Below are 55,753 nucleotides of genomic sequence, written 5' to 3'. Positions count from 1 at the left end.
GATCACCAGGGAGACCCTGATCAAGGCGAAGGCGGACATCCCGGACGCCTAGGCGGGTCACGCGTCGGCGGGCGGGTCCCCGACCACCCACCACTCGTCGGTGTCCGCCTCGTCCAGTTGCAGCAGCAGGTCGTCGATCAGCTGACCGAGCTCCGCCTCCTCCGTCCCCTTCAGGCTCGCGCGCAGATGCCGGGTCGCGTACCAGTACTCCCTGACGATCGGGTTCTGGAACATTCCCCGGGCGTGCTTGAAGAACTCGTCCCGGGTGAGGTTGCCGATGCGGTGGTAGCAGAGCAGGTTCGTGTACAGCGCGTTGGCGAACAGGTACTGACGGCGCTTCTGCACGGTGACCGGCACCGCGAAGATGTCCAGCACTTCGGTGAGTTCGGGGTTGTCGATGGCTTTGCTCAACAACTCCCAGTGCTGGCGCTGCTGCATGGCCAGGTTGGCCTGCTGCTGACCGCGCGCCTGCTTCTCCAGGTGCTCCAGACGCTCGTTGATCGTGTCCAGGACGTGTCGCTGTGCTGCCATGGCAGCAAGGGCACCCGCGGCCAGGCCCAAGCCGGCCGCGGTGGCGGTGCGGAGCCTCCGCAGCCCCGGGATCTGTGTGGCCATGTCAAATACCCCCGATCAGGCCGCCGTCCGCCGGTCGTCGGGATGCGGGTCGACTGTAGGGAACCGGCGAGCGGTGGGCGGCGCTTGCCGCCTTCCAGGGTGCCGAGCGGCTCTGATCGGCGGAAAGGCGGAGAGGAGGCGCACGGAGGGAAGCGAGGGTCGCACAAACCGGCGCCTTGCCCAACGTCTGCCCCGCGGACGCTGCTAACAATCGTTCACTTCGCGGCCGTTCCCGCCACTCGTATCCTGGGTCGTCGGTCGGTTGGTCGGTGCGCACGCCGGGAGCGAGCCGGTGTGCGCACAGGTGTGAGAGGGGTCGCGTGTCGGAGCGGAGCAGCGGGCGGCAGATTCCGGTGGTCGTCCTGGCCGGATTTCTCGGCTCGGGGAAGACCACCCTGCTCAACCACCTTCTCCACCGCAGCGGCGGCAGCCGCATCGGTGCCGTCGTCAACGACTTCGGGGCCGTCGAGATCGACGCCATGGCCGTGGCCGGAGCACTCGGGGACTCGACCGTGTCGCTCGGCAACGGCTGCCTGTGCTGTGCCGTCGACAGCAGCGAACTGGACGAGTACCTCGAGCGGCTCGCCCGGCCGTCCGCCGGGATCGACGTCATCGTCATCGAGGCCAGCGGTCTGGCGGAACCGCAGGAACTCGTCCGAATGGTGCTCGCCAGTGAGCATCCGGACATCGTGTACGGCGGACTCGTCGAGGTCGTGGACGCCGCCGAGTTCGACGACACCCGGGCCAGGCATCCGGAGATCGACCGGCACCTCGCCCTCGCCGACCTCGTCGTCGTGAACAAGTCCGACCGGGTGACGGACCTGCCGCGGGTCATGGGGCTCGTCCGGTCGCTCGTCGACCGCGCGGCCGTCGTGCCCGCCACACACGGCCGGGTGGACCCCGAGATCCTCTTCGACTGCCGCCCGGCCGAGGAGCGGGTCGGGCAGCTGTCGTTCGACGACCTGCACCGGCACGACCACACCGGGCATCTGCACGCCGCCTACGACAGCCTCTCCTTCGTCTCCGGGCGCCCGCTGGACCCGCGGCGGCTGATCCGCTTCCTGGACAGCAGGCCCGAGGGGCTGTACCGGATCAAGGGGTACGTCGGCTTCGGGCCGTACGACGTGCGCAACCGGTACGCCGTGCATGCCGTGGGACGCTTCCTCCGCTTCTACCCCGAGCCCTGGCCGGCCGGCGAGGAGCGGCTCACCCAGCTCGTGCTCATCGGGGCCGGCATCGACACCGCGGCGCTCCGCGAGGAGCTGGAAGGCTGCCGGGGCGACGACGCCCCACACACCGACGAGCACGGCATGTGGGGCGTTCTGCGCTATGTGCGGGAGGCCGAGGACCCGGCGGCCTAGGGGTGTCTAGACCGGGCCCGCCACCACCGACACCGTCTTCGCCAGGGACACGCCCGAGCCGTCACGGCGCGGGTCGGGTTCCGGGAGCTCCACCGCGGCGCCGTTCTTCTGGGCGGCGCGGGCCGGCGTCGGGCCCGCCCAGGCCAGGGACAGGCAGTCCTCGCCCTTCAGGAACCGCTGGCAGCGCACACCGCCGGTGGCGCGGCCCTTGCGGGGGTACTGGTCGAACGGCGTGAGCTTGGCCGTCGTCTGGACCGAGTCGTCCAGCGTGCCACGGGAGCCCGCGACCGTGAACACCACCGCGTCGACCGCCGGGTCGACCGCCGTGAAGGAGATCACCTTCGCTCCCTCGGTGAGCTTGACGCCCGCCATACCGCCCGCGGGGCGGCCCTGCGGGCGCACCTGCCCCGCCGGATAACGCAGCAGCTGGGCGTCGTCCGTGATGAAGACCAGGTCCTCATCGCCGGTGCGCAGCTCGACCCCGCCGACGATACGGTCACCCTCCTTGAGCGTGATGACCTCCAGCTCCTCCTTGTTGGAGGGGTAGTCGGGCACCACACGCTTGACGACGCCCTGTTCCGTGCCGAGGGCGAGGCCGGGCGACGACTCGTCGAGCGTGGTCAGGCACACCACCTGCTCGTCGTCCTCCAGGGACACGAACTCGGCCAGGGGCGCCCCGCCCGAGAGGTTCGGTGTCGGCATCGCCTCCGGGAGCTGCGGCAGGTCGACGACGTTCAGCCGGAGCAGGCGGCCGGCCGAGGTGACCACGCCGATCTCGCCGCGCGCCGTCGCCGGCACCGCCGAGACGATCACGTCGTGCTTGACCCGCTTGCCGCCGGTGGCCAACGGCTCGTTGTCGGCCGTACGGGCGAGCAGACCCGTGGAGGACAGCAGCACGCGGCACGGGTCGTCCGCCACCTGGAGCGGTACGGCGGCGGCCGGGGTGCCGGCCGACTCCAGCAGCAGCGTACGGCGGTCGTTGCCGAACTTCTTGGCCACCGCGGCCAGTTCGGCCGAGACCAGCTTGCGCAGCTCCGCGTCCGACTCCAGGATCCGGGTCAGCTCCTCGATCTCCGCGTTCAGCCGGTCCTTCTCGGCCTCCAGCTCGATCCGGTCGTACTTGGTGAGGCGGCGCAGGGGCGTGTCCAGGATGTACTGGGTCTGGACGTCGCTCAGCGAGAAGCGCTCGATCAGGCGCTCCTTCGCCTGCGCGGAGTTCTCACTGGACCGGATCAGGCGGATGACCTCGTCGATGTCCACCAGCGCCGTGAGCAGGCCCTCGACCAGGTGGAGACGGTCGCGCTTCTTGCCGCGGCGGAACTCCGACCGCCGGCGCACGACGTTGAAGCGGTGGTCGAGGTAGACCTCCAGGAGTTCCTTGAGGCCCAGGGTGAGCGGCTGGCCGTCGACCAGCGCCACGTTGTTGATGCCGAAGGACTCCTCCATCGGCGTCAGCTTGTACAGCTGTTCCAGGACGGCCTCCGGGACGAAGCCGTTCTTGATCTCGACGACCAGGCGCAGACCGTGCTCGCGGTCGGTGAGGTCCTTGACGTCGGCGATGCCCTGGAGCTTCTTGGACCCGACCAGGTCCTTGATCTTGCCGATGACCTTCTCCGGGCCGACCGTGAAGGGCAGCTCGGTGACGACCAGGCCCTTGCGGCGGGCCGTCACGTCCTCCACGGTGACCGTGGCGCGGATCTTGAACGTGCCGCGGCCCGACTCGTAGGCGTCCCGGATGCCGGAGAGGCCGACGATCCGGCCGCCGGTGGGCAGGTCGGGGCCCGGGACGTGCTTCATCAGGGCGTCGAGATCGGCGTTCGGGTGCCGGATCAGGTGCCGCGCGGCCGCGACGACCTCGCGCAGGTTGTGCGGCGGCATGTTGGTGGCCATGCCGACGGCGATGCCCGACGCGCCGTTCACCAGGAGGTTCGGGAACGCGGCGGGCAGCGCGACCGGTTCCTGCTCCTGGCCGTCGTAGTTGGGCGCGAAGTCGACCGTGTCCTCGTCGATGGACTCGGTCATCAGGCTGGTGGCCTCGGCCATCCGGCACTCGGTGTACCGCATGGCGGCGGGCGGGTCGTCGTTGCCCAGCGAGCCGAAGTTGCCGTGGCCGTCGACCAGGGGGACGCGCATCGAGAACGGCTGGGCCATGCGGACCAGGGCGTCGTAGATCGACGCGTCGCCGTGGGGGTGCAGCTTGCCCATGACCTCGCCGACGACGCGGGCGCACTTCACGTAGCCGCGTTCGGGGCGCAGGCCCATCTCGTTCATCTGGTAGACGATGCGGCGGTGCACCGGCTTGAGGCCGTCGCGCGCGTCCGGCAGGGCGCGGGAGTAGATGACCGAGTACGCGTACTCGAGGAAGGAGCCCTGCATCTCGTCGACGACGTCGATGTCGAGGATCTTCTCCTCGTACGGGTCGTCGGGCGGCGGGGTCTTCGTGCTGCGGCGGGCCATCGCTGCCGGCTCCTTGCTGAGCGTGGGACGGGATCTGACGCGGACCATTGTGGACCGTCGCACTGACAGGCGGGACCAGGACCCGGTTGTGGGTGCCGTGGGGGTGGTGGGGTGCGGCGGTGCGAGCAGGGTACGTGTGGGCGTGTGGCGGGTGCCGCGCGGGGTTTCCCGGTCGCCGGGGTGAACCGGGCCGGGGCGGGTGTCGCTGCCCGGCGCGGTACGGGTGCTCCGCGTTGGTGTCGGCCGGGGGTGGGTCGCGCTGCCCGGCGCTCGCGGGGTGCCGCCCGCGCCCACCCGTGCCGCCCCAGCGGCACGACTGCCCGCGGAGCACGGCGGCACGACTGCCCGCGGAGCACGGCGGCACCACTGCCCGCGGGTACGCCGCGCGTGCTCGCTCTCGGCGTAGTCCGGCCCGGGTGGGAACTTCGTCGGGGGTTCGCGCGCTTGCATACAGTGGCAGGACCGGCAGTAACGGCGGTGTCGACGACCGCCTCCGCGATCGAAGGGACGTACATGCCCATGGGTCACACGGCCACAGCCCAGGCAGGCTCCGGCGGCCTGACAGCGACCGAGCACCGCCTGGCCAACGGCCTGCGCGTGGTGCTCTCCGAGGACCACCTGACCCCGGTCGCCGCGGTGTGCCTCTGGTACGACGTGGGTTCGCGTCACGAAGTCAAGGGACGTACGGGTCTGGCTCACCTTTTCGAGCACCTGATGTTCCAGGGCTCCGCCCAGGTGAAGGGCAACGGCCACTTCGAACTGGTCCAGGGCGCCGGCGGCTCCCTCAACGGCACCACCAGCTTCGAGCGCACCAACTACTTCGAGACCATGCCCGCCCACCAGCTGGAGCTCGCCCTCTGGCTGGAGGCCGACCGCATGGGCTCCCTGCTGACCGCTCTGGACGACGAGTCCATGGAGAACCAGCGGGACGTCGTCAAGAACGAGCGCCGCCAGCGCTACGACAACGTCCCCTACGGCACGGCCTTCGAGAAGCTGACCGCCCTCGCCTACCCGGAGGGCCACCCGTACCACCACACGCCCATCGGCTCGATGGCGGACCTGGACGCGGCCACCCTGGAGGACGCCCGCCAGTTCTTCCGCACGTACTACGCGCCGAACAACGCCGTGCTCTCCGTCGTCGGCGACATCGACCCGGAGCAGACACTCGCCTGGATCGAGAAGTACTTCGGCTCCATCCCGGGCCACGACGGCAAGCCCGCGCCGCGCGACGGCGCGCTGCCCGAGGTCATCGGCGAGCAGCTGCGGGAGATCGTGGAGGAGGAGGTCCCCGCGCGTGCGCTGATGGCCGCCTACCGGCTGCCGGAGGACGGCACGCGCGCGTGCGACGCCGTCGACCTGGCGCTCACCGTCCTCGGCGGCGGCGAGTCCTCGCGCCTCTACAACCGGCTCGTCCGCCGCGACCGCACGGCCGTGGCCGCCGGCTTCGGGCTGCTGCGGCTGGCCGGGGCCCCCTCCCTGGGCTGGCTGGACGTGAAGACCTCCGGCGACGTCGAGGTGCCGGTCATCGAGGCCGCCATCGACGAGGAGCTCGCCCGGTTCGCCGCGGAGGGCCCCACGGCGGAGGAGATGGAACGCGCGCAGGCCCAGTTGGAGCGCGAGTGGCTGGACCGGCTCGGCACGGTCGCGGGCCGCGCCGACGAACTGTGCCGGTACGCCGTCCTGTTCGGCGACCCGCAGCTCGCCCTGACCGCCGTACAGCGGGTCCTGGAGGTCACCGCGGAGGAGGTGCAGGAGGTCGCCAAGGCCCGCCTGCGCCCCGACAACCGCGCGGTGCTCGTCTACGAGCCCGTCGCCCCCGAGGCCGAGGACACCGAGGAAGCCGCCGCGGTCGCCGGCACCGACGAGAACGAGGAGGCGGCGAAGTGACGCAGCTCGCCACGATGGACTTCCACCCGCAGCCGCAGGCCGGCGAGGCCAAGCCCTGGGCCTTCCCGGCCCCCGAGCGCGGCAGGCTCGACAACGGCCTGACCGTGCTGCGCTGCCACCGCCCCGGCCAGCAGGTCGTCGCCGTCGAGGTGCTCCTCGACGCACCCCTGGACGCCGAGCCGGCCGGGCTCGACGGCGTCGCGACGATCATGGCCCGTGCCTTCTCCGAGGGCACCGACAAGCACTCCGCCGAGGAGTTCGCCGCCGAGCTGGAGCGCTGCGGCGCCACCCTCGACGCGCACGCCGACCACCCCGGCGTCCGCCTCAGCCTGGAGGTCCCGGCCTCACGGCTCGCGAAGGGCCTCGGACTGGTCGCCGACGCCCTGAGGGCGCCCGCGTTCGCCGACAGTGAGGTCGAGCGGCTCGTCCGCAACCGCCTCGACGAGATCCCGCACGAGCTGGCCAACCCCTCCCGTCGTGCCGCCAAGGAGCTCTCCAAGGAACTGTTCCCGGCGAGTTCGCGCATGTCGCGCCCCCGCCAGGGCACCGAGGACACGGTCGCCGGCATCGACTCGGCCGCCGTACGCGCCTTCTACGAGAAGCACGTCCGCCCGGCGACGGCGACCGTGGTGGTCGTCGGCGACCTCACGGACATCGACCTGGACGCGCTGCTCGGCGACACGCTCGGCTCCTGGACCGGCTCCCCGGCCGAGCCCCGGCCCATTCCGCCGGTGGTCGCCGACGACACCGGCCGCGTCGTGATCGTCGACCGCCCCGGCGCCGTCCAGACGCAGCTGCTGCTGGGCCGCATCGGCCCCGACCGGCACGACCGGGTGTGGGCCGCGCAGGTGCTCGGCACGTACTGCCTCGGCGGCACCCTCACCTCCCGCCTGGACCGCGTGCTGCGCGAGGAGAAGGGCTACACCTACGGCGTACGGGCGTTCGGCCAGGTCCTCAGGTCCGCCCCGGACGGCACGGGCGCCGCGATGCTCGCCATCAGCGGCTCGGTCGACACCCCGAACACCGGTCCCGCTCTGGAGGACCTGTGGACGGTGCTGCGCACGCTCGCCGCGGAGGGGCTCACCGACGACGAGCGCGACGTCGCCGTGCAGAACCTCGTGGGGGTCGCGCCGCTCAAGTACGAGACCGCCGCGGCCGTCGCGAGCACCCTGGCCGACCAGGTCGAGCAGCACCTGCCCGACCACTACCAGGCCGACCTGTACCGGCAGTTGGCCGCGACCGGCACCGTGGAGGCGACCGCGGCCGTCGTGAACGCCTTCCCGGGGGACCGTCTGGTGACGGTACTCGTCGGTGACGCGGCGCAGATCAAGGCGCCCGTCGAGGCCCTCGGCATCGGTGAAGTCACCGTCGTGGCGGCCGAGTAGCGATCCGCCGGGACACACGCGCGTACGGGCCCTGGTGACACGAAAGTCACCAGGGCCCGCTTATGCCCGAATCGGGGCGGAAGTTGCCTGTCTGCCCTGTGGGATGCGCTACAAAACCCGGGATCCGTTTGGGGATTGGAAGACGGCCTGCTTAGCGTCGTCCGGGCTGTTCGTCGGGCAGTGCGCCGCATCCGCGGCACCGGACAGTCATCGCCGAGTCCCCGTACGGCGCGAGCCAGGGGAGCCGGGGACCCACCGCAGTCCCTGGGGTGAATCGGGCGCCCGCGCGTGTCGCGAGGGGGCCCGTAGGAGACCTTCCTGCTCCGAACCCGTCAGCTAACCCGGTAGGCGAGAGGGAAGGAAAGGACCAGCCTGTACATGGCGTTCACCCGCGCCACCGGGAAGCACCGTCGTCCCAGCCGGACGCAGCGCGGCACCGCCCGTGCGGCGGGCGTCGCGGCCCTCGCCTCCACCGGCGTCGTCGGCTCCCTCGCGGCCCCCGCGCTCGCCGCCGAACCCGCTGCCGCACGGACCGGCCTCACCCCCGTCGTCACCCTGGGCGACGCGGTCGCCGACCGGATCGACGCCCAGGCGGCCGCCCAGCACGAGGCCGCCCGCGAGGCCGCCGAGGCCGCCGCGCGGAAGGCCGCCGAGGAGGCCGCGCGCGAGAAGGCGGCCAAGGCCGCCGAGAAGGCCCGCGCGGAGAAGGAGCGCGCCGCGCGCGAGGCCGAGCGCGAGCGGCTCAACACCTTCGTCTCCCCGATCCCCGGCTCGTACGTCTCGACCGGCTACAAGACCGGCGGCGCCGTGTGGTCCTCCGGCAGCCACACCGGTGTCGACTTCCACGCCGCGAGCGGCACCCCGGTCCAGTCGGTCGGCATCGGCACCGTCGTCGAGGCCGGCTGGGGCGGCTCGTACGGCAACCAGGTCGTCATCAGGATGAACGACGGCACGTACACCCAGTACGGCCACCTGTCGTCCATCTCCGTCACGGTGGGCCAGCAGGTCACCGCCGGGCAGCGGATCGGCCTCTCCGGCGCGACCGGCAACGTCACGGGGGCGCACCTGCACTTCGAGGCCCGTACGAGCGCCGAGTACGGCTCCGACCTCGACCCCGTCGCCTACCTTCGCGGGCACGGCGTGAACCTCTGACGCCCTGCCTTCGGCGCGGCCCCGGCTCCCGAGCCGGGGCCTTCGGCGTTTTCAGGGGCCGCTTGTCCAAAAAAAGTGCATGGATTCCGGCCCGCCGTCGGAAATTCCCCCTCATTGCAATAGAGTCACGGAACACACGTCCATCGACGACGTTTCACGGGGATTAAGCCGGAGGTCGGTCATGCGTATTCCCGCGCACTCGGTGTGCACGGCGATCCGGGACGACATCGTCGCGGGTGTCTACGAGCGCGGCGGCCGGCTCACCGAGGAAGTCCTCGCCCGCCGTTACGGCGTCTCCCGCGTCCCCGTCCGGGAGGCGCTGCGCACGCTGGAGGCCGAGGGGTTCGTGGTGACCCGGCGGCACGCGGGCGCCTGCGTCGCGGAACCCACCGAGCAGGAGGCCGCCGACCTGCTGGAGATGCGCATGCTCCTGGAGCCGCTGGGTGCCTCCCGTGCGGCGCAGCGCCGCACCGAGGCCCATCTGAAGGTGCTGCGCGGCCTGGTCCGGCTCGGGCAGGAGCGCGCCCGCCAGGGCAACAGCGACGACCTGCGCTCCCTGAGCGGCTGGTTCCACGAGACGCTCGCCCAGGCCTCCGGCAGCCCGGCGCTGACGTCGACGCTGACCCAGCTGCGGCACAAGATCGCCTGGATGTACTCCAGTGAGGGGCCCGCCGACCCCGTCGAGTACTGGGCGGAGCACGGCGCGATCGTGGACGCGGTGGCGCGCGGCGACGGCGACCGCGCGCGGGCGGTCACGGCGCTGCACACCGAGCGCGCGAGCGCAGGGCACCGGCTGCGTTTCGCCGCCGGCGCCGACCGCGGCGCCCGCACGGACCGTGTGAGGAACTCGCAACATCCCGTAAACATTCCGAGCCTCCGGCATTAACACGGGCGCCGTATACAAAGAGGGTGCCCTTTTCCCAGGGTATTTTTCTGCTGCCCGAAAAGGGAAAAGGAAAGGCCCGCCCGATGGCTCGGGCGGACCTTTCTTCGGTGCGGTGGATTCCGTGACGGGACGGATGATCCCCGCGCCGTTGGAATTGTCAGACGGTCTCGGGGAGCTCCTCGAGACCCTCGGCGACCAGCTTCGCCAGTCGGTCCAGGGCGGCGTCCGCGCCCTCGGCGTCGGACGCGAGGACGATCTCCTCGCCGCCCTGGGCGCCCAGGCCCAGAACAGCCAGCATCGACGCCGCGTTGACGGGGTTGCCCCCGGCCTTGGCGATCGTCACCGGGACGCCTGCGGCCGTGGCGGCTCGGACGAAGATGGAGGCGGGGCGGGCGTGGAGACCCTCGGCCCAGCCGACGTTGACGCGGCGCTCAGCCATGTGTTGCTGCCCTTCGCTGTTCAGGGTTGTCTAGACCAGTTTCCCACATCGTGAAGCGTGCCCGGGGCGGCACCCGCTCCCGCTCCCGGCGACAGCCGGACCGCGGCCTCGGTCCGGCTGTTCGTCCACCACAGACTGCCTCGCGCCGTTGTCGTACGCGAGCCGTACGCTGGGGCGCATGCAGACCTCGTCGGACCGGCACGAGTACCCCGCCCACTGGGAGGCCGACGTGGTGCTGCGCGACGGCGGCACCGCGCGCATCCGCCCCATCACCGTTGATGACGCCGAGCGCCTGGTCAGCTTCTACGAGCAGGTGTCGGACGAGTCGAAGTACTACCGCTTCTTCGCGCCCTACCCTCGCCTGTCCGCCAAGGACGTCCACCGCTTCACGCACCACGACTTCGTGGACCGGGTGGGACTCGCGGCCACCGTGGGCGGCGAGTTCATCGCCACCGTACGCTACGACCGGATCGGGCCCGACGGGACGCCCGCGTCCGTACCGGCCGACGAGGCCGAGGTCGCCTTCCTGGTGCAGGACGCCCACCAGGGCCGGGGCGTCGCCTCCGCCCTGCTGGAGCACATCGGCGCCGTCGCGCGGGAGCGCGGCATCCGCCGGTTCGCGGCCGAGGTGCTGCCCGCCAACAACAAGATGATCAAGGTGTTCACCGACGCCGGGTACACCCAGAAGCGCAGCTTCGAGGACGGCGTCGTCCGGCTGGAGTTCGACCTCGAACCCACCGACCGCTCCATGGCCGTGCAGTACGCGCGCGAACAGCGCGCCGAGGCGCGCTCGGTGCAGCGGCTGCTCGCCCCCGGCTCGGTGGCCGTCGTCGGCGCCGGCCGCACACCCGGCGGCGTGGGCCGCGGCGTCCTGGACAACCTGCGGGACACCGGGTTCACCGGCCGGCTGTACGCCGTGAACCGGGCCCTGGGGGAGGGGGAGAAGGAGCTCGGCGGGGTGGCCGCTTTCCGCTCGGTGCGGGACATCGACGGGCACGTCGACCTCGCGGTCGTCGCGGTGCCCGCGGACCGCGTCCCCGAGATCGTCACCGAGTGCGGCGAGCACGGGGTGCAGGGCCTCGTCGTCGTCTCCGCCGGCTACGCCGAGTCCGGCCCCGACGGCCGCGAACGCCAGCGCGCCCTCGTACGGCAGGCACGCGCGTACGGCATGCGGATCATCGGCCCGAACGCCTTCGGCGTCATCAACACCTCTCCGGAGGTACGGCTGAACGCCTCGCTCGCCCCCGAGATGCCCCGCCCCGGCCGGATCGGACTGTTCGCCCAGTCCGGCGCCATCGGCGTCGCCCTGCTGTCGCGTCTGCACCGGCGCGGCGGCGGCGTCACCGGGGTCACCGGCGTGTCCACGTTCGTGTCGTCCGGCAACCGGGCCGACGTCTCCGGCAACGACGTCCTCCAGTACTGGTACGAGGACCCCGACACCGATGTCGTCCTGATGTACCTGGAATCCATCGGCAACCCCCGCAAGTTCACCCGCCTCGCCCGCCGGACCGCGGCGGCGAAGCCGCTGGTCGTCGTCCAGGGCGCACGCCACGGCTCCGGGCCACGGGGACATGCCGTACGGGCGACCCGGCTGCCCCACGAGACGGTGTCCGCGCTGCTGCGGCAGGCCGGGGTGATCCGGGTGGACACCATCACCGAGCTGGTCGACGCGGGCCTGCTGCTCGCCCGCCAGCCCCTGCCGGCCGGGCCCCGGGTGGCGATCCTCGGCAACTCCGAGTCCCTGGGCCTGCTCACCTACGACGCCTGCCTCGCCGAGGGGCTGCGTCCGCATCCCCCGCTCGACCTCACCACCGCCGCCTCGGCGGCGGACTTCCACGCCGCGCTCTCCCGCGCCCTGGCCGACGACACGTGCGACGCGGTCGTCGTGACCGCGATCCCGGCGGTGGGGGAGGGCTCGGTCGGCGACGCGGCCCTGGCGGAGGCCCTGCGCTCGGCCTCCCCCGCGACCCCGTCCAAGCCGGTCCTCGTGGTCCACGTGGAACTCGGCGGCCTCGCGGCGGCCCTGTCGGCCGCCACCAGCACGGCCCCACAGGCCCCGGCGGGCGCCTTCCGGGGCGCGCCGCCCGCCGGCGACGGGACGCCGGACCGGGCACCCGCCGGAACCGACGGCGGTCCGTCCGCCCGCGCCACGCCGCCCCCCGAGGGCGCCCACCTCATCCCCGCCTACCCCGCCACCGAACGTGCCGTCCGGGCGCTCGCCCAGGCCGTCGCGTACGCGCAGTGGCGGCGGGAGGCCGGCGAGCCCGGGAAGGTGCCCGAGTACGAGGACATCGACGAACGGGGCGCCGCCGCGCTCATCGGCGGGCTGCTCTCGCGCGGACAGGGCCTCACCCTCGGCACCGTGGAGACCTGCGACCTGCTCGGCACCTACGGCATCCACGTCCACCGCGCCGTCCCCGCCCCGGACCCCGGCACCGCCGCCGAGGCCGCGCGCTCCCTCGGCTACCCCGTGGCCCTCAAGGCGACCGCCCCCCACCTGAGGCACCGCGCCGACCTGGGCGGCGTCCGCCTGGACCTGGCCGACGAGGAGCAACTGCGCCGGGCGTACGCCGAGTTGACGGAGCTGTTCGGCACTCCCGAGGAGCTGCGCCCCGTGGTGCAGCGGATGGCGCCGCGCGGCGTCGACACCGTCGTACGGGCGGTCATCGACCCCGCCGCCGGAGCCGTCCTGTCCTTCGGTCTCGCCGGTGCCCCCTCCCAGCTGCTCGGGGACATGGCGCACCGGCTGATCCCGGTCACCGACCGGGACGCGACCTCGCTGGTGCGGTCGATCCGGACGGCCCCGCTCCTGTTCGGCTGGCGCGGCTCGGCACCGGTCGACACCCCCGCGCTGGAGGAGCTGATGCTGAGGGTGTCGCGGCTGGTCCACGACCACCCGGAGGTCGTCGCGGTCACCCTCGAACCGGTCGTCGTCGCCCCGCACGGCGTGAGCGTCCTGGGCGCCTCCGTCCGCCTGGCCCCGCCCCCCGCCCGCGACGATCTCGGCCCGCGGACCCTCCCCGCGTACTGACGCCGCCGGAAGGGCGGAGTGCGGTGAGCGGTGCCTCGCAGTCAGCGGTCCACCGTAGGATGGGCGTCATGGCCAAGACCAGTACGACGACCCAGGGGCTGCGGGCGGCGATCGAGCGCAGCGGCTACTACCCGGCCCTCGTGGCCGAGGCGGTGGAGGCCGCCGTGGGCGGCGAGCCCATCCGGTCGTACCTGGTCCACCAGGAGACGACGTTCGACCAGAACGAGGTGCGGCGGCACGTCACCGTGCTGGTCCTCACCCACAACCGCTTCATCGTCAGCCACACCGACGAGCAGGCCGAGGACACCGGCTCCCCGACGCCGTACGCCACCACGTCCACGGAGTCGGTCAAGCTCGGCCGGATCTCGTCGATCGTGGTCAGCCGCGTGGTCGCCAACCCGGAGTCCTACACGCCGGGCACCCTGCCGCGCGAGATCGTGCTCACCATCGGCTGGGGCGCTGTCTCCCGTATCGACCTGGAGCCGGCCGCCTGCGGTGACCCCAACTGCGAGGCCGACCACGGCTACACGGGCAGCTCCACGGCCGACGACCTGAGCCTGCGGGTCAGCGAGGCCGGTGACGGGCCGGAGACGGTGCGCCAGGCGCTCGCCTTCGCGCAGGCCCTCTCCGAGGCGACCGCGGACCAGACGCGCTGATGACGCGCCCCACCCCTGGCGCGCGCCCCACTCCCGACCCGCAGCCCAGTCCGGGCGCGCAGCCCACTCCGGGCCCGCAGGCCGGTCCCGGCGCCCAGGCCACTCCGGGCGCGCAGCCCGGTCCTGGTCCGCAGACCTCCTCCGGAGCGCGGCCCACGCCGCCTGCCGGGCCGGCCGCCGGCGCGCGGTCTGTTTCTGGTGCCGGGCCCGTTCCCGGCGCGCAGGTCACTCCGGGGCCACCGCCCGCTTCCGGCGCGAAGCCCACGCCTGGGCCGCATCCCGCACCCCCCGCGGGCGCGCGGCCGACTCCGGGCCCGCGGCCTGCTTTTCCCGCGGAGTCGGCGACCGGCGGGGGCCCCGCCCCGGGTCCGCAGCCCGCCTCGCGCCCCGCGTCCTCCGCGAAGCCTGCCGGCGCGCGCCCGACTCCGGGACCGCGCCCCGCGCCCCCCGCGACCGGCGCGCGGCCCAAGCCGCCCGTGACGCCCGCGCCCGGCGCGCGGCCCGCGGCGGGCGCCCAGGCCGTCGTCGGACCGCGCTCCACGCCGCCCCCCGCGCCCCCGGCACACACCGCCACCTGGGACGGGGCGCACCCGCAGCCCCTCGCCCTGGACTCCGCGCCCCTGCCCGAGTACGGCACCGGATCCCTCGCCGATCTGCTGCCCACGCTCGCCGCCGGCATGGGCGTCCCCGGTATGACCGCCGCGATCCCCGAGCTGACCCCCGCCGACCGGAACTGCGTGTTCCTGATCGACGGGCTGGGCTGGGAGCAGCTGAAGGCACACCCGGAGGAAGCCCCCTTCATGACGTCCCTGCTCGCCGCCTCTCGCGGTGGCACCGGACGCCCGATCACCGCCGGATACCCCGCGACGACCGCCACCTCCCTGGCCTCCGTCGGCACCGGCCTGCCCCCGGGGGCGCACGGCCTGCCCGGCTACACCGTGCGCAACCCGGACACCGGCGAGCTGATGAACCAGCTGCGCTGGCAGCCCTGGGCGCCGCCCGGCCCGTGGCAGCCGTACCCCACCGTCTTCGAGCTGGCCCACCGCGCGGGGGCGCACGCGGCCCAGGTCACCTCCCCGACCTTCGCGAACACCCCGCTGACCAAGGTCGCGCTCAGCGGCGGCAGCTTCCACGGGCGGCTCTCCGGCGAGGAGCGCATGGACGTCGCCGCCGAGCAGCTGGCCGCCGCCGACCGCGCCCTGGTCTACACGTACTACGCCGAGGTCGACGGCGCCGGTCACCGCTTCGGCGTCGACTCCGACACCTGGCGCGGCCAGCTCATGTACGTGGACCGCCTGGTCCAGCGCCTGGCCGAGCAGCTGCCCCCGCGCAGCGCGCTCTACATCACCGCCGACCACGGCATGGTCGACGTCCCCTTCGACGAGCGGCACCGCATCGACTTCGACGAGGACTGGGAGCTGAGCGCCGGAGTCGCCCTGCTCGGCGGCGAGGGCCGCGCCCGGCACGTGTACGCGGTACCGGGCGCCGCGAACGACGTGCTGACCTGCTGGCGCGAAGTGCTCGGCGAGCAGTTCTGGGTCGCCTCGCGCGACGAGGCGATCGCCGCAGGGTGGTTCGGACCGGCCGTCGACGAGCGCGTGTACCACCGCATCGGCGACGTGATCGCCGCCGCGCGGGACGACGTCCTGCTGATCGCCTCCGAGCGGGAGCCGAGGGAGTCGGCGATGGTCGGCAACCACGGTTCGCTGACCCCTGCCGAGCAGCTGGTTCCCCTGCTCGAAGTACGCTCCTGAGGCTCCGCCCCCTCAACGCCCGCACGCCCCGACCCCTGCCGAAAGGTGCCCGACCTCCCATGCCCGAGCTGGTGTTCTTCTCCGGAACGATGGACTGCGGGAAGTCGACGCTGGCTCTCCAGATCGAGCACAACCGTTCGGCACGCGGCCTGGTCGGCATGATCTTCACCCGTAACGACCGGGCCGGCGAGGGCAAGCTGTCCTCCCGCCTCGGCCTGGTCACGGACGCGGTGGAGGTCGGCGACGGCGCCGACCTGTACGCGCATCTCGTCGACCACCTCTCGCAGGGCCGCCGCGCGGACTACGTGATCGCGGACGAGGCGCAGTTCCTGTCGCCGGAGCAGATAGACCAGCTCGCGCGGGTCGTGGACGACCTGGAACTCGACGTCTACGCCTTCGGCATCACGACCGACTTCCGTTCCAAGCTGTTCCCCGGCTCCCAGCGGCTGGTGGAGCTGGCCGACCGGGTCGAGGTGCTCCAGGTGGAGGCCCTGTGCTGGTGCGGCGCCCGCGCCACGCACAACGCCCGCACGGTCGGCGGCGTCATGGTCGTCGAGGGCGCCCAGGTGGTCGTCGGCGACGTCACCGGCTCCGCGGACGAGGTCGGCTACGAGGTCCTGTGCCGGCGCCACCACCGCCGCCGCATGACGGCGGCGACGGCCCGCGCGGCAGCCCTGTCGCCCGATGTCCTGCCCGTCTCCTCAGGCTGACGCGCGGGCCGGCTCGTAATACGCGGCGGCCCTTCAGCCGATGCGGGTGCCCGCGCCGCCGACCCGGACGCGGGGGTCGCCCGCGCGCAGCGTCACCATGAGTTCGCCGGGGCGGCCGAGGTCCTCGCCCTGGTGCAGGGTGAGGACGGCCTCCTCGGGGACCAGGCCGAGCTCACGGGCGTACGCGCCGAACGCCGCCGCCGCGGCGCCGGTCGCCGGGTCCTCGACGACACCGCCGACGGGGAACGGGTCACGGACGTGGAAGACGGTGGCCGACTCCCGCCACACCAACTGCACCGTGGTGAGGTCCAGTCGGTGCATCAGGGCTTCGAGGCGCGCGAAGTCGTACGCGAGCTCCGCGAGGCGGGCGCGCGTCGCCGCCGCGAGCACGAGGTGACGTGCGCCGGCGAACGCGATCCGGGGCGGGAAGGCCGGATCGAGATCGTCGGCCGGCCAGCCGAGCGCGGCGAGCGCCTCCGCGAGGTCGGCGTCGGCGATCTCCTCGACGTGCGGCTCGACGCTGGTGAGCGTGGCCCGGACCGTCCCGTCCTCCTCGGTCACCGCCACCGGCACGGTACCGGCGGGCGTCGCGAACACCAGCTCCCCGGGACCGATCCGCTCGGCCAGCGCGACGGCGGTCGCGACGGTGGCGTGCCCGCAGAACGGCACCTCGGCCTTGGGGCTGAAGTAGCGGATGCCGTACGCCCGCCCCTCCGGTCCGCCCAGGCCCTCCGGGGGCGCGGTCAGGAACGCGGACTCCGAGTACCCGAGCTCGGCGGCGATGGCCAGCATCTCGTCATCGCCCAGACCGGTGGCGTCCAGTACGACACCGGCGGGGTTCCCGCCCTCGGGCGTGCTGGAGAAGGCGGTGTAGCGCAGTACCTCGGGCCGCGTGGCATTCGTCGTCATGATCACGGCAACACCCGGCCGGTCGGCGGCTATTCCGGGACGGGCCGCCGGACCGAGCGCCGGGTCCGGGCGCCGACGTCCCGGTGCCTTCACTCCCTCTCGATCAGGAACACCTGATCGCCACCGCCCCGTTCCGCGCAGCGCTCCACCACGGCCGCCGCGCCCGCCTCCTCGGCGCCCCCGCGGATGCCCACGCACAGCCCGTCGTCCTGGGCCGACCGCAGCCGCCACCCGTCCGTGCCGTCGGCCCGCTCGATGCGGAACCACTGGGCGGCTCCGCCCGCCCGGCAGTCGTTCCAGGGTTCGAGCGTGCCCTTGAACGCGCCGTCGTCCAGGACGGTGAGGCAGCCCTCGCCCTCGTCCGGGTGATGGAACAGGATCTGGTACAGGCCGTCGTCCGCCCGTTGGAGACCCGTCCGCGGCGGCACGGCCTGCGCGCACGGCCGCTGCGCCGCGACCACCTTGGACTCGTCGGTGCCCGCCGCGCGGATCTCCCCGTCGGTCAGGCACAGTTCGGGTGCGCGCGCCGGACGGACGCGTGAGAAGCCGGCGGCCGGGCCGGGGGCGACCGTCGGCTTCGTCGCCTCACCACCGGTGGGTTTCCCGTCGTCCTCCGGCAGCAGCACCACCGCGCCGATGGCGAGCAGCGCGACCGTGCCGAGGGAGGCCACCGCGGCGGTCAGGGCGGTCCTGCCGCGACCGGTGCCCGTCGGCTCCTGCGGTCGGCCGGGAGGGTCCTCTTCCCGGTCCTCGCCGTCGGCCGGGGGAACCTCTCCGGCCGCCAGGCGCTCCCTGGCCGCCAGCCACTCCGGTACGTCCCGCTCGGCACCGCACGCCCGGACCAGCGCCGCGACCAGATCCGCGCGCGGCAGCGCGTCCCGCCGCAGGACGTCCGCCAGGGTGCTGCGGGCCAGTACGTCGTCGCGCTCGGCGGCGCGCCGCTCCAGCTGACGGTAGGTCAGTCCGCTGTCTTCCTTGAGCTTCCGCAGCAGCGCGACGTACTCGGACGCCGTCCGCGCATCCGTGGGGTCCACGCCCCCCGAGACCACCATGCGCTCATTCTCGCCACACCCATCACAGGGGGCAAACCGCGGACGGCGGATATCGGACACCCCGACGGCACTGCCGGGACAGGCCGTTGACCAGCCCGGACAGGGCCGGTCCGTCCCGGACACGGCAAACCGTTGCCGGGCAGGATCCGCCCGCCAAGACTCTGGTGCTGCCGCCGCACACCGGGCCCACGGGGGTGGACCGGACATGCCGCGGCCTCTCGACACCCATCCGGACGGAAGGAACCGTTCCCATGCCGACGCACGGTCTGCGCACCCGTATCGCCCCTCTCGTCGTCGCCACCGCCCTCGCCGGCGGCCTGGTCGCCACCACGACCGCGGCCGCCCCGGACGCCCGACGGCATCATCAACGGCTACGTCATCAAGCTGTCCGACAAGAAGTGCGGTAAGGGCACCAAGCGCACGGAACTGTTCGTGCACAGCGAGATGAAGCCGAACGGCAAGCAGGGCACCATCGAGTCCGAGCGCTGGGACGGCACCCGCGACTACTACTCCAACGGCTGTATCAAGCTGAAGCCGTCCGACATCAAGGACCTCTTCGAAGACGCTGTACGTCGTCAAGTAGGTCGCGCGGGAGCGACGGAGAGCCGGCGGCAGTCAGGGCCCGCGCGTCAGCGCGGGCCCTCCACCACCGCGAACCTCGCCCCCTCCGGATCCGCCACCGTGGCGACGCGGCCGTGGCCGCCGTCGTGCGGCGGGGTGAGGAGCCGGCCGCCCAGGCGGAGGACCCGGTCCACCGTGTCGTCGGTGTCGGCGACGGTGAAGTACGTCGTCCAGTGCGGGCCCCGGTCCCGGGAAAGCGCCCTTCCCACGCCGTGCACGTCCGCCACGGGACGGCCGTCCAGGCGCAGGGTGACGTGGTCGAGGTCGGTGGAGACCGCCCGCTCCTCGTCGTAACCGAACACGGTCTCGTAGAACTTGGCGACATTGGTCGTCTCGAACGTCGTCAGCTCGTTCCAGGCGGGGGTGCCGGGCACACCGGTGACGGCCGTGCCGGGGCGCGCCGCCGCGTGCCAGATGCCGAAGACGGCACCGCAGGGGTCGGAGGCGACCGCCAGCCGGCCGGCGTCGGCGGCGTCCAGCGGGCCCACCCCGATGGTGCCGCCGCACGACCGCACCACGTCCGCCGTCACGTCGACGTCGTCCGAGGCGAAATAGGGCGTCCAGGCGATGGGCAGATCACGGTCCGGCGGCAGCACGCCGATGCCCGCCACCTCCTGCCCGTCGATCAGGGCACGTACGTACGGACCGGGTTGCTGGGGACCGGGGCTGAACTCCCAGCCGAACAGGGCCCCGTAGAACTCCTCGGTCGCGTCCAGGCCGTGCACCATGAGGCTCACCCAGCAGGGTGTGCCGGGTGTGTGCCGTGCGGGCGCCTCGCCGTTCGGGCGGGCGTTGCCCCGTGCGTCGGTCATCGTCACTCTCCATCCGGCCGCCGCGCGGTGGCCGTGCTCTGCTCGACCCGGCGGGGGCGCATCGCGTGCGATCCGCGGGCGATCCCCGTGCCGATCGGGGCGCCGGCCGCGGTCCGTGCCGGTGCACGTTCCCGCGCGGGCCTTGTTCCCGGAGGATGCCTGATGCGCGGGTCGTCGTTCCCTTCGGCGCGCTTACCGACGGGTGTCGATCGGCTGTACAGCATGTGCCCGATCCGGTACGCCTTGTGATCGGGACCGTCCGGCCGAGCACAGTAGCCGGACGTGGACGACTCGGCCACCCCGTGCGCGAGGATGGTGGCCATGAACGCCATCATTTCCGCATCCGAACTCGCGAGCGCGTCGGCGGGCGCCAACCCGCCGGTGCTGCTCGACGTCCGCTGGCAGCTCAGCATGGCCACGGCGACCGGTGAGCCGCCGTTCGACGGACGGGCCGCGTACGAGGCCGGGCACCTTCCCGGTGCCGTCTTCGTCGACCTGGACCGGGAGCTGGCGTCCGCTCCGGGCGGGCACGGCCGCCATCCGCTGCCTGACCTCGAGGTGTTCGGCGCCGCGATGCGGCGGGCGGGCGTGTCGTCCCGGACGCCGGTGGTCGTGTACGACGGCGGCCTGGGCTGGGGCGCCGCCCGCGCGTGGTGGCTGCTGCGCTGGACGGGTCACCCGGACGTGCGGGTCCTGGACGGCGGGTTGCCGTCCTGGGAGGGGCCGTTGGAGACGGCGGTGCCGGCACCGGCCGAGGGCGACTTCGTACCGGAGCCGGGGGCGGCCGGGCTGCTCGACGCCGACGGCGCGGCGGCGCTGGCGCGCTCGGGGGTGCTGCTGGACGCCCGCGCGGGGGAGCGGTACCGCGGTGAGGTGGAGCCGATCGACCGGGTCGGCGGGCACATCCCGGGCGCGGTCTCGGCGCCCACCACGGAGAACGTCGGCGCCGACGGCCGTTTCCGGCCCGCCGACGAACTGAGCGCCCGGTTCAAGGAACTGGGCGTGTCGCAGAGCTCACCGGTCGGTGTGTACTGCGGCTCGGGGGTCTCCGGCGCGCACGAGGTGCTGGCGCTGGCGGTCGCCGGCATCCCGGCGGCGCTGTACGTGGGTTCCTGGTCGGAGTGGTCGTCCGACCCGGAGCGGCCGGTCGCGGTGGGGCCGGACCCGCAGTAGACCGCTTCCGAAGTGGACGAAGGGGCGCTCGCCGTATGGCGGGCGCCCCTCGTGTCACGTCAACCGGCCGCAGGAGCGGACCGTCCGAACGGACTACTCCTGCTTCTTCCGGCGCGTCCCGAACACGATCTCGTCCCAGCTCGGCACCGCCGCGCGGCGCCCCGGACGGACGCCGTCCGCCTCGGCCTGACGGTCGGTCGAGCCGATGAGGCGGTCCCGGTGGCTGCTGACGGAACGCGGCATGAGGACGTCCGCGTAGGCGGAACCGGCCGAGGCCGCGGGGGCCGGCGGCTCCTCCGCCTCGGGCTCGGGATCCGGCTCCTCGGCCGCGGGCTCGGGCGTGCGCTCGGGGACCACCAGGTCGCCCCGGAAGCTCGGCACCGCCTCCAGCAGGCTGGTCAGCGAGTCCCGTTCGCCGGACGCCGTGGCCGCCGTCGACTCCTCGGGCGGCTCGGAGGCCTGGGCGGGCAGGCTGGGCCGGTCGCGGTCGCCGGTACGGTCGAGCGGGCGGTCGCGCGGCAGCCGGGCGATGCGCGGCACGAACGGGAAACTGGGCTCGGGCGCGGCGAGGTCGTCGGACTCGCCGATCAGCGAGCGCGCCTCCTCGTCGACGGCCTGGACGAGCCGCCGGGGCGGGTCGTACGTCCAGCTCGCCGAGTGCGGTTCGCCCGCGACCCGGTAGACCAGCAGCACCTCCCAGGTGCCGTCGTCGCGGCGCCAGGAGTCCCACTGGACGGTGTCCTTCTCGGCACCGCGCAGCAGCAGCCGCTCCTGCACGGCCTCGCCGAGCGGGGGACCGGAGTTCTCACCGGGACGGCGGACCGGGGTCTTGCGGGCCCGCTCGGCCATGAACGCGCGCTCGGCGAGGACGGGGCCCTCGAAGCGGCGTACGCGGTCCACGGGGATGCCGGCCATCTGGGCGACCTCTTCCGCGGTCGCGCCGGCTCGTATACGCGCCTGGATGTCGCGGGGGCGGAGATGGCTCTCCACCTCGATCTCGATCTGGCCGAGGCGGGGACGGTCGCCGCGCACGGCGGCGCGGAGCCGTTCGTCGATCGGAAGCGTGTACTCCGTGCTGTCCGCAGCCTTCAGCACAAGCCGTGTGCCGTCATTCGAGACGGCCACGACACGCAGTTCGGGCATGGGGACCTCCCGGGTGGTGCCTGCCGACGTCACGTGCGTCGCTGCTTCCGCTAGTCGAGTGTGGCCTGCCCGGGTGCAGCCTGCCACAACCTTGCCGAGTTGCCCGGCGTGTCGGGCACGGGCCCTGGATCGCCGTTATGGCACGGTTACCTATTCGCAACGCTAAGTGACCAACCGCGTCACCTTGTGCAACTAGCCCCCTCCCGGCGGTCCTCAAAGGTCCCGAGCACCCTGACGGGAGACCGGACCCAGGGCTCGCAACAGTACTCCATTTGGGCCACGTGCGTGGATTGGCGCGCCGCCCAACTTCTGGCAAGGGGTGGGACTTGGCCGTGGTTACCCGATTTTCTCGATCTTGAACGTGGGGAACTTCACGCAATCGCCGGAAACGGAACGAATCCTCTACGCCCCCAGAACTCGGCGCAAGTAGTCGTTCCGGAAACGGCGTTCGGGGTCGAGCCGGTCCCGGAGTGCCGTGAACTCCTCGAAGTGCGGATACACCCGTGAGAAGTACTCGGCGTCCCGCGTGTGGATCTTCCCCCAATGGGGTCGCCCCTCGTGCGCGGTGAAGATGCGCTCGGCCGCGGTGAAATACCCCTGATAGGGGGTCCCCTTGAACATGTGGACGGCGATGTACGCGGTGTCGCGGCCGGACGCGGTGGACAGCGTGATGTCGTCGGCGGGTGCGGTGCGCACCTCGACCGGGAAGCTGACCCGCAGCGGGGAGCGGTCGACCATGGCTTTGAGTTCCCGCAGCGTCTCCACGAGCGCCTCGCGTGGAACGGCGTACTCCATTTCCACGAAGCGCACCCGTCGCGGCGAGGTGAACACCTTGTAGGGAATGTCGGTGTAGGTCCGCGCGGAGAGCGCGGTGCTGGAGATCCGGGCGATGGCCGGAATGGCCGCCGGGGCCGCGCGTCCGACCCAGTTGGCCGCCTGGAAGACCCCGTTGGAGAGGAACTCGTCCTCGAACCAGCCCCTGAGCCGCGGCACCGGCCGCTCCGGGCCCGCGCTGCGGTTGTTCCGTTTGGTGTTGGTGTTGCCGGTGTGCGGGAACCAGTAGAACTCGAAGTGCTCGTTCTCGGCGTGCAGTTGATCGAATTCCCGGCAGACCCGGTCGAAGGGCATGGGTTCCTCGCGGGCCGTGAGCAGGAAGACCGGCTCCACGGCGAAGGTGATCGCGGTGACGATGCCGAGGGCGCCGAGCCCGATCCGGGCGGCGGCGAAGACCTCCGGGTTCTCCTTCTCGGAGCAGGTGAGCACCGAACCGTCGGCGGTGACCAGCTCCAGGCCCCGGATCTGGGCGGCGATGGAGGCGGAGTCGCGCCCCGTGCCGTGGGTGCCGGTGCTGGTGGCCCCGGAGACCGTCTGCTCCATGATGTCGCCCATGTTGGCCAGCGACAGACCCTCCCGCGCGAGGGCCACGTTGAGCCTCTTGAGCGGGGTGCCGGCCTCCACCGTGACCGTGCCGGCCGCACGGTCGATGTCCCGTATGCCCGTCAGCAGCTGAGGGCGCACCAGCAGACCGTCGGTGGCGGCTATGGACGTGAAGGAGTGCCCCGTGCCGACCGCCTTCACCGGCATGCCGTCCTCGGCCGCGCGGCGCACGGCGGCGACCAGCTCGTCGACGGAGGCGGGCGCGACCTCCCGCGCGGGACGGACGGAGACGGTGCCGCCCCAGTTACGCCATGTGCCGTTCCTCGCGCTCGCTGTGCTGCCCAACGGAGCCTCCCCGACCCGGAGCCGGCCGCTTGAGCCGGCGGTACCCGAGGAACCCGACCGCGACCGCGACGGCCCCGGAGACCGCCGGAACCCCGTACCCGGCACGCGCCCCGGCCGCGTCGATCACCCAGCCGGCCGCGGAGGAGCCGGTCGCGACCCCGACCGCGAGCCCGGTGCTCACCCAGGTCATGCCCTCGGTGAGCTGCGCGCGTGGTACGTGCTGTTCGATGAGGGACATCGTCGTGATCATCGTGGGAGCGATGGACAGACCCGCAACGAACAGCGCCACGGCCAGGAACGGCAGGTTCCCGACCAGTAGGAGTGGGATCATACTCACGGCCATGGCGCAAACGCCCAGGAGCCAACGACGTTCCGGCGCCCCCGCGAAGTGCAGCAGCCCGAACACGACGCCCGCCACACAGGAGCCCAGCGCGTACACCGCGAGCACCACGCTCGCGGCGGCCTTGTGCCCCTCCTCCTCGGCGAAGGCCACGGTGACCACGTCCACGGCGCCGAAGATCGCCCCCGTCGCCACGAACGTCGCGACCAGGACCTGGAGGCCCGGGGCGCGCAGCGCGGTGCCACCGCCCCGGTGCTCACGCGGATGCGGCTCGGGCTCGGTGGCGCGCTGCGCGGTCAGCCAGAAGACCCCGGCCGCCAGGAAGCAGGCCGCGAGCAGCGGGCCGGCCTCGGGGAACCAGGCCGTGGAGAGCCCGATGGAGATGATCGGTCCGAAGATGAAGCACATCTCGTCCACCACGGACTCGAACGAGTACGCGGTGTGCAGCTTCGGGGTGCCCCGGTACAGGGCGGCCCAGCGGGCCCGGATCATCGAGCCGACGCTCGGCACACAGCCGATGCCGGCGCAGGCGACGAACAGCACCCAGTCCGGCCAGCGGTAGTGCGCGGCGAACAGCAGCACCGCCGCGGCGGTGAGCGACACCAGCGTCGCGGGGCGCAGCACCCGCCGCTGCCCGTACTGGTCCACCAGACGGGAGACCTGGGGGCCCGCCAGGGCGGCGGCCAGCGCGATGGTCGCGGACAGGGCGCCGGCCAGCCCGTAGCGCCCGGTGAGCTGGGAGATCATCGTCACCACGCCGATGCCCATCATGGACAGCGGCATCCGGCCGAGGAACCCCGCGGCGGAGAAGGCCTTGCTGCCGGGGGCGGCGAACAGGGCGCGGTAGGGGCTGGGCACGGGATCTCCGAAGGGTTCAGTAAGGTGCGACCGCAGTCAATAGAGCTTACCGGCGAGGTCACCCGGTTGCACCGGCGATTCACCGGGAGGGCACCGGCGGTGAGCGCGGCGCGGCCGTGACACCCCCGCCGTGCCCCGGCCGCCGGTCGCGGGTGGCAGGATCGGGGCATGCCTGACGTGCTCGATGCCAGTCCCTACGACGCCCTGCTCCTGCTCTCTTTCGGCGGTCCCGAAGGCCCGGACGACGTGGTCCCGTTCCTGGAGAACGTGACGCGCGGGCGCGGCATCCCGACGGAACGCCTCAAGGAAGTCGGGCAGCACTACTTCCTCTTCGGCGGGGTCAGCCCCATCAACGACCAGAACCGTGCCCTGCTGGACGCGCTGCGCAAGGACTTCACCGAGCACGGCCTGGACCTCCCGGTCTACTGGGGCAACCGCAACTGGGCGCCCTACCTCACCGACACCCTGCGCGAGATGGTCCGGGACGGCCGCCGCCGTATCGCCGTGCTGGCCACCAGCGCCTACGCCTCGTACTCCGGCTGCCGCCAGTACCGCGAGAACCTCGCCGACGCCCTCGCCACCCTGAAGCAGGAGGGCCTGGAGCTGCCGAGGGTCGACAAGCTGCGGCACTACTTCAACCACCCCGGCTTCGTCGAGCCCATGATCGACGGTGTGGTGGAGTCGCTCGCCGACCTCCCCGAGGACGTCCGGGACGGCGCCCACATCGCCTTCTGCACCCACTCGATCCCCACCTCCGCCGCCGACACCTCCGGCCCGGCCGAGGAGCACGGCGACGGCGGCGCGTACGTCCGGCAGCACCTGGACGTGGCCCGGCTGATCGCCGACGCGGTCCGCGAGCGCACCGGCGTGGACCACCCCTGGCAGCTCGTCTACCAGTCCCGCTCCGGCGCCCCGCACATCCCGTGGCTCGAGCCCGACATCTGCGACCACCTCGAGGAGCGGCACGCGGCCGGGGTCCCGGCCGTGGTCATGGCCCCCATCGGCTTCGTCTCCGACCACATGGAGGTCATCTACGACCTCGACACCGAGGCCGAGGCCAAGGCGGAGGAGCTGGGCCTGCCGGTGCGCCGCTCGGCGACCGTCGGCGCCGACCCGAGGTTCGCGGCCGCGATCCGTGAGCTGATCGTCGAACGCGCGACCGCCGAACGCGGGCAGGACGTCACGCCGTGCGCCCTGGGCGCGCTCGGCGCGAGCCACAACCTCTGCCCGGTGGGCTGCTGCCCGGCCCGTGCCCCGCGTCCCGCCGCCGCGGGCGCCGACAGCCCCTACGCATGAGGAGCCCCGTGACCGACCCCCTGCACGCGGAACTGCTGGATCTCGCCCGGGAGGCCGCCCGCCGCGCGGGCGAGCTGCTCCGGGACGGCCGCCCGGCCGACCTCGCGGTCGCCGCGACCAAGTCCAGCCCGATCGACGTCGTCACCGAGATGGACATCGCGGCCGAGAAGCTGATCACCACGCTGATCGCCGAGCGCCGCCCGGAGGACGGCTTCCTCGGCGAGGAGGGCGCCTCCACCCCGGGCAGCAGCGGCATCCGCTGGGTGATCGACCCGCTCGACGGCACGGTCAACTATCTGTACGGCCTGCCCACCTGGGCCGTCTCCATCGCCGCCGAGCAGGACGGCGAGACCGTGGCCGGGGCCGTGGTGGCGCCCATGCGCGGCGAGGCGTACCACGCGGTGCGCGGCGGCGGCGCGTGGGCCACCGGTGCCTGGGAGGGCGAGCGCGAGCTGACCTGCCGTCCCTCGCCGCCGCTGGACCAGGCCCTGGTGTCGACCGGTTTCAACTACGTCGCCGAGGTCCGCACCCACCAGGCCGACGTGGCGCGGCGCCTGATCCCCCAGCTGCGGGACATCCGGCGCGGCGGCTCGGCCGCGGTCGACCTGTGCGACCTCGCCGCCGGCCGGCTCGACGGCTACTACGAGCGCGGGCTGCACCCCTGGGACCTCGCCGCCGGCGACCTGATCGCCCGCGAGGCGGGCGCGCTGACCGGTGGCCGCCCCGGAGACCGCCCGTCCTGGGACCTCACGGTGGCGGCCACCCCGGGCGTCTTCGAGCCGCTCCAGCGCCTCCTGGAGGCCTACGGCGCCTGGCACGACTGACCGGACTGTTCGTTCGCCTCCGGGGCGCCTCGGCCGGTGCCGAGGGCGCGACAGTGCTCGACCCTCCGGGGCCTCCGCGCGGCCGCACCCTCGACACCGGCGTGCCCCTGCGGCTCCCTCACGGCCGACGCCTTGCGACAGTGGAGCTTGGACGGCCCTCGCCCGGCACGGGCGGGAAACAGACACGAACGGGCCCCGGCGCTGGATTCGCCGGGGCCCGTTCGTGCGAGCTGATCAGACGCTGTGCGCGCCTACCTCCACGCCGTGTTCTGCGGCGAGGCGGCGCAGGTCGTCGAGTTCGCCCTGTTCCACGTCGACGAGGAAGTCGTCGCCCTCGTCGCGGGCACGCGACAGATCGGACTCGGTCGCCTTTATGCGCTGCAGAAGTCCTGCGGTGAATGCGTCCATGCTGCGCCCCCTCGTCCTGGGTCGGTGGGTCGGTGGCACGGGGGTGTGCCGTTCGGAAGGGACGATCACGTCCGGAGCGGATGCCCAGCGCCGCTCGGCCGAACGGCGACGGTGCCGGACATCCAGGCCCGCTCTGCGGAAGCGGACTGCGTGGCACCGCATGGTGGTGCGGTACATGCAGAGCGTGATCGCGGGATGTAAAACCCGTCCTCCCCAAGCTCCCTTCCGTGGAAACCTAACCGCACGAGAAAATCTCGTATTCCCACCCCGTTCGCCCGGACGTTCCCCCGTCCCGGACCCGTCGGCCACCGTGCGTTCCCCCCGCCTTACAGCCGACTTACGGCCGAAAAGGGCAGGATGGAGGCAACACACCCACACGTACCCCTGCCCGAGTGCGCCCTGAGGCGCGGTCCGACCAAGGGCGGGACATCAGGAAGGACAAGCGACGTGCGCGTACTCGTCGTCGAGGACGAGCAGCTGCTCGCCGATGCGGTGGCCACCGGACTGCGCCGGGAGGCCATGGCCGTCGACGTCGTGTACGACGGTGCGGCCGCCCTGGAGCGCATCGGCGTCAACGACTACGACGTGGTCGTCCTCGACCGCGACCTCCCGCTCGTGCACGGCGACGACGTCTGCCGCAAGATCGTCGAGCTCGGCATGCCCACGCGCGTGCTGATGCTCACGGCGTCCGGCGACGTCAGCGACCGTGTCGAGGGCCTGGAGATCGGCGCCGACGACTATCTGCCCAAGCCCTTCGCGTTCAGCGAGCTCATCGCCCGCGTGCGCGCCCTGGGACGGCGTACGAGCGTCCCGCTGCCGCCCGTTCTGGAGCGCGCCGGGATCAAGCTCGACCCCAACCGCCGCGAGGTCTTCCGCGACGGCAAGGAGGTCCAGCTCGCGCCGAAGGAGTTCGCCGTCCTGGAGGTGCTCATGCGCAGCGAGGGCGCGGTCGTCTCCGCTGAGCAGCTGCTGGAGAAGGCCTGGGACGAGAACACGGACCCGTTCACCAACGTGGTGCGGGTGACCGTGATGACCCTGCGCCGCAAGCTGGGGGAGCCGCCGGTCATCGTGACCGTGCCCGGCTCCGGATACCGGATCTGATGGACGATGGCTGCCACACCCGCGCCCCCCACGGCGCCCCCCAAGCCCACCTGGGACCCCAGGAAGGCGGACCCGCCCTTCCCCTGGCTGCGTCCGACCATCCGCATACGCCTCACGCTGCTGTACGGCGGCATGTTCCTGATCGCCGGGATCCTGCTGCTGTCGATCATCTATCTGCTGGCCGCCCAGGCGCTCCATGACGGCGGCAGCGGTCAGTCCTTCCAGGTGACCGGCAGCAACATCGACATCACCAGCGAGACCTGTCCGCAGCTGGACAGCGCGACCACCAACGGCCAGCTCAACGACGCGCTGAAGCAGTGCAACGCCACCCAGCGCCAGCACGCGCTGGACGATCTGCTCAGCCGCTCCCTGGGCGCGCTCCTCGGTCTCGCGATCATCGCCTTCGCCTTCGGCTACGCCATGGCCGGCCGGGTCCTGTCGCCGCTGGGCCGGATCACCCGCACCGCCCGCGCGGTGGCCGGCTCGGACCTGTCCCGCCGGATCGAGCTGGACGGCCCGGACGACGAGCTCAAGGAGCTGGCCGACACCTTCGACGACATGCTGGAGCGGCTCCAGCGGGCGTTCACCGCCCAGCAGCGCTTCGTGGGTAACGCCTCGCACGAGCTGCGCACCCCGCTGGCGATCAACCGCACCCTCCTGGAGGTGCATCTCTCCGATCCCCACGCCCCGGTGGAGCTCCAGCAGCTGGGCAAGACGCTGCTGTCCACCAACGAGCGCAGCGAGCAGCTCGTGGAGGGCCTGCTGCTGCTCGCCCGCAGCGACAACCAGATCGTCGAACGCAAGCCCGTGGACCTCGCCGAGGTCGCCACCCAGGCCATCGACCAGGTGCGGGGCGAGGCGGAGGCCAAGGGCGTGGAGATCCGCGGCGCACGCAAGCCGGCGGTCGTCCAGGGCAACGGCGTACTGCTGGAGCGGATCGCGCTGAACCTGGTGCAGAACGCCGTGCGGTACAACGTGCCCGAGGAGGGCTGGGTCGAGGTCACCACCGAGGTGGAGCACGGCCAGGCGGTCCTGGTGGTGTCCAACACGGGCCCGGTGGTGCCGGCGTACGAGATCGACAACCTCTTCGAGCCGTTCCGGCGGCTGCGCACCGAGCGCACCGGCAGTGACAAGGGCGTCGGGCTCGGTCTCTCCATCGTGCGGTCCGTCGCGCGGGCGCACGGCGGGCACATCTACGCACAGCCGCGCGAAGGGGGAGGGCTCGTGATGCGCGTCACCCTGCCGATCTGAGATCATGCCCCGGACACAACGGGGTGTTCGCTTTGAGCGGAATTTCCGGGGCATCTCTCCGGTATCCCCGTGTGTGATCGATCACAAGGGCGATTTCCCGGCCATCCACTCTCAGTGATCATGCATGCCGGTGAAAGGTCCGGAAAGTCCCGGTTTTCAGGGGCCCTGATCACGGGAAGTACACGGTGAGGCGCCTTTGAAGTGCGGCGTTCGGACCGTGTACGGTCCCCATCGCCATCCAAGCCGATCACTCATGAGGAGTCCGGTTGGGTGTCGATTGAGTAACAGACCTTGATGTGAGGCAAAATCTCCGCCTCAGGTCGGGCACAAGTCCGGCCTCTCACGCGTTACGTGCGCTGGAGACACCGCATACACCCAGAGGGGGAGAGCGACTATGGCAACCGACTACGACACTCCACGCAAGACCGACGACGACGTCGACTCGGACAGCCTCGAAGAGCTGAAGGCCCGGCGGAACGACAAGTCGGCCTCGGCCGTGGACGTCGACGAGTTCGAGGCCGCAGAGGGCCTCGAACTGCCCGGGGCGGACCTCTCGAACGAGGAGCTGGCCGTCCGGGTCCTGCCGAAGCAGCAGGACGAGTTCACCTGCATGAGCTGCTTCCTGGTGCACCACCGCAGCCAGCTGGCCCGCGAGAAGAACGGCCAGCCGATCTGCCGCGACTGCGACTGAGGCGGGGTCGGCCGTGACTGGCTCGACCCCTCCTCGGAAGCGCCGCTTCTTCACCGGGGGAGCGGACCAAGGGCCCCAGGAGGGCCCGCAGCACGACACGCGTGACCCAGAGCGAGGCTCAACCGGTACCGGGGCGGCCTCGCTCGAACCGGCAGCCGGCCGGGGTGACCTCCCGGTGTCCCTGGAGGTCACCGCGCCCGTGGCGCGCCGGCGGACCGCCGTGTTCCGTGAGAAGGCCCGGGAAGGCGCCCGCAAGGGCGGTGCCCGCGCCCGCGCGGGACTGGCGCACCTCGCGGACCGGATCATCGAGATCGCCCCGCGTGTGCCCGTACGGGACCTCGAGACCCTGCGTCGGCAGTTCCCCGGGCTCGGCCCCGAGGAGCTCGCCGACAAGCTGGTGGCGGGCGCCGCGAAGGCCACGGCGACCGTCGGGGCCGGAGTCGGCGCGGCGGCGATGATGCCCGTACCGCCCGCGATGCCGACGGAACTGGCCGCCGAGATCACCGGCGTCGCCGCGATCGAGCTGAAGCTGATCGCGGAGCTCCACGAGGTCTACGGCGTACGGCCGCCCGGCGGCCTGACCCAGCGCAGCACCGTGTACCTGAACTCCTGGTCGGAGGAGCGCGGTGTCGAGGCCACCAAGCCCTCGACCGTGAGCGCGGCCCTGAACAGCCACATGAAGCGCGAGCTGCGCCAGCGGATCATGAAGCGGACGGTCCGCAACCTGCCGAACCTGATGCCGTTCATGGTCGGGGCCGCCGTGGGCGCCGTCATGAACCGTCGCGACACCAGAAAGCTCGCCGCCCGTATCCGGGACGACCTGCGCAGAATCCAGGTGCCCTGGGACGCGCTGCCGGCGCTGCCCGCCCTGGAGCGCCCCGAGGACGCCCTGCCGGAGGACGCCCTCAAGGAGCTCGGCGGCCACCGTGACCGGCACCAGGCGCTCTGAAGGCCACTTCCCGGGCCGTGCGGCCGTGACTACCGCAGCCACGCGCCCGGTCCTTGCCCGGACACCCTTCCTGAGGCGAGGGAGTAGACGTCCGGCCGCCCCCGCCGCCCCTTCCCGTCCCATCCCTGGGGGCTGCGCCCCCAGACCCCCTCTTTCGGCCCTTCGGGCCTCGTCCTCAAACGCCGGACGGGCTGAGTCGGACCGGCGCTACGCGTCCTTCGCCGCCCTCAGCGCCTGCGCCAGCCGCTCCGGCTCGCGCGTCGACAGGAAGACGTAGGGCGTGGGGTCCGCCGGGTCCGTGACGTCCACGCGCAGCGCGCCGGGGACGTAGGCCCGCAGCAGCATGAAGGAGCGCGGGTCGGCCTTGTGGGTGCGCCAGGCGCGGGCCTCCTCGGCGTCCAGGATCTCCGCCTCGCCCAGCGCCGACACCGGGATCTTCGCCTCGCCCGCGATCAGATGACCGCCCACGACCCGGATGCGCACCGAGCCGTACGAGCTGGCCACGACCGCCGCCGCGGCGGTGCCGCCGGCCAGGCCGCCGAGCATCGGCAGCGTGCCGAACGGCAGCAGGATCAGCGCCAGCGAGACCCCCACCAGGAAGGAGAGCAGCCACCAGGAGCGGGGCGCGGTGAGGCGTTCTTCGTACGGGGTGGCGGAGAGCTGCATGAATCCAAGCTTGGCACGGTGTCCGGAGAGTGCTCACGCGCGGGTAAGGTCTGCGGCTGTGAGTGGTACTTCCGCAGCTCTTCAGCCCCCGGCCGACGCCGTGCAACCGGTGCGCCACCCCGACGCCCCCGCGCCCGGTGAGCTTCTGGGCGCCCACTACGGCCAGTGCTTCGGCTGTGGCGGCGAACAGCCCCACGGGCTGCACCTGGAGGCCCGCGCCGGTGAAGGCGTGTCGATCACCGCCGAGTTCACCGTGCAGGCCGCCCACCAGGGCGCCCCGGGACTCGCGCACGGCGGGGTGCTCGCCACCGCCCTGGACGAGACGCTCGGCTCGCTCAACTGGCTGCTGCGCACGATCGCGGTGACCGGGAGGCTGGAGACCGACTTCGTCCGGCCCGTGCCGGTCGGCACCGTGCTGCACCTGGAGGCCGAGGTGACGGCCGTGTCCGGACGGAAGATCTACTGCACCGCCACCGGACGCATCGGCGGCCCCGAGGGGCCGGTCGCGGTCCGCGCCGACGCCCTCTTCATCGAGGTCAAGGTCGACCACTTCATCGACCACGGCCGCGAGGAGGAGATCCGGGCCGCGATGAGCGACCCCGACCAGGTCCGTCGCGCCCGCGCCTTCGAGGTGAACCCGTGACCGGGCCCGGCCGCGGCGCACTCGAGGTGCTGATCAGGCGCGTCGACCCCGACGTACCGCTTCCGGCGTACGAGCACCCGGGTGACGCGGGGGCCGATCTGCGGACCACCGAGCCCTGCGAACTGGCTCCCGGCGAGCGGGCCGTACTGCCCACGGGGGTGTCTGTGGCCCTGCCCGATGGGTACGCGGCCTTCGTGCACCCGCGATCCGGCCTGGCCGCCCGCTGCGGCGTCGCCCTGGTGAATGCCCCGGGGACGGTTGATGCCGGGTACCGTGGGGAGATCAAGGTGATCGTGGTGAATCTCGATCCGCGCGAGACCGTGCGGTTCGAGCGCTTCGACCGGATTGCCCAACTGGTCGTCCAGCAGGTCGAGAGGGTCCGCTTCGTGTCGGTCGCGGAGCTTCCCGCCTCGGCCCGGGCCGAGGGGGGCTTCGGATCCACCGGCGGCCATGCCGCGGTGGTAGGTAAGAGCGGCACAAGCGTTCAGGCCGCCGAGGGCGGTACAGCGGGTGGGAATCGATACGCTTCGGTCGTATCCGACCGGGAAGGACAGTGACGTGTTCGGACGTCGCAAGAAGAAGGATGCCGCCGAGGGTGCGGCCGGCGAGGCCGAGCAGGTCGTCGACGGTGTCGACGCTGAGGCGGGCGAGGAGGCCGAGCGGCTGAGGCTCGAGCCGGCGCCGCGGCCCGACGGGCCCTGGGACAGCGCCGAGGTCGGCGAGCCCGGCGAGGGCCGGGTCGACCTGGGCGGTCTGTTCGTGCCCGGTGTCGACGGCATGGAGCTGCGGGTGGAGGTCGCGGGCGACGCGATCGTCGCGGCCACCGTCGTGCTGCGGGACAGCGCCATCCAGTTGCAGGCCTTCGCCGCGCCCAAGCGTGAGGGCATCTGGGGCGAGGTGCGCGAGGAGATCGCCTCCGGCATCACTCAGCAGGGCGGCATCATCGACGAGGTCGAGGGCCCGCTGGGCTGGGAGCTGCGGGCCCAGGTGCCGGTGCAGCTGCCGGACGGCACCGGCGGCTTCCAGGTCGTGCGGTTCGTCGGAGTGGACGGCCCCCGCTGGTTCCTGCGCGGGGTGATCTCGGGCCAGGGCGCGGTGCAGCCGGGGGCCGCCGGTCTCCTGGAGCAGATCTTCCGGGACACGGTCGTGGTGCGCGGCGAGGGTCCGATGGCCCCGCGCGACCCGATCGTCCTGAAGCTGCCGAACGACGCGCAGATGGTCCCCGAGAACGTGCAGCAGGAGGAGGGCGGCTCCCGCTTCGCCGGCGGCATGGGCCAGCTCCAGCGCGGACCGGAGATCACCGAGGTCCGCTGAGGACTCCGGCGAAAGCCGATTCCGAAAGGGCCGCGTCCCCCGGGGACGCGGCCCTTTCTCGTGCGCGGACCCTTGACGGCCTATTGGTCTGGACCTACCGTCTCGGGCCATGCGGCGTTCAAAAAGACGCCCACGGTTCACATACGAGAACGGACGGACCCCCCACATGTCGTCTGCACTCCCACGCCACCGACGCAGAGCCCGCACCGCGCTGTTCGCTCTCCTGACCACGGCGCTGGTCGGCGCCCTCGTACTCCACCCCGACGCCGAGCGCGCCGACGCCACGCCCACCGCCCCCGCCACCTTCGTCCACCCCGGAGTCACCGTCTCCAAGAGCCAGCTGGACTTCGCGCGGAGCAAGGTCAACGCCGGGGCCCAGCCCTGGAGGACCGCCTTCGACCGGATGACGGCGAGCAAGTACGCCGACCCGAACCGCACCCCCAAGCCCCGCGCGGTGGTCGAGTGCGGCTTGTACTCCAACCCCAACCTCGGCTGCACCGACGAGCGCGAGGACGCGATCGCCGCCTACACCAACGCCCTGGCCTGGTACATCACCCGCGAAGAGCGCTACGCGCGCAAGTCCATCGAGCTGATGGACGCCTGGTCCGCCGTGATCCGGGACCACACCAACAGCAACGCGCCCCTCCAGACCGGCTGGGCCGGCTCCTCCTGGTCCAAGGCCGCCGAGATCATCAAGCACACCTACACCGGCGGCTGGGCCGACTCGGGCCGCTTCGCCACCATGCTCCGGAACGTCCACCTGCCCGAGATCATCAACGGCTCGAACTCCAACGGGAACTGGGAGCTGACGATGATGGAGGCAGCCGTCGGCATCTCCGTCTTCCTCGAGGACCGCGCCTCCTACGACAAGGCCATGGCGAAGTTCCGCACCCGCACCGCCGCCTACGTCTACCTGGAGTCCGACGGCGCCCTGCCGAGGACCGTGCCGAGCCAGAACCTCGACACCCGAGACAAGATCGTCAAGTACTGGCAGAACCAGTCCACCTTCGTCACCGGCCTCACCCAGGAGACCTGCCGCGACCTCACCCACACCGGCTACGGCATCTCCTCGATCTCACACATCGCCGAGACCAGCCGCATCCAGGGCCAGGACCTGTACGGCACCGACGTCGGCGAGCGGCTGCGGCACGCCCTCGGCTTCCAGGCGAAGTACGAGCAGGGCGCGTCCGTCCCCGGCTGGCTGTGCGGCGGCTCCCTGCACCTCGGCCTCGGCCCGGTCACCGAGGTCGGCTACAACGCCCTGCACAACCGTCTCGGCTTCGCCATGACCAACACCCAGGCACTGACCGAACGCACCCGCCCCTCCGGCACCAACAACCTCTTCGTCGCCTGGGAGACCCTCACCCACGGAGACAACCCGGCCTGACCGTTGATCGACCGGGCGTCGGACGGGGATACTGGCGCCCGGTTCACGGGGGAGGGCGGTCCGGATGAGTCAGGTGGTCACCGAGACCATGGTGCGCGTCGAGGACGTGCACAAGTCGTACGGCACCGGAGCCGCCGCGGTGCACGCGCTGCGCGGTGTCTCCTTCGAGGTCCCGCGCGGCGAACTCGTCGCCCTCAAGGGCCGCTCCGGGTCCGGCAAGACCACCCTCCTCAACATCGTCGGCGGCCTCGACACCCCCGACCGGGGGCGGGTCCACGTCGACGGACGCGACCTGGCCGGCCTCGACGAGAACGGGCTGCTCGCCCTGCGCCGGGACCACGTCGGTTTCGTCTTCCAGTCCTTCGGCCTCATCCCGATCCTCACCGCCGCCGAGAACGTCGGGGTCCCGCTGCGGCTGCGCCGCGCCGACCCTCGCGAGCGCGAGGAGCGCGTCGAACTGCTCCTCTCCCTGGTCGGCCTCGCCGACCACGCGGCCCAGCGGCCCGGCGAACTGTCCGGCGGCCAGCAGCAGCGCGTCGCCATCGCCCGGGCCCTCGCCAACAGCCCCGCCCTGCTCATCGCCGACGAGCCGACCGGCCAGCTGGACGCCGAGACCGGGCACGCCGTGATGGAGCTGCTGCGCGCGGTCGTCCGCAGCGAGCACGTCACCGCCCTCGTCGCCACGCACGACGCCACCCTCCTCGACCTCGCGGACCGCGTCCTGGAACTGAGCGACGGCGAGATCACCGAGCACTGAACGCCGCAGGCCGGAGCGTCAGAGTTCCGTCAAGGACGGCCCGCGCACCCCGTCCGGCCCGCTCCCCCCGCGGACGACGGCCGTAGGGTCGAATCCGCGTGACAAGGGTGACCGGAAGACAATGAGGCCATGGGACGCGGCAAACTTCGGATCCACCTCGGTGCGGCACCGGGCGTCGGCAAGACGTACGCGATGCTCTCCGAGGCCCACCGTCGTGCCGAACGCGGCACCGACTGCGTGGTGGCCCTCGTCGAGCCGCACGGCCGGCCCAGAACCGAGGGCCTGCTGCGGGGACTGGAGCAGATCCCGCGCCGGGACGTCGAGTACCGCGGGACCGTCGTGCCCGAGATGGACCTCGACGCCGTCCTCGCCCGACACCCCGAGGTGGCCCTGGTCGACGAGCTCGCCCACACCAACGTCCCCGGCACGCGCAACGCCAAGCGGTGGCAGGACGTGGAGGAACTGCTCGCCGCCGGGATCGACGTGCTCTCGACCGTGAACATCCAGCACCTGGAGTCGCTGGGCGACGTCGTGGAGTCGATCACCGGCGTACGGGAGCGGGAGACCGTACCGGACGAGGTGGTGCGGCGGGCCGACCAGATCGAGCTGGTCGACATGACCCCCGAGGCGCTGCGCCGCCGTATGGCGCACGGCAACATCTACCAGCCGGACAAGGTCGACGCCGCTCTCTCCAACTACTTCCGTCCCGGCAACCTCACCGCGCTGCGCGAACTCGCGCTGCTGTGGGTGGCCGACCGCGTCGACGCCCACCTCCAGCGCTACCGCAGGGAGCACGAGGTCTCGGCCATATGGGGTTCGCGCGAGCGGATCGTCGTCGGCCTGACCGGCGGGCCCGAGGGCCGCACCCTGCTCCGGCGGGCGGCGCGGCTGGCCGAGAAGGGCGCCGGCGGTGAGCTGCTCGCCGTCTACATCTCCCGCAGCGACGGCCTCACCGCCGCCTCGCCCAAGGAGCTGGCCGAGCAGCGCACCCTCGCGGAGGACCTCGGCGGCACCTTCCACCACGTCGTCGGCGACGACATCCCCGCCGCCCTCCTCGATTTCGCGCGCGGGGCCAACGCCACCCAGATCGTCCTCGGCTCCTCGCGACGCCGGACGTGGCAGTACGTCTTCGGCCCCGGCGTCGGCGCGACCGTCGCGCGGGAGTCCGGACCCGACCTGGACGTGCACATCGTCACCCACGAGGAGGTCGCCAAGGGCCGCGGACTGCCCGGCGCCCGGGGCGCGCGGCTGGGGCGGTCCCGGCTGGTCTGGGGCTGGGCGGTCGGGCTGGCCGGCCCGGCGCTGGTGGCGCTGCTGCTCAGCACCGTGGACCTGGGCCTCGCCAACGACATGCTGCTGTTCCTGGCGCTGACGGTGGCGGCGGCCCTGCTCGGCGGGCTCTGGCCGGCCCTGGCCTCCGCCGCGGTCGGCTCACTGCTGCTGAACTACTTCTACACCCCGCCCCTGCACCGCTGGACCATCGCCGACCCCAAGAACATCGTCGCCATCGTGATCTTCGTCGCGGTGGGCGCGGCGGTCGCGTCCGTGGTCGACCTCGCGGCCCGGCGCACCCACCAGGCCGCCCGGCTGCGCGCCGAGTCCGAGATCCTCTCCTTCCTCGCCGGCAACGTACTGCGCGGCGAGACCGGCCTGGAGGACCTGCTGGAGCGGGTCCGTGAGACCTTCGGCATGGAGTCGGCCGCTCTCCTCGAACGCGCGGGCGACGTCGAACCGTGGACCTGCGCCGGCCGCGTGGGGCGCGGAGGCCCGGTCGAACGTCCCGAGGACGCGGACGTGGAGGTCCCGGTCGGCGACCACATGGCGCTGGCGCTCACCGGCCGGGTGCCGCCTGCCGAGGACCGCAGGGTGCTGGCGGCCTTCGCCGCGCAGGCCGCCGTCGTCCTGGACCGCCGCCGGCTGCGCGAGCAGGCCGACCGGGCCCTCGCCCTCGCCGAGGGCAACCGCATCCGCACCGCCCTGCTCGCCGCCGTCAGCCACGACCTGCGCACCCCGCTGGCCGGCATCAAGGCCGCCGTGTCCTCGCTGCGCTCCGAGGACGTCGAGTGGTCGCCGGAGGACCGGGCCGAACTGCTGGAGGGCATCGAGGACGGCGCCGACCGCCTGGACCACCTGGTGGGCAACCTGCTGGACATGTCCCGGCTGCACACCGGCACTGTCACCCCCCTGATCCGCGAGATCGACCTGGACGAGGTGGTGCCGATGGCGCTCGGCGGGGTGCCCGAGGGCAGCGTCGCCCTGGACGTCCCGGAGGCCCTGCCGATGGTCGCCGCGGACCCGGGGCTGCTGGAGCGGGCGATGGCCAACGTGATAGAGAACGCCGTCAAGTACAGCCCGCCCGGTCTGCCCGTCCTGGTCGCCGCCAGCGCTCTCGCCGACCGGGTCGAGGTACGGGTGGTGGACCGCGGCCCCGGTGTCCCCGACGAGGCGAAGGACCGTATCTTCGAACCCTTCCAGCGGCACGGTGACGCCCCGCGCGGGGCGGGCGTCGGCCTCGGCCTGGCGGTCGCCCGCGGTTTCGCCGAGGCCATGGGCGGCACCCTGAACGCCGAGGACACCCCCGGCGGCGGCCTCACCATGGCACTCACCCTCCGTGCCGCGGGAGCGCGGCCGGACACCCCGCAGGCCCCAGCGGCCGCAGAACCCGAAAGGCAGCCCTCATGACCCGTGTGCTGGTGGTCGACGACGACCCGGCCATCGTGCGCGCCCTCGTGATCAACCTCAAGGCACGCTCGTACGAGGTCGACTCCGCCCAGGACGGCGCCGGAGCCCTCCGTACGGCCGCCGCCCGCCACCCGGACGTCATCGTCCTCGACCTCGGCCTGCCCGACATGGACGGTGTCGAGGTGATCAGGGAGCTGCGCGGCTGGACCCGGGTGCCCGTCCTGGTGCTCTCCGCGCGGCACGCCTCCGACGAGAAGGTCCAGGCACTGGACGCGGGCGCCGACGACTACGTCACCAAGCCCTTCGGCATGGACGAACTGCTGGCCCGGCTGCGCGCCGCCGTACGCCGCGCGGAGCCCGTCGGGGACGAGGGGGACGTGGTGGTGGAGACCGCCGCGTTCACCGTCGATCTGGCCGCGAAGAAGGTCAACCGCGGTGGCAAGGACGTACGGCTGACACCCACCGAGTGGCATCTGCTGGAGGTGCTGGTGCGGGGCGGCGGCCGGCTGGTGGCGCAGAAGCAGCTGCTGCGGGAGGTGTGGGGGCCGTCGTACGGGACGGAGACCAACTATCTGCGCGTGTACATGGCGCAGCTGCGGCGGAAGCTGGAGGCGGATCCGTCACATCCGAAGCACCTGATCACCGAGCCCGGCATGGGGTACCGCTTCGAGAAGTGAAGGTCAGGGGCGCGGCCGCCGCGGTGGCCGCGCCGACGGCCGGGAGGGGCCCGTTCGGACCGGGGCAGCAGGGGGTACGTAACCGTCAGTGCCCCCCGGTACGCTTCAGATATGAGTGCTGTTCCTCGATCCGAGAAGCCGGCAGGCCGGTTCCGGCGCATGCTCGACCGGCTCTCCTCGTCTCAGGAGGACCTGGAGTCCGAGGAGCTGCGCGAGGACGCCGAGACGGCCGGCTGTACGCGCATAGGCGACTGCCGTGACCGGCAGATCGTCACGGTTACTGGTACCTTGCGCACGGTCACGCTGCGACCGCGCGCCGGAGTCCCGGCCCTGGAGGCCGAGCTGTTCGACGGCTCCGCCGCGCTCGACGTGGTGTGGCTCGGCAGGCGCTCCATCGTGGGGATAGAGCCGGGGCGCAAACTGATCGCATCGGGCCGGATCTCGATGAGCCGGGGCCGCCGTGTGCTGTTCAATCCGAAATACGAACTGAGACCCCTCGGACGGGAGTAGCCGGTGACGTCACTCGACAAGCCGACAACCGAAGACACATCCTCGGACGACGCCCGTGCGGTGACCGAAGCCGCCCTCTTCGAGGCGTTCGGCGGGGTGCGGGGCATGGTCGAGACGGTGCTGCCCGGGCTTCTCTTCGTCAGCATCTACACGGTCAACAAGGACCTGCACATGTCGGCGATCGCGGCGCTCGCCGTGTCGCTGGTGATGGTCGTGGTCCGGCTGGCCAGGAAGGACACCGTCAAGCACGCCTTCAGCGGCGTCTTCGGCGTGGCCTTCGGTGTGGTCTTCGCGATGATGACCGGCAACGCCAAGGACTTCTACCTGCCGGGCATGCTCTACACCCTGGGCCTGGCCCTGGCGTACATCGTCACGGCGATGGCGGGCGTCCCGCTGATCGGTCTGATGCTGGGCCCCGTCTTCAAGGAGAACCTCTCCTGGCGCACCCGCAACCCCGGCCGGAAGAAGGCGTACACCAAGGCCAGTTGGGCCTGGGGGCTCATCCTGCTCGGGAAGAGCGCGATTCTGTTCCCGCTGTACTGGTGGGCGGACACGACCCAGCTGGGCTGGGTACTCATCGCGCTGAAGATTCCGCCCTTCCTGCTCGCGGTGTATCTGACGTGGATCTTCCTGGCGAAGGCGCCGCCGCCGATCGACGTCTTCGCGGAGATGGAGGCGGAGGAGGAGCGCAAGGCGGCTGCCTCGGAGTAGGCGCGCCTTGCCTTCTGGGGGCTTCGCCCCCAGACCCCCGCTTCGGCCCTTCGGGCCTCGTTCTCAAACGCCGGACGGGCTGAAGGAGGGGCGCCCGGTGTTTTTCGGGCGCCCCTCTTTTTTTACGACTGCTTGCGGACCGAGAGCAGGTCCTCCAGTTGTTCCTCGCGGGCCGGGGCGGCCACGAAGAGGAGTTCGTCGCCGGCCTCCAGGGAGTCCTCCCGCGTCGGCGTCAGTACGCGCGTGCCGCGGATGATGGTGACCAGCGAGGTGTCCTGCGGCCACTCCACGTCCCCGACCTGGGTGCCGGCCAGCGCCGACTCCTCCGGCAGGGTCAGCTCGACCAGGTTGGCGTCGCCATGGCTGAAGCGCAGCAGCCGGACCAGGTCGCCGACGCTCACCGCCTCCTCCACCAGGGCGGACATCAGGCGCGGTGTCGAGACGGCGACGTCCACACCCCAGGCCTCGTTGAACAGCCACTCGTTCTTCGGGTTGTTCACCCGGGCGACGACACGCGGAACGCCGTACTCGGTCTTGGCGAGCAGCGAGACGACCAGGTTGACCTTGTCGTCGCCGGTCGCGGCGATGACGACGTTGCAGCGCTGGAGCGCGGCCTCGTCCAGGGAGGTGATCTCGCAGGCGTCGGCGAGCAGCCACTCCGCCTGCGGCACGCGCTCCACCGAGATGGCGGTCGGTGCCTTGTCGATCAGCAGGACCTCATGGCCGTTCTCCAGGAGCTCGCCCGCGATCGAGCGGCCGACGGCGCCGGCTCCGGCGATGGCGACCCTCATCAGTGACCGCCCCTCTCTTCGGGACCCTTGGCGAACGCCGCCTCGACCCGGTCGATCTCATCGGTGCGCATCATCACATGCACCAGGTCCCCCTCCTGGAGCACCGTCTGCGAGCTGGGCAGCATCGCCTCCCCGAGCCGGGTCAGGAAGGCCACGCGCACGCCGGTCTCGTCCTGCATCCTGCTGATCCGGTGCCCCACCCAGGCCGTCGAGGCGTGCACCTCGGCGAGTTGCACGCCGCCCGTGGGGTCGCGCCACAGCGGCTCGGCGCCCGAAGGGAGCAGCCGGCGCAGCATCTGGTCGGCCGTCCAGCGGACCGTCGCCACGGTGGGGATGCCGAGGCGCTGGTAGACCTCCGCGCGGCGCGGGTCGTAGATACGGGCGGCGACGTTCTCGATGCCGAACATCTCCCGGGCCACCCGCGCGGCGATGATGTTGGAGTTGTCGCCGCTGGAGACGGCGGCGAAGGCGCCCGCCTCCTCGATGCCCGCCTCACGCAGGGTGTCCTGGTCGAAACCGACGCCGGTGACCCGACGGCCGCCGAACGAGGAGCCCAGCCGACGGAACGCGGTGGGGTCCTGGTCGATCACGGCGACCGTGTGCCCCTGTTCCTCCAGGGTCTGGGCCAGGGCGGAACCCACCCGTCCGCAGCCCATGATGACAATATGCATCGCGTCACACCGCGCTTCCTGCAGGCCGTTCGACCTTCATGACCTTCGTGCTCATGTCTCTCTTTCGGCTCGCCAGGCAAACATCGCGGCCTGAATGCGGGCCGCCAGGCAACATCATGCCGGGGGATCGCGCTCCCGACGCCCTCCGGGGCCCCGCCGTCGGGGAAGCGTGCGGGTCCAACGTATCCACATCACCCGGGCACGCCCGACGCCCGGGGCAAGGAGAGAACAGAGATGACTGCCGAGATCGACGTCCTCGTCCTGGGCGGCGCGGGCGTGGACACGATCGTGCACGTGCCCGAACTTCCCGTGCCGCTCGCCGACAGCCATATGATCCGGCCGGGCATCGTCACCCGCGCGGGCCAGAGCGGCGACTTCGTCGCCCTCGGCACCAGCGCCCTCGGACTGCGCACCCACCACCTCGACCTGATCGGCGACGACCACGAGGGCGACCTCGTCCGAGCCCTGCACCGGGACCACGGCATCGCGCTCACCGCCGTACCGCAGCCGGCCGGCACCAAGCGCGCCGTCAACCTGGTCGGCCCCGACGGCCGGCGGCTCTCCCTGTACGACGCGACCCGCTGGTCCGAGACGGACCGGCTGCCCGAGGAGACCGTCCGCTCTCTCGCCGCCGTCAGCCGGCACGCCCACGTCGTCATCACCCAGCCCTGCGCGCAGGCCCTGCCCCTGCTGCGGGAGGCGGGTGTGACTATCTCGACCGACCTGCACGACTGGGACGGCCGAAACCCCTACCACGAGCCCTTCGCCCTCGCCGCGGACCTCGTCTTCCTCTCCGCCGCCGCCCTGACCGACCCGGAGGCCACCATGCGCCGGATCGCCGCGCGGGGCGGGGCCCGGACCGTCGTCGCCACCGCCGGCGCCGAGGGCGCGTACCTGCTGGCCGACGACGAGCTGACGCACATCCCCGCGGCCCAGCCCCCCGCACCGGTCGTGGACTCCAACGGGGCCGGCGACGCCTTCGCCGCCGCCTTCCTCCACGGCCTGCTCGCCGGCGAACCGCCCCCGCACTGCGCCCGGCTCGGGGCGGCGGCCGGGGCGTACGCCTGCACGGTGCCCTCGACACGCGCGGCGGCCATCGGACCGGAGGCCCTGCTCGCCGCGGTCGCCGAGCCCCTGCCCGGGACGGTCAGCGGCGCGTGATGCTGCGCACGCTCGCCACGGTGAGCACGCCGAGGACGATGAGCGCGGCCGCGGCGCCGATCAGTTCTGCGGTCGTGTGCATGGAACCTCCACGTGGCGTGGCGACTACGGCCGGGTTGGTCATATAGGCATGGAACTCCCCCGACCTGCGGAATCCGCGCCCCGAGCCCGGGTGATTTCACCCGGAGAGCAGAGGCGTATGGATGCCGTATGGATCTGGGTGGCGAGTAGGTCACCCCTCCGCCGACGGCTTACGATCCTCTCTTGTGTCCAAACTGACCGACGTGCCCAAACGGATTCTCATCGGGCGCGCACTCCGCAGTGACCGGCTGGGCGAAACGCTCCTGCCGAAGCGTGTCGCACTCCCCGTCTTCGCCTCCGACCCGCTCTCCTCCGTGGCGTACGCCCCCGGCGAGGTGCTGCTGGTCCTGTCGATCGCGGGCCTGTCGGCGTACCACTTCAGCCCGTGGATCGCCGTCGCCGTCGTCGTGCTGATGTTCACCGTCGTCGCCTCCTACCGGCAGAACGTCCACGCCTACCCCAGCGGCGGCGGCGACTACGAGGTGGCCACCACCAACCTCGGCCCCAGGGCCGGCCTCACCGTCGCGAGCGCCCTGCTCGTCGACTACGTCCTCACCGTCGCCGTGTCGATCTCGTCCGGAATCGAGAACCTGGGCTCGGCGATCCCGTTCGTCGTCGAGAACAAGGTGGCCTGCGCGATCGGCGTGATCGTGCTGCTGACGCTGATGAACCTGCGCGGGGTCAAGGAGTCGGGCACACTCTTCGCGATCCCCACCTACGTCTTCGTCGCGGGCGTCTTCACCATGCTCGCGTGGGGGGCGTTCCGCGGGGTCGTGCTCGGGGACGAGATGCGGGCGCCGACCGCGGACTACGAGATCAAACCCGAACATCCGGGCCTCGCGGGCTTCGCCCTGGTCTTCCTGCTGCTGCGGGCCTTCTCCTCCGGCTGCGCCGCGCTCACCGGTGTCGAGGCGATCTCCAACGGCGTACCCGCCTTCCGCAAGCCCAAGTCGCGCAACGCGGCGACCACCCTCGCCATGATGGGGCTGCTCGCCGTCACCATGTTCTGCGGCATCATCGCGCTGGCCGCCGCCACCGACGTCCGCATGGCCGAGAACCCCGCCCACGACCTGATGCACGACGGCGTCCCGCTCGGCCCCGACTACGTCCAGAACCCGGTGATCTCCCAGGTCGCCGAGGCCGTCTTCGGCGACGGCAGCTTCCTGTTCATCGTCCTCGCCGCCGCCACCGCCCTGGTGCTGTTCCTCGCCGCGAACACCGCCTACAACGGCTTCCCGCTGCTCGGCTCGATCCTCGCCCAGGACCGCTACCTGCCCCGCCAGCTGCACACGCGCGGCGACCGCCTCGCCTTCTCCAACGGCATCGTGCTGCTCGCCGGCGCCGCCGTCCTGCTGGTGTGGGTCTACGGCGCCGACTCCACGCGGCTCATCCAGCTCTACATCGTCGGCGTGTTCGTGTCCTTCACGCTCAGCCAGACCGGCATGGTCCGCCACTGGAACCGGCTGCTGGTCACCGAGAAGGACCCGGCCAAGCGGCGCCACATGATCCGCTCGCGGGCCATCAACACCTTCGGCGCCTTCTTCACCGGCCTCGTCCTCGTCGTCGTCCTCGTCACCAAGTTCACCCACGGCGCCTGGGTCGCGCTGCTCGGGATGTGCATCTTCTACGCGACGATGACGGCGATCCGCAGGCACTACGACCGCGTGGCCGAGGAGATCGCCGCCCCGGAGGTCCCGAGCGACGACATGGTGCGGCCCTCCCGGGTCCACTCCGTCGTCCTGATCTCCAAGATCCACCGCCCCACACTGCGTGCCCTCGGCTACGCCAAGCTGCTGCGCTCCGACACCCTCGAGGCGCTCAGCGTCAACGTGGACCCGGCCGACACCAAGGCACTGCGCGAGGAGTGGGAACGGCGCGGCATCGACGTACCCCTCAAGGTGCTCGACTCGCCGTACCGGGAGGTCACGCGGCCGGTCATCGACTACGTGAAGAGCCTGCGCAAGGAGTCCCCGCGCGACGTCGTGTCGGTGATCATCCCCGAATACGTGGTCGGCCACTGGTACGAGCAGCTGCTGCACAACCAGAGCGCGCTGCGGCTCAAGGGGCGGCTGCTGTTCACCCCGGGTGTGATGGTGACCTCGGTGCCGTACCAGCTCGAGTCGTCCGAGGTGGCCAGGAGGCGCGCCCGCAAGCGGCAGGAATGGAACGCGCCCGGCTCGGTGCGCCGCGGTCCGGCGGAGCGGGCGAAGGACACCTCCTCGCACACGTAGACTGGTGGGCTGTTGTCCCGGGCCCTGAGGGGCCCGTCCGCTCTCGATGTTGTGGAGTCACCCCGCCATGCAGGCAGAACCGAGGAAGTCACTGGTGGGGGAGGAGTACGAGGTCGAGGTCGGCCCCGTCGCCCACGGCGGCCACTGCATCGCCCGTACGTCCGAGGGGCAGGTCCTCTTCGTCCGGCACGCGCTGCCCGGCGAGCGGGTCGTCGCGCAGGTCACGGAGGGCGAGGAGGGGGCCCGCTTCCTGCGCGCGGACGCGGTGCGGGTGCTGGACGCCTCCAAGGACCGGATCGACGCGCCCTGCCCGTTCGCGGGACCCGGCCGCTGCGGCGGCTGCGACTGGCAGCACGCCAAGCCGGGCGCCCAGCGGCGTCTGAAGGGCGAGGTCGTCGCCGAGCAGTTGCGGCGCCTGGCCGGGCTCACGCCCGAGGAGGCCGGCTGGGACGGCACGGTGATGCCGGCCGAGGGCGACAAGGTCCCCGCGGGCCAGGTCCCGGCGTGGCGCACGCGTGTGCAGTACGCCGTCACGGCCGACGGCCGCGCGGGACTGCGCCGGCACCGCTCGCACGAGGTCGAGCCGATCGACCACTGCATGATCGCCGCGGAGGGTGTCAGCGAGCTGGGCATCGAGAAGCGGGACTGGACGGGCATGGACTCCGTCGAGGCGATCGCCGCGACGGGCTCCCAGGACCGCCAGGTCATCCTGACCCCGAAGCCCGGCGCCCGCCTCCCCCTGGTTGAACTCGACCGCCCGGTCTCGGTCATGCGCGTCGACGAGCGCTCCGGCCAGATCCACCGCGTCCACGGCCGCCCCTTCGTCCGCGAACGCGCCGACGGCCGTACCCACCGGGTCGCTGGCGGCGGCTTCTGGCAGGTCCACCCGAAGGCCGCCGACACCCTGGTCACCGCCGTCATGCAGGGCCTGCTGCCCCGCAAGGGCGACATGGCCCTCGACCTGTACTGCGGCGTCGGCCTGTTCGCGGGCGCGCTGGCCGACCGGGTCGGCGAGGCGGGCGCGGTCCTCGGCATCGAGTCCGGCAAGCGCGCGGTGGAGGACGCCCGCCACAACCTCGCGGACTTCCCCCGCGTCCGCATCGAACAGGGCAAGGTCGAGTCGGTCCTGCCCCGCACGGGCATCACGGAGGTCGACCTCGTCGTCCTCGACCCGCCCCGCGCGGGCGCCGGCCGCAAGACGGTGGAACACCTGTCCTCCCTGGGCGCCCGCCGCATCGCCTACGTCGCCTGCGACCCGGCGGCCCTGGCACGGGACCTGGCGTACTTCCGGGACGGGGGGTACCGGGTGCGGACGCTGCGGGTGTTCGACCTGTTCCCGATGACGCACCACGTGGAGTGCGTGGCGATCCTCGAACCTGCGGGCAAGGGGTCCTGACCCGCGCTTTTGTGCGGCGGTTCGCGAGGGAGGACTGGTCTCACGGTCCGGCGGCTACAGCCGGCGGAGAACGGAGTCCAGTGTTTCGATCTCCTGCGCGGAGAGCTTGTCGGTGAAGTGGCGGCGCACCGCGGCGTCAAGGCCGGGGTGCACGGCGGTGACGGCCTGGCGTCCGGTGTCGGTGAGGGCGACGATGACACCGGCGGCGCGTTCGCGGGTGACGAGCTGACGCTTGCTCATGCGGGTGAGCTGGTGGGAGACGCGGGTGCGGTCCCAGCCGAGCGACGCGGCGAGCTCGCTCTGGCGCAGGGACCCCCCGCCCTTGTTCAGGGCGGCGAGGATCGTCAGGTCCGGTTCGGAGAGGCCCGCCGCCTCGGCGGCGTCCGCGATCACACGGGTTCGGACGATCTCGTGGGCGCGCTTGAAGGCAGACCAGAGGGCGACGGGATCCAGTGTGTCCCCGGTCGGTGCCTCGCCCGGCTCGGGAGCCCCGGCCTCCGATGTTGACATGTCAACGCACACCTTTCTAGTGTTGAGATGTCAACGCTAGCAGGCGCGTGCCGCTTCTTCGCCCCCTGACTGCCGCGCTCGCCACTCCACCCCGCGGAAGGATTCATGCGAACCCGAACCCTTGGAACCGGCGGCCTGCAAGTCGCCCCTCTCGCGCTGGGCTGCGCCGGTATGTCCGACCACACCGCGCCCGCTGACGAGGCCGATGCCATCGCCACGATCCACGCGGCGCTCGGGGCCGGCGTCACCCTCCTCGACACCGCCGACTTCTACGGCATGGGGCACAACGAGGACCTCATCCGCCGCGCCCTCCGCGACAGCGATCGCGAGAAGGCGCTCCTGAGCGTCAAGTTCGGCGGCCTGCGCGGCCCCGACGGAGACTTCGTCGGCATCGAGGGCCGTCCCGCCCATGTGAAGAACGCACTCGCCTACTCGCTGCGCCGCCTCGACACCGACCACATCGACATCTACCGCCCCTCCCGGCTTGCCCCCGACACCCCGATCGAGGACACGATCGGCGCGATCTCCGAACTGGTCCAGGCCGGATACGTACGCCACATCGGACTCTCCGAGGTGGGGCCGGAGACCATCCGCCGTGCCCACGCCGTGCACCCGATCTGCGACGTACAGATCGAATACTCCCTGCTCAGTCGTGACCCCGAGACCAACGGCATCCTGGACACCTGCCGCGAGCTGGGGATCGGCGTCACCGCTTACGGGGTCCTCGCACACGGTCTGCTCACCGGCACCTACCGACAACCCGCCGGAGGTGATCCGCGCACCCACTGGCTGCCCCGCTTCCACCCCGACAACCTCGCCACGAACCTCACCCTGGTCGACCGGCTGCGACCCCTCGCCGACGCACACGGCATCAGCGTCGCGCAGCTCGCCACCGCCTGGGTCATCGCCCGGGGCCGCGAGCGCGGCACCATCGTCGCCATCCTGGGCGCCCGCCGACCGCACCGCATCGAGGAGGCTCTGGCGGCGGCCGAGGTCACCCTGACCGAGGCCGACCTCGGAAGGATGGACGAGGCCGTCCCGGCCGGCGCGGTGGCCGGAACCCGTTACGCCGCACCCCTCATGGCTCTGCTGGACAGCGAGCGCGGCCCGAAGCCGTCTTCTCGCACGTGGGCGTGACCTCCGTGCCCTTCACACAAGGAAACAGGTCACGAACCATGAACAGAGCTGACTCACTGCTCGCCGAGTCTGCCCGGTCGGGGAAGCCGATCGGAGTAGGGATCATAGGGCTCGGGGCGCACGGTAGCTGGGCAGAGCGCTCCCACCTGCCCGCCCTGCGCGCCGTCCCGGGTTATGAGCTGAGGGCTCTGAGCGCGAGTTCGAAACAATCGGCGGAGCGCTCCGGACAGAAGCATGGTGTGCCGAATGCCTTCGGGACGGCTGCCGAACTGGTGGCCTGCGACGAGGTGGACCTGGTGGTCGTGGCGGTGAAGGTGCCGCACCACCGGGAACTGGTGCGGACGGCGCTGAGCGCCGGCAAGAGCGTGCTGTGCGAGTGGCCGCTGGGCAACGGGCTCGCGGAGGCCGAGGAGATGGCGCGGTTGGCGCGCGGTCGCGCCGTGCCGACCGTCGTCGGACTCCAGGCACGGTCGCACCCGGCGCTCGCCTACGCACGGCATCTCGTGGCCGACGGCTATGTGGGGGAAGTGCTGTCCACGACGGTGGTCGGCTCCGGCGGCGCTTGGGGTGCCACGGTCGGCCCCGGCGATCACTACGTGCTCGACGCCGCGAACGGCGCGACACTGCTGACGATTCCCTTCAGCCACGCTCTCGACGGAGTCGCGTCGGTCCTGGGAGAGCCCGAGGAACTGCGGATCCAACTGGTGTCGAGGCGTACGTCGGCCGTGGACACCGAGAGTGGACAGCCCGTGCCAATGACCGCAGCGGACCAGGTGGTGGCCTCGGGACGGCTGCCGGGCGGGGCGGTGGCCACCTTCCACTACCGCGGAGGCATGTCCCGAGGAACCAACTTCCGCTGGGAGATCAACGGCACCGAGGGCGACCTCGTCCTCACCGCCCCGATCGGCCACCCACAGCTCAGCCCGCTCACCCTGGAGGGCGGCCGCGGAACGTCCACCGCACTCACTCCCATGACGGTGCCGGAATCGTATGTCCGCGTCCCGCGACTGGAACCCCGAACCGACGCATCGGCCTACGCAGTGGCCCACGCCTACCGGCAGTTCCTGGACGACCTGCGGGAGGGCACGTCACGCGTACCCGATTTCGCGCACGGCGTCGCCCGGCACCGCAGCATCGCGTCCGTCATCGCGGCAGCGTGACCGGACGTGTGGGTCCCGGCGGATGAGCCCGTGGTGCCGGCTGACACGGGAGCGGCCGCCTGAGCACCCCCTCGGCCCCGTCGTCGACAAGCCGTTGACCGACGCGCCGACTCGGGGGTGAAGTGGCTCGCGTACCCCTTGCTGCTTCGCCTTTCCTTTGTTGACCTGCGCCTCGCGTTCCGCGCTGATGAGAGGAAGCAACTCAGTGGCGTTTCGCATTCACTTCACGCGTGACGACCTGTTACGGGTGTCCCTCGGGGACGGGCCGGATCTGCTGCACGAAACGGTGAGCAGTCTGAGGATCCTGCAACAACGCAGACCCGGCCCCGGGTTGAAGCGCTGGCAGCACTGGGCGCGTCAGCGGGTGCCTCCCTCCGTGCGCCTCCTGCAATCGCTGATACCTCCCCATGGGTTCATGCCGGATTTCCTCACCCCGCTGGTCTCCACCGACCTGGACACCGGCCTCGACGCACTGCTCCACACGCCGAACGCCTTCCTGCGTGGCGACATGGAGGACTTCACCCGGTTCACAGGCAGACCGCTTCCGGCATGGGCGGGCGCCGTCGCCGACGGCTCACCACGGGCATTGGAGACCGTGGAGCAAGCAGTGCGCGAGTGGCATGGCGCGGTGATCGCCCCTGTGCGGCAGCATCTGCACGCCGGGGCCGAAGCCGCTCGAGCGTCCGCGGCGCGCACGCTGTTGACCGACGGACTGGACGCGATGCTCTCGCGGCTGCACCCCACCATCAGCTGGTCCTCGCCCGTACTCGAGGTGTTCTCCCCCGACTACGACGAGGACCTGCATCTCGAAGGGCGCGGTCTACGCCTTGTCCCGTCCCTCTTCTGCGGCCGTCGGCCTGCCCTCCTCCTGACCTCCCAGCCACCCGTCGTGATGTTTCCCGTCCCGCACGACACCGTCCGGATTCCCGAGCCGAGCCGGATCGGGGAGCCCCGACACGACACCCTGGAAGCCCTCCTCGGTCGCAGCCGCGCCCTGATGCTGTACCTGATCACCATCGGACACGGCGTCACCACCACCGACCTCGCCCGGCGCACCGGGGTCTCCTCGGCCACCGTCTCCCACCACACCACCGTGCTGCGCGACGCCGGACTGATCACAACCCACCGCACCGGCCCGCACGCCCACCACCTGCCCACCCCGCTCGGAACCCGACTCGTGCACCGGGGCGGCGCTTGAGCAGGCCCTTTTGAACAGCGTCGAAGCTCCTGGCTGCGGTTGGGTGGATCACACAGTATTGGCGTCTGCGATCCGAGGAATCGACGGAGGAGTACAGATGGGCAAGCGATTCGCTGCGGTGCTGATCCTCGCCGCGGCTGCGGTGGGAGGTGCGACCCCGGCGGCGTCGGCGCTGGCGCTGCCCTGGGACAGCCACCGGGCGGCGTCCGAGGTCACGCCCGAGGGGAACTGGGAGCCGCACGGGCACATCGACGGCGGAGTGGCCCCTGCCGGTCACTTCGAGGGCAGCTGACGGCTTTCCGCGGAATCCCTGATGGGAGGCATACTTTGAGATCGGGAACACGCGCGTTCGTGAGCGTCGTGGTGACGGCGCTGCTCCTGGCAGCGGCAGGATCCACCACGGCCGCCGCCACGCCGGCCCGCGCCGGATACACCGCCCAGGCACGGGCAGCGGGCCTCTCGGCCGGGCAGGCAACGGCCTTGCAGGCCAAAGTCGATGAGTACCTGGTCAAGCTGAACGGCCGGGGCACCCAGGTGTCGCCCAACCAGGTCGACCTCGGCGGAGCCGTCCTGAACGTGACGGTGCCGGGTGAGGAACGACCGCGACCGCTGGGGGACGGGTCCGCGCGGGTGTCCAGCGTCTACGACTGCACCGGCTGGACGAACTACGGATGGTTCTGCGCGTACAAGTACGAGAACCGTTCCGGCGACAACATCGGCATGTACAACTGCGGTGAGTACGCCATTCCCTGGGTCACCGTCGGCTCATGGGTGAACAACCAGCTCACCGGCACCGAGCCCATGATGTATTTCTCCAACCACGGGAGCGAACTGCTGCCGCCCGCTTACAGCTACCGGAACACCGGTGTGAAATGGCTGTACGTGACGAAGATCCGTAACTGCAGATGACGGTCGGCCGGTTGGGTGGCATGCCGTCCTCATCGCCACGGGTGCCGCCGCCGCGCTCGCCGTGACGGCGGCGGCACTCCGAGTCCCTCCCCCGTACAGGCGCGACCGCCGGCGGGGGTGGGACCTGCCGCGGTCGCGGGGTGGTTCGAAAGTTTCGTCCATGGTTCTCATGCTTGCGATGCCTTCCTTCCCCATCTCATTTCATCCCTCGCGAAGGTTCGCGTCAGAGGTGGTTTGACCAGCGAAGATGCGCTTGCTGAGGCCTCTTCATGCGCGGGAAACCTTTCCGAAAGACGGTCGAAACTATTGACAGTGACATGACGCTCTACGAAAACTGTGGCCACCGAACGACGGAAGACGTCGTTCCCCTCGCGTCATGTGACCGGGGTGGCGGTCGGTCGTTGCGGCACGACGACGGGCGACCCGCCGTGTTCCACGCAAGGCCGCGGGCAGCAGAAGCCGCCCGCCCCCCACCAGCCTTCATCGGGAGGACCCATGCAGCGGGATCAGATTCAGCGGAACTCCGCTCCTTTCAGCGGCTTGAGTCGACGAGGCTTCCTCGGCGGCGCCGGCACCGTCGCGCTCGCCACCGCGTCCGGACTGCTGCTGCCCGGCACCGCCCACGCCGCCACCACCATCACCACCAACCAGACCGGCTACGACGGCATGTACTACTCGTTCTGGACCGACGGCGGCGGCTCCGTCTCCATGACGCTCAATGGCGGCGGCAGCTACAGCACCCGGTGGACCAACTGCGGCAACTTCGTCGCCGGCAAGGGCTGGAACACCGGCGGGCGCAGGACGGTCCGCTACACCGGCTACTTCAACCCGTCTGGCAACGGCTACGGCTGCCTCTACGGCTGGACGTCGAACCCGCTGGTGGAGTACTACATCGTCGACAACTGGGGCAGCTACCGGCCCACCGGCGAGTACAGGGGCACCGTCCAGAGCGACGGCGGCACGTACGACATCTACAAGACGACGCGGTACAACGCCCCCTCCGTCGAGGGCACCCGCACCTTCGACCAGTACTGGAGCGTCCGGCAGTCGAAGGTGACGAGCGGCTCCGGCACCATCACCACCGGCAACCACTTCGACGCCTGGGCGCGCGCGGGCATGAACATGGGCCAGTTCAGGTACTACATGATCATGGCCACCGAGGGTTACCAGAGCAGCGGAAGCTCGAACATCACGGTCAGCGGCTGACCTCTGTCCGGCGAACAACCGGCTGCGGGCTCCGCCCTCGTGGCGGATCCCGCAGCCGTGGCGGACTCGCCACCGCGGAGACCTGCTCCGGGTGAGATCCGTTCGACGACGGACAACCGCTAGTACGCGAGCTGTCCGATGCCCCCGTCCACCCGCAGCACGGTCCCCGCCGTGTAGGCGGATTCGTCGGAGGCGAGATAGAGCGCCGCCTTCGCCAGCTCGGTGGCGGTTCCCAGGCGGTGGAGGGGCACGGTCTGCCGGAGCTGCTCGTAGAGGGCGGCCCGGCGCTCGGGGCCCAGGTGCGCGAACACGTTGGTGATCGTCGGGCCCGGGCTCAGCCCGTTGACGCGGATGCCCCGGTCCCTCAGTTCGTACGTCAGTCCGCGTGTGTAGGAGAGCAGGCCCGCCTTGGCCGCGCCGTAGACCGTCGCGTTCTCGTGTCCGATGTACGCGGAGACCGAGCCGACGAGGATGATCGAGGACGGCTGCGAGAAGAGTGGCAGCAGGTCCCTGATCAGGAAGAACGGCGACTTGAGATTGGTCGAGAGGAGCCTGTCGAACGCCTCCTCGGTCCAGGACTCGATGGGGAGGTGGGTGACGTCGGCGGCGTTGCTCATCAGGATGTCGAGCTTCGGCCATTCCTCCTGGAGCCGCGCCGCGAGCGCCGCCTGGCCGGGTACGTCGCCGGCGTCACTGGCGATGGTCAGCAGCGGGCCGTCCAGTTGGCGTGCTGCCTCGTCCAGCCTTTCTTGCGAGCGGCCGGTGATGGCGACGGTCGCTCCCTCGGCGAGGAACTCGCGGGCCGTTTCCAGGCCGATCCCGCTCGTCCCCCCTGTGATCAGCGCGTGCTTTCCCGCGAGACGATCCATGGTTCTGTCCCCTATTCAGATTGCGGTGCGGCCACCGTCGGCGGCCACGATCGCGCCGGTCATGTAACTGGCCCGGTCACTGGCGAGAAAGGCGATCACGTGGGCCACCTCGGCCGGGTCGGAGGTGCGCCTGAGCGCGGTGGTCAGGCCCATGCCGCCCATGTCCGGTCCCATCGCCGCGACCACCTTCGAGGTGCGCATCGGGCCGGGGGCGACGGCGTTGACCCGCACGTTCGACTCGGCGAATTCCGCCGCCCAGGTGCGGGTCAGTGATTCGAGCGCCGCCTTGGTGGCGCCGTAAACGGCCATGCCCGGCATGCCGAGGCCGGCCGCCGTGGAGCTGACGTTGACGATGCTGCCGCCGCCGCTCGCGGCCATCTTCTCCGCGAGCAGGGCGGTGAGCAGGAACGGGGCACGCACATTGACCGCGAAGGCGGCGTCGTAACTCGCGAGGTCCTGCCCGGTGGTCGGGGAGAACGTCATCACGCTCGCGTTGTTGATCAGGATGTCGACGGCTCCGGCATCTTCGACCAGCTCGCGCACGCCCGCCACGCCGGACACATCGGCAGCGACGAAACGCACCGTCCCGGCGGACCCGCCACCGGCCGCGCGCAGGTCCTCCACCACCTGGGCGCCGCGCTGCGGATCGGTGCCGGTCAGGATCACGTCCGCGCCGCCCGCGGCCAGCACCCCGGCCGTCGCGTGCCCGAGTCCGCCGATCGCACCGGATCCGGTGACGAGCGCCGTCTTGCCGTCGAATTCCATTGCTTCGCCTTTCGTGCCGGTCAGTGAGCGACCGACTTCTGTGCAGCCGTTCAAGAAGTGACGCGACGGAACCTACGACTTGTTGAACGGCCAGTCAAGAAGTCGTAGGATTCAACACGTGGCACGAACCGGACGCCCCCGCGAGTTCGACAGGCAACAGACGCTGGAGCGCGCACTCAAACTCTTCTGGTCCCGGGGATACGGGGCGACGTCGATCCAGGACCTGGTCGACGCGCTGGCCGTCGAGCGCGGCAGCCTCTACGGCGCGTTCGGCGACAAGCGCCGCTTCTACCTCGAAGCCGTCAGGCTCTACTGGGACGTGTACGAGCGGCACCTGACCACCGTCCTGGACGCCGGTCCTCTCCTGCCCGCCCTGCGTGAGATCCTGACCCATCCCGCGAGGCTGGACGAACTGATCTCCGACGTGGGCGTGCCGCAGGGCTGCCTGGTCGGCAACACCACCGCCGAACTCGTCCCCCAGGACAGCGAAGCCGCAGAGATCGTCACCCGCTCGTACGGCCGTTTCACCGACATCGTCGCCAGCGCACTCCGCCGCGCCCAGGCCGCCGGAGAGGTCACGGACGCCTGCTCCCCGGAGGCCCAGGCCCAGATGCTGCTCTACCTGGTCCAAGGTCTCTCGCTCGTATCGAGGGCGGGGCTCGACAGGGCTGCGGCCCTGGCGGCGATCGACGCGGCGCTGGACGGGCTGCGGGCGTGACCGGAGCGGTCGGGTCCTGTAAGGGCGCCTAGCGCCCCGCCGCTCATGACCTGCGCGTTCGCCCGTAGATGTCTCCGAATGTTTCGGGTACGTCTGCGAATCGTGCGAGAAGCCTTGACG

Annotated in this window: 53 protein-coding genes and 1 riboswitch (1 of these 54 running past the window's edge); of the genes, 37 read left to right on the top strand and 16 right to left on the bottom strand. The window is 71.7% G+C overall.

Annotated features, from left to right (window positions below; genetic code table 11):
- Positions 1-52: the 3' portion of a hypothetical protein gene (locus ACZ470_RS29070; protein ID WP_468431947.1), read on the top strand. 188 nt of this gene lie to the left of the window's left edge; 52 of the gene's 240 nt are visible here — the last part of the coding sequence; its start codon lies beyond the left edge, outside the window; it ends in the stop codon at positions 50-52.
- A 5-nt stretch (positions 53-57) separates the two neighbouring features.
- On the opposite strand, the gene ACZ470_RS29065 is transcribed toward ACZ470_RS29070, so the two are convergent.
- On the bottom strand, positions 58-531 hold the full coding sequence (locus tag ACZ470_RS29065) for a DUF6082 family protein (RefSeq protein ID WP_468431945.1): 474 nt from the start codon (positions 529-531) through the stop codon (positions 58-60).
- Between the two features lie 404 nt (positions 532-935).
- Between ACZ470_RS29065 and ACZ470_RS29060 the strand changes: the two genes are divergently transcribed.
- The gene (locus ACZ470_RS29060; RefSeq protein WP_468431943.1) at positions 936-1,976 is read left to right on the top strand and encodes a CobW family GTP-binding protein; all 1,041 of its coding nucleotides are present in this window, start codon (positions 936-938) and stop codon (positions 1,974-1,976) included.
- A gap of 6 nt (positions 1,977-1,982) precedes the next feature.
- Here the strand turns inward: ACZ470_RS29060 and ACZ470_RS29055 are convergent, their stop codons facing one another.
- On the bottom strand, positions 1,983-4,433 hold the full coding sequence (locus tag ACZ470_RS29055; protein ID WP_468431941.1) for a DNA gyrase/topoisomerase IV subunit A: 2,451 nt from the start codon (positions 4,431-4,433) through the stop codon (positions 1,983-1,985).
- A gap of 513 nt (positions 4,434-4,946) precedes the next feature.
- On the opposite strand from ACZ470_RS29055, the gene ACZ470_RS29050 reads away from it, so the two are divergent.
- The 4 genes from ACZ470_RS29050 (at position 4,947) to ACZ470_RS29035 (ending at position 9,743) form a co-directional block, all read left to right on the top strand.
- The gene (locus ACZ470_RS29050; RefSeq protein ID WP_468431939.1) at positions 4,947-6,320 is read left to right on the top strand and encodes a M16 family metallopeptidase; all 1,374 of its coding nucleotides are present in this window, start codon (positions 4,947-4,949) and stop codon (positions 6,318-6,320) included.
- Positions 6,317-7,705 carry a M16 family metallopeptidase gene (locus ACZ470_RS29045; RefSeq protein WP_468431938.1) on the top strand — a complete coding sequence of 463 codons (1,389 nt, stop codon included), beginning with the start codon at positions 6,317-6,319 and terminating at the stop codon, positions 7,703-7,705. The genes ACZ470_RS29050 and ACZ470_RS29045 overlap by 4 nt, the downstream gene beginning before the upstream one ends.
- Before the next feature lie 201 nt (positions 7,706-7,906).
- Positions 7,907-8,071, top strand: a riboswitch (cyclic di-AMP (ydaO/yuaA leader).
- A gap of 12 nt (positions 8,072-8,083) precedes the next feature.
- Positions 8,084-8,857 (top strand): M23 family metallopeptidase, encoded by a 774-nt coding sequence (locus ACZ470_RS29040; RefSeq protein ID WP_468431936.1) that lies wholly within the window; start codon positions 8,084-8,086, stop codon positions 8,855-8,857.
- A 181-nt stretch (positions 8,858-9,038) separates the two neighbouring features.
- Entirely contained in the window at positions 9,039-9,743 is a 705-nt protein-coding gene (locus ACZ470_RS29035; protein WP_468431934.1) for a GntR family transcriptional regulator, read from the top strand.
- 157 nt (positions 9,744-9,900) lie between these two features.
- Here ACZ470_RS29035 and ACZ470_RS29030 read toward each other — a convergent pair whose 3' ends face one another.
- Positions 9,901-10,182 carry an HPr family phosphocarrier protein gene (locus ACZ470_RS29030; protein WP_030563197.1) on the bottom strand — a complete coding sequence of 94 codons (282 nt, stop codon included), beginning with the start codon at positions 10,180-10,182 and terminating at the stop codon, positions 9,901-9,903.
- Between the two features lie 178 nt (positions 10,183-10,360).
- Between ACZ470_RS29030 and ACZ470_RS29025 the strand changes: the two genes are divergently transcribed.
- From ACZ470_RS29025 to ACZ470_RS29010, 4 genes are all read left to right on the top strand, one after another.
- Positions 10,361-13,213, top strand: a complete 2,853-nt coding sequence (locus tag ACZ470_RS29025; RefSeq protein ID WP_468431933.1) for a bifunctional acetate--CoA ligase family protein/GNAT family N-acetyltransferase — start codon at positions 10,361-10,363, stop codon at positions 13,211-13,213.
- Between the two features lie 68 nt (positions 13,214-13,281).
- Complete coding sequence (locus tag ACZ470_RS29020; protein ID WP_468431931.1) at positions 13,282-13,869, top strand: DUF5998 family protein; 588 nt, start codon at positions 13,282-13,284, stop codon at positions 13,867-13,869.
- A 605-nt stretch (positions 13,870-14,474) separates the two neighbouring features.
- The gene (locus tag ACZ470_RS29015) at positions 14,475-15,623 is read left to right on the top strand and encodes an alkaline phosphatase family protein (protein ID WP_468432081.1); all 1,149 of its coding nucleotides are present in this window, start codon (positions 14,475-14,477) and stop codon (positions 15,621-15,623) included.
- 59 nt (positions 15,624-15,682) lie between these two features.
- Positions 15,683-16,333, top strand: coding sequence for a thymidine kinase (locus tag ACZ470_RS29010; RefSeq protein WP_468431930.1), 651 nt, complete (start codon positions 15,683-15,685; stop codon positions 16,331-16,333).
- Between the two features lie 33 nt (positions 16,334-16,366).
- Here the strand turns inward: ACZ470_RS29010 and ACZ470_RS29005 are convergent, their stop codons facing one another.
- Both ACZ470_RS29005 and ACZ470_RS29000 read right to left on the bottom strand, forming a co-directional pair.
- Complete coding sequence (locus ACZ470_RS29005; RefSeq protein WP_468431929.1) at positions 16,367-17,242, bottom strand: PhzF family phenazine biosynthesis isomerase; 876 nt, start codon at positions 17,240-17,242, stop codon at positions 16,367-16,369.
- A gap of 89 nt (positions 17,243-17,331) precedes the next feature.
- Positions 17,332-18,294 carry a helix-turn-helix domain-containing protein gene (locus ACZ470_RS29000; RefSeq protein ID WP_468431928.1) on the bottom strand — a complete coding sequence of 321 codons (963 nt, stop codon included), beginning with the start codon at positions 18,292-18,294 and terminating at the stop codon, positions 17,332-17,334.
- Between the two features lie 251 nt (positions 18,295-18,545).
- Between ACZ470_RS29000 and ACZ470_RS28995 the strand changes: the two genes are divergently transcribed.
- On the top strand, positions 18,546-18,701 hold the full coding sequence (locus ACZ470_RS28995; RefSeq protein WP_468431926.1) for a hypothetical protein: 156 nt from the start codon (positions 18,546-18,548) through the stop codon (positions 18,699-18,701).
- A gap of 222 nt (positions 18,702-18,923) precedes the next feature.
- On the opposite strand, the gene ACZ470_RS28990 is transcribed toward ACZ470_RS28995, so the two are convergent.
- The gene (locus ACZ470_RS28990; protein WP_468431925.1) at positions 18,924-19,727 is read right to left on the bottom strand and encodes a VOC family protein; all 804 of its coding nucleotides are present in this window, start codon (positions 19,725-19,727) and stop codon (positions 18,924-18,926) included.
- Positions 19,728-20,048: 321 nt separating this feature from the next.
- On the opposite strand from ACZ470_RS28990, the gene ACZ470_RS28985 reads away from it, so the two are divergent.
- Complete coding sequence (locus ACZ470_RS28985) at positions 20,049-20,900, top strand: sulfurtransferase (protein ID WP_468431923.1); 852 nt, start codon at positions 20,049-20,051, stop codon at positions 20,898-20,900.
- A 93-nt stretch (positions 20,901-20,993) separates the two neighbouring features.
- Here ACZ470_RS28985 and sepH read toward each other — a convergent pair whose 3' ends face one another.
- From sepH to ACZ470_RS28970, 3 genes are all read right to left on the bottom strand, one after another.
- Positions 20,994-22,043, bottom strand: a complete 1,050-nt coding sequence (gene sepH / locus ACZ470_RS28980; RefSeq protein WP_468431922.1) for a septation protein SepH — start codon at positions 22,041-22,043, stop codon at positions 20,994-20,996.
- Positions 22,044-22,445: 402 nt separating this feature from the next.
- Entirely contained in the window at positions 22,446-23,765 is a 1,320-nt protein-coding gene (locus ACZ470_RS28975; protein ID WP_468431921.1) for a D-arabinono-1,4-lactone oxidase, read from the bottom strand.
- Positions 23,725-24,963 (bottom strand): MFS transporter, encoded by a 1,239-nt coding sequence (locus tag ACZ470_RS28970; RefSeq protein ID WP_468431919.1) that lies wholly within the window; start codon positions 24,961-24,963, stop codon positions 23,725-23,727. Before ACZ470_RS28970 ends, ACZ470_RS28975 begins: the two co-directional genes overlap by 41 nt.
- Before the next feature lie 168 nt (positions 24,964-25,131).
- On the opposite strand from ACZ470_RS28970, the gene ACZ470_RS28965 reads away from it, so the two are divergent.
- Positions 25,132-26,259 carry a ferrochelatase gene (locus tag ACZ470_RS28965; RefSeq protein WP_468431918.1) on the top strand — a complete coding sequence of 376 codons (1,128 nt, stop codon included), beginning with the start codon at positions 25,132-25,134 and terminating at the stop codon, positions 26,257-26,259.
- Positions 26,260-26,267: 8 nt separating this feature from the next.
- Positions 26,268-27,083 carry an inositol monophosphatase family protein gene (locus ACZ470_RS28960; RefSeq protein ID WP_468431917.1) on the top strand — a complete coding sequence of 272 codons (816 nt, stop codon included), beginning with the start codon at positions 26,268-26,270 and terminating at the stop codon, positions 27,081-27,083.
- A 234-nt stretch (positions 27,084-27,317) separates the two neighbouring features.
- Here ACZ470_RS28960 and ACZ470_RS28955 read toward each other — a convergent pair whose 3' ends face one another.
- Positions 27,318-27,491 (bottom strand): hypothetical protein, encoded by a 174-nt coding sequence (locus tag ACZ470_RS28955; RefSeq protein ID WP_199204876.1) that lies wholly within the window; start codon positions 27,489-27,491, stop codon positions 27,318-27,320.
- Between the two features lie 447 nt (positions 27,492-27,938).
- Here ACZ470_RS28955 and ACZ470_RS28950 point away from each other — a divergent pair, with 447 nt between their 5' ends.
- The 4 genes from ACZ470_RS28950 (at position 27,939) to ACZ470_RS28935 (ending at position 31,483) form a co-directional block, all read left to right on the top strand.
- Positions 27,939-28,592, top strand: coding sequence for a response regulator transcription factor (locus tag ACZ470_RS28950; RefSeq protein ID WP_003993508.1), 654 nt, complete (start codon positions 27,939-27,941; stop codon positions 28,590-28,592).
- Positions 28,593-28,598: 6 nt separating this feature from the next.
- Positions 28,599-29,843: a sensor histidine kinase gene (locus ACZ470_RS28945; RefSeq protein WP_468431915.1), complete on the top strand. Its 1,245-nt coding sequence runs from the start codon at positions 28,599-28,601 to the stop codon at positions 29,841-29,843.
- A gap of 394 nt (positions 29,844-30,237) precedes the next feature.
- On the top strand, positions 30,238-30,534 hold the full coding sequence (locus tag ACZ470_RS28940; protein WP_003993510.1) for a DUF4193 domain-containing protein: 297 nt from the start codon (positions 30,238-30,240) through the stop codon (positions 30,532-30,534).
- 13 nt (positions 30,535-30,547) lie between these two features.
- Entirely contained in the window at positions 30,548-31,483 is a 936-nt protein-coding gene (locus tag ACZ470_RS28935) for a hypothetical protein (protein ID WP_468431914.1), read from the top strand.
- Positions 31,484-31,690: 207 nt separating this feature from the next.
- Here ACZ470_RS28935 and ACZ470_RS28930 read toward each other — a convergent pair whose 3' ends face one another.
- Positions 31,691-32,149, bottom strand: a complete 459-nt coding sequence (locus ACZ470_RS28930; RefSeq protein ID WP_468431912.1) for a DUF3093 domain-containing protein — start codon at positions 32,147-32,149, stop codon at positions 31,691-31,693.
- A gap of 58 nt (positions 32,150-32,207) precedes the next feature.
- Here ACZ470_RS28930 and ACZ470_RS28925 point away from each other — a divergent pair, with 58 nt between their 5' ends.
- The 9 genes from ACZ470_RS28925 to ACZ470_RS28885 all read left to right on the top strand — a co-directional run bounded on the left by ACZ470_RS28925 (position 32,208) and on the right by ACZ470_RS28885 (position 40,830).
- On the top strand, positions 32,208-32,792 hold the full coding sequence (locus ACZ470_RS28925; protein ID WP_468431910.1) for a PaaI family thioesterase: 585 nt from the start codon (positions 32,208-32,210) through the stop codon (positions 32,790-32,792).
- Positions 32,789-33,349: a dUTP diphosphatase gene (gene dut, locus ACZ470_RS28920; RefSeq protein WP_468431908.1), complete on the top strand. Its 561-nt coding sequence runs from the start codon at positions 32,789-32,791 to the stop codon at positions 33,347-33,349. The genes ACZ470_RS28925 and dut overlap by 4 nt, the downstream gene beginning before the upstream one ends.
- Before the next feature lies 1 nt (position 33,350).
- Complete coding sequence (locus tag ACZ470_RS28915) at positions 33,351-34,106, top strand: DUF3710 domain-containing protein (protein ID WP_468431907.1); 756 nt, start codon at positions 33,351-33,353, stop codon at positions 34,104-34,106.
- A gap of 166 nt (positions 34,107-34,272) precedes the next feature.
- Positions 34,273-35,493: an alginate lyase family protein gene (locus tag ACZ470_RS28910; RefSeq protein WP_468431906.1), complete on the top strand. Its 1,221-nt coding sequence runs from the start codon at positions 34,273-34,275 to the stop codon at positions 35,491-35,493.
- Between the two features lie 64 nt (positions 35,494-35,557).
- Positions 35,558-36,250 carry an ABC transporter ATP-binding protein gene (locus ACZ470_RS28905; RefSeq protein ID WP_468431904.1) on the top strand — a complete coding sequence of 231 codons (693 nt, stop codon included), beginning with the start codon at positions 35,558-35,560 and terminating at the stop codon, positions 36,248-36,250.
- A gap of 129 nt (positions 36,251-36,379) precedes the next feature.
- The gene (locus ACZ470_RS28900; RefSeq protein ID WP_468431903.1) at positions 36,380-38,932 is read left to right on the top strand and encodes a sensor histidine kinase; all 2,553 of its coding nucleotides are present in this window, start codon (positions 36,380-36,382) and stop codon (positions 38,930-38,932) included.
- Entirely contained in the window at positions 38,929-39,609 is a 681-nt protein-coding gene (locus tag ACZ470_RS28895; RefSeq protein ID WP_468431902.1) for a response regulator, read from the top strand. The genes ACZ470_RS28900 and ACZ470_RS28895 overlap by 4 nt, the downstream gene beginning before the upstream one ends.
- Positions 39,610-39,720: 111 nt before the next feature.
- Positions 39,721-40,119 (top strand): OB-fold nucleic acid binding domain-containing protein, encoded by a 399-nt coding sequence (locus tag ACZ470_RS28890; RefSeq protein ID WP_073930701.1) that lies wholly within the window; start codon positions 39,721-39,723, stop codon positions 40,117-40,119.
- Between the two features lie 3 nt (positions 40,120-40,122).
- On the top strand, positions 40,123-40,830 hold the full coding sequence (locus tag ACZ470_RS28885; RefSeq protein WP_468431900.1) for a DUF3159 domain-containing protein: 708 nt from the start codon (positions 40,123-40,125) through the stop codon (positions 40,828-40,830).
- A 122-nt stretch (positions 40,831-40,952) separates the two neighbouring features.
- Here ACZ470_RS28885 and ACZ470_RS28880 read toward each other — a convergent pair whose 3' ends face one another.
- On the bottom strand, positions 40,953-41,621 hold the full coding sequence (locus ACZ470_RS28880) for a potassium channel family protein (protein WP_468431898.1): 669 nt from the start codon (positions 41,619-41,621) through the stop codon (positions 40,953-40,955).
- Positions 41,621-42,292, bottom strand: coding sequence for a potassium channel family protein (locus ACZ470_RS28875; RefSeq protein ID WP_468431896.1), 672 nt, complete (start codon positions 42,290-42,292; stop codon positions 41,621-41,623). Before ACZ470_RS28875 ends, ACZ470_RS28880 begins: the two co-directional genes overlap by 1 nt.
- A gap of 234 nt (positions 42,293-42,526) precedes the next feature.
- Here ACZ470_RS28875 and ACZ470_RS28870 point away from each other — a divergent pair, with 234 nt between their 5' ends.
- The 3 genes from ACZ470_RS28870 to ACZ470_RS28860 all read left to right on the top strand — a co-directional run bounded on the left by ACZ470_RS28870 (position 42,527) and on the right by ACZ470_RS28860 (position 47,161).
- Positions 42,527-43,453 (top strand): adenosine kinase, encoded by a 927-nt coding sequence (locus ACZ470_RS28870; protein WP_468431895.1) that lies wholly within the window; start codon positions 42,527-42,529, stop codon positions 43,451-43,453.
- Positions 43,454-43,719: 266 nt separating this feature from the next.
- The gene (locus ACZ470_RS28865; RefSeq protein ID WP_468431893.1) at positions 43,720-45,765 is read left to right on the top strand and encodes an APC family permease; all 2,046 of its coding nucleotides are present in this window, start codon (positions 43,720-43,722) and stop codon (positions 45,763-45,765) included.
- A gap of 67 nt (positions 45,766-45,832) precedes the next feature.
- On the top strand, positions 45,833-47,161 hold the full coding sequence (locus tag ACZ470_RS28860; protein ID WP_468431892.1) for a class I SAM-dependent RNA methyltransferase: 1,329 nt from the start codon (positions 45,833-45,835) through the stop codon (positions 47,159-47,161).
- Positions 47,162-47,215: 54 nt separating this feature from the next.
- Here the strand turns inward: ACZ470_RS28860 and ACZ470_RS28855 are convergent, their stop codons facing one another.
- Positions 47,216-47,671 carry a MarR family winged helix-turn-helix transcriptional regulator gene (locus ACZ470_RS28855; RefSeq protein WP_468431890.1) on the bottom strand — a complete coding sequence of 152 codons (456 nt, stop codon included), beginning with the start codon at positions 47,669-47,671 and terminating at the stop codon, positions 47,216-47,218.
- Between the two features lie 105 nt (positions 47,672-47,776).
- Between ACZ470_RS28855 and ACZ470_RS28850 the strand changes: the two genes are divergently transcribed.
- The 6 genes from ACZ470_RS28850 (at position 47,777) to ACZ470_RS28825 (ending at position 53,281) form a co-directional block, all read left to right on the top strand.
- The gene (locus ACZ470_RS28850; protein WP_468431888.1) at positions 47,777-48,808 is read left to right on the top strand and encodes an aldo/keto reductase; all 1,032 of its coding nucleotides are present in this window, start codon (positions 47,777-47,779) and stop codon (positions 48,806-48,808) included.
- 38 nt (positions 48,809-48,846) lie between these two features.
- Positions 48,847-49,968 (top strand): Gfo/Idh/MocA family protein, encoded by a 1,122-nt coding sequence (locus ACZ470_RS28845; protein WP_468431886.1) that lies wholly within the window; start codon positions 48,847-48,849, stop codon positions 49,966-49,968.
- 415 nt (positions 49,969-50,383) lie between these two features.
- Positions 50,384-51,166, top strand: coding sequence for a winged helix-turn-helix domain-containing protein (locus ACZ470_RS28840; protein ID WP_468431884.1), 783 nt, complete (start codon positions 50,384-50,386; stop codon positions 51,164-51,166).
- A 97-nt stretch (positions 51,167-51,263) separates the two neighbouring features.
- Positions 51,264-51,458: a hypothetical protein gene (locus ACZ470_RS28835; RefSeq protein WP_468431882.1), complete on the top strand. Its 195-nt coding sequence runs from the start codon at positions 51,264-51,266 to the stop codon at positions 51,456-51,458.
- A gap of 59 nt (positions 51,459-51,517) precedes the next feature.
- The gene (locus ACZ470_RS28830; RefSeq protein ID WP_468431881.1) at positions 51,518-52,075 is read left to right on the top strand and encodes a peptidase inhibitor family I36 protein; all 558 of its coding nucleotides are present in this window, start codon (positions 51,518-51,520) and stop codon (positions 52,073-52,075) included.
- Between the two features lie 495 nt (positions 52,076-52,570).
- Positions 52,571-53,281 carry a glycoside hydrolase family 11 protein gene (locus ACZ470_RS28825; RefSeq protein ID WP_468431879.1) on the top strand — a complete coding sequence of 237 codons (711 nt, stop codon included), beginning with the start codon at positions 52,571-52,573 and terminating at the stop codon, positions 53,279-53,281.
- A 119-nt stretch (positions 53,282-53,400) separates the two neighbouring features.
- On the opposite strand, the gene ACZ470_RS28820 is transcribed toward ACZ470_RS28825, so the two are convergent.
- Both ACZ470_RS28820 and ACZ470_RS28815 read right to left on the bottom strand, forming a co-directional pair.
- Positions 53,401-54,150, bottom strand: coding sequence for an SDR family oxidoreductase (locus tag ACZ470_RS28820; RefSeq protein ID WP_468431878.1), 750 nt, complete (start codon positions 54,148-54,150; stop codon positions 53,401-53,403).
- A 15-nt stretch (positions 54,151-54,165) separates the two neighbouring features.
- On the bottom strand, positions 54,166-54,915 hold the full coding sequence (locus ACZ470_RS28815; protein ID WP_468431876.1) for an SDR family NAD(P)-dependent oxidoreductase: 750 nt from the start codon (positions 54,913-54,915) through the stop codon (positions 54,166-54,168).
- A gap of 118 nt (positions 54,916-55,033) precedes the next feature.
- Between ACZ470_RS28815 and ACZ470_RS28810 the strand changes: the two genes are divergently transcribed.
- Entirely contained in the window at positions 55,034-55,633 is a 600-nt protein-coding gene (locus tag ACZ470_RS28810; RefSeq protein ID WP_468431875.1) for a TetR/AcrR family transcriptional regulator, read from the top strand.
- Positions 55,634-55,753: the final 120 nt, after the last annotated feature.

Source organism: Streptomyces sp. NPDC031111, from assembly GCF_055570675.1.
This window is presented reverse-complemented; position numbering and strand designations above follow the sequence as displayed.

Excerpts from the sequence above, each read along its gene's own strand:
- ACZ470_RS28855 (WP_468431890.1), bottom strand. The coding sequence starts at position 47,671 with ATGTCAACATCGGAGGCCGGGGCTCCCGAGCCGGGCGAGGCACCGACC.
- ACZ470_RS28985 (WP_468431923.1), top strand. The coding sequence starts at position 20,049 with ATGAACGCCATCATTTCCGCATCCGAACTCGCGAGCGCGTCGGCGGGC.
- ACZ470_RS29000 (WP_468431928.1), bottom strand. The coding sequence starts at position 18,294 with ATGGTGGTCTCGGGGGGCGTGGACCCCACGGATGCGCGGACGGCGTCC.
- ACZ470_RS28900 (WP_468431903.1), top strand. The coding sequence starts at position 36,380 with ATGGGACGCGGCAAACTTCGGATCCACCTCGGTGCGGCACCGGGCGTC.
- ACZ470_RS28995 (WP_468431926.1), top strand. The coding sequence starts at position 18,546 with ATGCCGACGCACGGTCTGCGCACCCGTATCGCCCCTCTCGTCGTCGCC.
- ACZ470_RS29040 (WP_468431936.1), top strand. The coding sequence starts at position 8,084 with ATGGCGTTCACCCGCGCCACCGGGAAGCACCGTCGTCCCAGCCGGACG.
- ACZ470_RS29055 (WP_468431941.1), bottom strand. The coding sequence starts at position 4,433 with ATGGCCCGCCGCAGCACGAAGACCCCGCCGCCCGACGACCCGTACGAG.
- ACZ470_RS28955 (WP_199204876.1), bottom strand. The coding sequence starts at position 27,491 with ATGGACGCATTCACCGCAGGACTTCTGCAGCGCATAAAGGCGACCGAG.
- ACZ470_RS28850 (WP_468431888.1), top strand. The coding sequence starts at position 47,777 with ATGCGAACCCGAACCCTTGGAACCGGCGGCCTGCAAGTCGCCCCTCTC.
- ACZ470_RS28940 (WP_003993510.1), top strand. The coding sequence starts at position 30,238 with ATGGCAACCGACTACGACACTCCACGCAAGACCGACGACGACGTCGAC.
- ACZ470_RS29005 (WP_468431929.1), bottom strand. The coding sequence starts at position 17,242 with ATGACGACGAATGCCACGCGGCCCGAGGTACTGCGCTACACCGCCTTC.
- ACZ470_RS28930 (WP_468431912.1), bottom strand. The coding sequence starts at position 32,149 with ATGCAGCTCTCCGCCACCCCGTACGAAGAACGCCTCACCGCGCCCCGC.
- ACZ470_RS28835 (WP_468431882.1), top strand. The coding sequence starts at position 51,264 with ATGGGCAAGCGATTCGCTGCGGTGCTGATCCTCGCCGCGGCTGCGGTG.
- ACZ470_RS29050 (WP_468431939.1), top strand. The coding sequence starts at position 4,947 with ATGCCCATGGGTCACACGGCCACAGCCCAGGCAGGCTCCGGCGGCCTG.
- ACZ470_RS28945 (WP_468431915.1), top strand. The coding sequence starts at position 28,599 with ATGGCTGCCACACCCGCGCCCCCCACGGCGCCCCCCAAGCCCACCTGG.
- ACZ470_RS28905 (WP_468431904.1), top strand. The coding sequence starts at position 35,558 with ATGAGTCAGGTGGTCACCGAGACCATGGTGCGCGTCGAGGACGTGCAC.
- ACZ470_RS28875 (WP_468431896.1), bottom strand. The coding sequence starts at position 42,292 with ATGCATATTGTCATCATGGGCTGCGGACGGGTGGGTTCCGCCCTGGCC.
- ACZ470_RS29010 (WP_468431930.1), top strand. The coding sequence starts at position 15,683 with ATGCCCGAGCTGGTGTTCTTCTCCGGAACGATGGACTGCGGGAAGTCG.
- ACZ470_RS28990 (WP_468431925.1), bottom strand. The coding sequence starts at position 19,727 with ATGACCGACGCACGGGGCAACGCCCGCCCGAACGGCGAGGCGCCCGCA.
- ACZ470_RS28965 (WP_468431918.1), top strand. The coding sequence starts at position 25,132 with ATGCCTGACGTGCTCGATGCCAGTCCCTACGACGCCCTGCTCCTGCTC.
- ACZ470_RS28880 (WP_468431898.1), bottom strand. The coding sequence starts at position 41,621 with ATGAGGGTCGCCATCGCCGGAGCCGGCGCCGTCGGCCGCTCGATCGCG.
- ACZ470_RS28845 (WP_468431886.1), top strand. The coding sequence starts at position 48,847 with ATGAACAGAGCTGACTCACTGCTCGCCGAGTCTGCCCGGTCGGGGAAG.
- ACZ470_RS29035 (WP_468431934.1), top strand. The coding sequence starts at position 9,039 with ATGCGTATTCCCGCGCACTCGGTGTGCACGGCGATCCGGGACGACATC.
- ACZ470_RS28890 (WP_073930701.1), top strand. The coding sequence starts at position 39,721 with ATGAGTGCTGTTCCTCGATCCGAGAAGCCGGCAGGCCGGTTCCGGCGC.
- ACZ470_RS29020 (WP_468431931.1), top strand. The coding sequence starts at position 13,282 with ATGGCCAAGACCAGTACGACGACCCAGGGGCTGCGGGCGGCGATCGAG.
- ACZ470_RS28840 (WP_468431884.1), top strand. The coding sequence starts at position 50,384 with ATGCCGGATTTCCTCACCCCGCTGGTCTCCACCGACCTGGACACCGGC.
- ACZ470_RS29025 (WP_468431933.1), top strand. The coding sequence starts at position 10,361 with ATGCAGACCTCGTCGGACCGGCACGAGTACCCCGCCCACTGGGAGGCC.
- ACZ470_RS29030 (WP_030563197.1), bottom strand. The coding sequence starts at position 10,182 with ATGGCTGAGCGCCGCGTCAACGTCGGCTGGGCCGAGGGTCTCCACGCC.
- ACZ470_RS28910 (WP_468431906.1), top strand. The coding sequence starts at position 34,273 with ATGTCGTCTGCACTCCCACGCCACCGACGCAGAGCCCGCACCGCGCTG.
- ACZ470_RS28860 (WP_468431892.1), top strand. The coding sequence starts at position 45,833 with ATGCAGGCAGAACCGAGGAAGTCACTGGTGGGGGAGGAGTACGAGGTC.
- ACZ470_RS28870 (WP_468431895.1), top strand. The coding sequence starts at position 42,527 with ATGACTGCCGAGATCGACGTCCTCGTCCTGGGCGGCGCGGGCGTGGAC.
- ACZ470_RS28820 (WP_468431878.1), bottom strand. The coding sequence starts at position 54,150 with ATGGATCGTCTCGCGGGAAAGCACGCGCTGATCACAGGGGGGACGAGC.
- ACZ470_RS28815 (WP_468431876.1), bottom strand. The coding sequence starts at position 54,915 with ATGGAATTCGACGGCAAGACGGCGCTCGTCACCGGATCCGGTGCGATC.
- ACZ470_RS28895 (WP_468431902.1), top strand. The coding sequence starts at position 38,929 with ATGACCCGTGTGCTGGTGGTCGACGACGACCCGGCCATCGTGCGCGCC.
- ACZ470_RS28825 (WP_468431879.1), top strand. The coding sequence starts at position 52,571 with ATGCAGCGGGATCAGATTCAGCGGAACTCCGCTCCTTTCAGCGGCTTG.
- sepH (WP_468431922.1), bottom strand. The coding sequence starts at position 22,043 with ATGCCCGAACTGCGTGTCGTGGCCGTCTCGAATGACGGCACACGGCTT.
- ACZ470_RS29065 (WP_468431945.1), bottom strand. The coding sequence starts at position 531 with ATGGCAGCACAGCGACACGTCCTGGACACGATCAACGAGCGTCTGGAG.